Genomic DNA, 57,671 nt, shown 5'->3' with positions numbered 1-57,671 from the left:
AGTGCATGAAACTTCCCCTTCTTCCAATCGTTGCGAACACGACCGGGCATCAGGGTAATAGTAACCTCCGGCTTTACATTTTCCAACGAAGTCGGCAATCCGGCTTCTTCACCCACGATACCAAGGTCAATCCCGATTGCTTCGGTATAGCCGGGGCTTGCTTTAATGAAGTTCGCAACCGCACGGGTACGCGCCTCAATCGTACTTAAGGTTGTATTTTTCCGGCTTACCCGTGCAAAGTATGCTTGCTTTGCCTGCTCGGTTTCGTCAATCTCCGTGCGAACCGTTACCGAATCTGCCTGTGCCTGAGCAAGTTGTTCCGGCGTGATTCCGAGTATCGCCAAATGCTCCTCGAGTTTCGTCGAGTAGTTCTCGTGCCACGTCGGCTTTTTCTTCTCGACGTTTTCATAATAATCTTTTCTTGCCATGATGTTTTTCCTTGTAATTACTTGTGTTGTTAATTATGTATCCCCAAAAAGGGCTTGAAATTGTTTATTATTTTGACTGCATTTATTATTGTTCGGCATCGTGAAATCTCCACGGCGCAAAGAACACTCTTTTTTATTAAATTCTTCAAATCGGCTTATTTTAGGCATTTCTCGCATAACAGCCCGCCATGTTATCGCCAACATGTGCCAATGTTATCTTCAATGACCCTTCAAACCGCATTATTGTTCCCGCTATTGGGTTCAACATCCCCTCAAACCGCACCAACATCACCTCATGTTGGCTTCAATATCCCCTCAAACCGTACCAACAACCCTCATGTTGCCTTCAACATCCCCTCAAACCATACCAACCCCCCTCATGTTGCCTTCAACATCCCCTCTAACCATACCAATACCCCCTCATGTTGCCTTCAATATTCCCTCCGACCGTAGCAAGTTTTCTGACATTCTCGGTAACAGAATCGCCTGATATCAACCTGCGCATCCCATGCAATGGGACAATTTTGATTTGGGTGTGGAGTCAAAATTTATAACTCATTCCTACGCTCCGCGTTGATTCCTGAAGTGTAATCAAACGTAAATTCAACATCAAATATTTTGTGCAGAGTTTGGTTCATAATCTGTTTTCTTTTGCTGGACTCAGAGCATCTGTATATTATTCCTATTCCCAAAAACTTATCGTTGACCTCATACATGCTTGGAGCGTGGGACCAAGTCTGAATTACTTTTCTTTTGCGTATGAATATTTTACTTTTTCCTCTCGAACACTATTCTGTTGCCGTCTTTGCTCTTCAGAACTTTTTAGGTCTTCATAAATCCGGTCAATATCATAATGGAATTTCCGAGCATGTTCATCTCTGTATTTTCTTACTTCTTCTACAATCGGGTCCGACCACATATTATTTTCCTAATAATTCTTCTGGAGTACAGAGGACCGGCAACGTATATCCGGATTCGTGTACAAGTTTTTTCAAATCTTTTTGAATTTCAGCATTTGCAATGTGTTTGCAATTCCATGTTAAAAGATAATCCATCTCATGCACACTTGCAATTGCGATATGCAATGCATCTTCTACATGCTCAATGGGGACTATTCCTTTGTTGATAATAATACGCGTTAGTTCGCGCGCGTTCTCAGTTAATGAAAGCATCTCAAGCGATTTAATTGTTTCCATTCTTTTACTTGCTGCTTCGACATCGCCTTTGCTTGCTTCCTGGAAAACGATTTCGGAAACAAACAACCGATAATTATTCTTTCGTTCTGACCACCATTCGGTCGTTATCTGTTGATGAGCAACCACGATAATATCTCTACTGGGTTTTGCAGTCAAATAGCTTATTACACTGGTTTCAATATACACTGATTGTTTCATAATATCAGTCTTCTTTCAACAAACTCCTCAACACATACTGCAAAATCCCACCGTGGCGGTAGTAATCAAGTTCCATTGGCGTGTCAATCCGGCAGAGAGCGGTAAAGGAAATTACCTTTCCATCTTGGCTACTTGCTTTCACCGTGAGTTTCTTTCCTGCATGCATGTTCTCCGCAATTCCTTGAATCTCAAAGGTTTCAAATCCGGTCAAGGCAAGTGTCTTGTAGTTTTGTCCTTCTTCAAACTGTAACGGAAGAACACCCATCCCGACAAGATTACTTCGATGAATGCGCTCATAGCTTTCTGCAATGACTGCCTTCACACCAAGCAATGCAGGACCTTTCGCCGCCCAATCACGAGAAGAACCTGAGCCATATTCTTTCCCTGAAAGCACAAGCAACGGCGTTCCTTCCTTCTTGTACAACTCCGACGCATCAAAAATCGGAAGCGGTTCTTTCGATGAATGATGAACCGTCCAACCTCCTTCCGTTCCCGGGGCGAGCATGTTTCGCAAGCGGATGTTTGCAAACGTTCCTCGCATCATCACTTCGTGGTTGCCGCGCCTTGCTCCGTATTGATTGAAGTCCTTCGGCTGAACATTATTTCCTGTCAGATATTTAGCCGCAGGACTTGTCTTTGCGATATTTCCCGCAGGAGAAATATGGTCGGTCGTGATGGAATCGCCAAGCAACGCAAGAACTTTCGCTCCGGAAATATCTTTCAAAGGCGATGGTTCTTTCGGTAAGTTCTCAAAGTACGGCGCGGCTTTGATGTACGTGGAAATATCGTCCCATTCGAATCGTGAACCGTTCGGCACAGGCAACTCACTCCAATGTTTGTCTCCTTCAAACACATTTGAGTACACACGTTTGAACATCGAAGATTGAACCGACGAAGCAACAGCGCGTTCTATCTCTTCAGGTGTGGGCCATAGTTCTTTGAGATAGACCGAGTTACCGTTTTTATCTGTGCCGATTGGTTGCGTGTTCAAATCGGAATCTATCGTTCCGGCGAGTGAGTACGCAACCACCAACGGCGGCGATGCAAGATAATTTGCCCGTACTTGCGCGTTCACTCTTCCTTCAAAGTTCCTGTTTCCTGAAAGAACCGCCGCAACCACTAAATCATTTTCCTGAATTGCTTTGCTGACAGGCTCGGGCAATGGTCCGCTGTTACCAATGCAGGTCGTGCATCCATATCCAACAAGATAAAACCCGACTTGCTCAAGGTATTGCATCAATCCTGCCTGTAATAAATATTCTGTCACGACTTTTGAACCGGGAGCAAGACTTGTCTTCACCCACGGTTTCGCTTTCAATCCTCGTTCAACAGCCTTCTTTGCAAGCAATCCAGCCGCAATCAACACATTCGGGTTCGATGTATTCGTGCAACTCGTAATCGCCGCAATTACTACCGAGCCGTTGCTAACATTGTAAGCGCTTCCGTTCGATTGAACAGGTACAGACTTCTCCAACACTTCTACTTTCGTCACTCCATCACTCCATCTCTCCAATACTCCGGCATCAAGTGATTGTCCCTTCGATGACACGTACTCGGTGACTGCCTTGCGATATGATTTCTTCACGCCGGAAAGTGTAACTCTATCCTGCGGTCGTTTCGGTCCAGCAAGACTTGGCTCGACTGTCGAGAGGTCGAGTTCGAGCGTGTCGGAGAAGATTGCTTCTGCGCTTTCTTTTGTATGGAAGATTCCTTGCTCTTTGCAATACGCTTCTACAAGTGCAATCTGTTCCTCACTTCGTCCTGTTAATCTGAGATAGTTCAGCGTTTCCTTATCCGGAGGGAAGAATCCCATCGTTGCGCCGTATTCCGGAGCCATGTTTGCAATCGTTGCACGGTCTGCAAGACTGAGTGTTGACAATCCTTCACCGTAAAACTCTACAAACTTTCCAACGACTCCCTTCTTTCTTAACATTTGTGTTGCTGTAAGAACCGCATCCGTAGCAGTTGCTCCGGCGGGAAGTTTCCCGAACAATTTGAATCCGACAACTTGCGGAATCAACATTGCGCACGGTTGACCAAGCATAGCGGCTTCTGCTTCAATTCCACCAACTCCCCAGCCGAGAACACCAAGTCCGTTAATCATCGTCGTGTGCGAATCCGTCCCGACAAGCGTATCGGGATAGGCAAATGTTTCTCCGTTTTCTTCTTTTGTGAACACTACTTTGGCAAGAAATTCCAAATTGACCTGATGAACAATTCCGGTTTCCGGCGGCACAACACGGAAATTTGAAAACGCCTGTTGTCCCCATTTCAAAAACATGTAGCGTTCTTTGTTTCGCTCGAACTCCAACTCAGTGTTTTGCATGAAGGCATTCGGAGTTCCGAATTCATCCACCTGCACGGAATGGTCAATCACCAAATCAACCGGTTGAAGCGGATTGATTTTGTTCGGGTCGCCCCCCATCTTCACCATCGCATCTCGCATGACAGCCAAATCAACAACACACGGAACTCCGGTAAAATCCTGCAATAACACACGAGCCGGCATAAAAGAAATTTCTTTATCAGGAGTTGCCGTCGGATTCCAATTCATCAATGCTTCAATATCTGCTTTGTGTACAGAGCGACCGTCTTCCTGTCGAAGAAGATTTTCGAGCAATATCTTTAAGGAGATTGGAAGTCGTGCAAGACTTTTTCCTGTTGATTGTTCCAAGTGTTTCAGTGAAAAGAACGAGTACGGTTTCCCGTTGACGGTGAGAGATGATTTTGTTTTGAAGGAGTTGAGATTCGTAGCCATAAAATTGATTTTCTGATTAAGATGAGATAAAATTTTCGGCACTAATGTAGGAAAAAGGTGAGAAATGAAGAAATACATTCTCCCTCTCCGAACTTAACAATTCCGTAACACACGCTTAAACAGGCAGTAACATTGAACTGATATATTTGCACCGTTCAATTAATAAAAGGTTACTGATGAAAACATTTTTACTATTCTTGATATTTCTCACTCTTTCAACTCCACTCTTTTCCCAGGACACAACCAACATCGCCACCGATGATGAACTTGGCGAAGTCAAGGGGGCACTCGATGGCATGAACGAAACCATGCTCGAAATGAAAACAACGCTCGATGCGTTGAAGAAAATCAAAGTGTCGGGGTACATTCAGGCACAATTTCAAATTGCTGATACGGCAGGAGCCAAATCATTTGCGGGCGGTGATTTCCCTGCCTTCAGCGATTCACGTTTTCAAGTCCGTCGAGGACGAGTCAAAGTCAATTACGATAACGACCTCACGCAAGCAGTGTTACAAATTGATGTAACGCAAGGCGGCGTCGGGATTAAAGACGCGTACGTTTCAATCAAAGAGCCGTGGTTGAGAACAATTGGTTTGACTGCCGGAGTTTTTGATAGACCGTTTGGATTTGAAATTTCCTATTCATCCTCAAGTCGCGAAACGCCGGAGCGTTCACGAATGTATCAGACACTCTTCCCGGGCGAGCGAGAACTCGGAGCAAAAATAGAAGTCGCACCGGAATTAGGTTCGCTCAGTTACTTCAATTTGAAAGCAGGAATTTTCAACGGCGTTCAACCCAACGCGAATGAAAATGATAACAACAAAGATTTCATTGGACGACTTGGTTTCACGCTTCCGTTTGAAGAAGAAAATCTTGCAATTGATGGCGGCTTCTCTCTCTATTCAGGAAAAGTGTTGAGCAATAACTCGAAAGTGTACGAGTTCGATAACTCTTCGGCAACAAAATCATACAAACTCCATTCTGCAACTTCAGATTCACTCAATGCCTTTGGCAGAACATACTATGGATTCGACGTACAAACGTATTATGATTTACCTGTGCTTGGCGGAATGTCGCTTCGTGGCGAATACATAACAGGTAAACAACCCGGGACTTCTTCATCGAGTCAGTTTTATAATCCGGCAACTTCCACAAGTGCATTATACCTGAGAAACTTTTCCGGCTGGTACCTCAATTACATTCAGAACATTGGCTTGCAACACCAATTTATGTTAAAATACGATGTCTATGACCCGAACTCCGACGTTGAAGGAAACGACATTGGTGCAAGCGGAAGCAATCTCACCTCCGGCGATGTAAAATTCAGTACGCTTGGTTTGGGTTGGATTTATCATTGGGACCAGAACGTGAAATTTGTTCTCTACTACGACATGGTCTCGAACGAAAAAATAAACTCGTCAGCAACAGGTTCTCTCTCCTCGTTCAAAGATGATGTGAAAGATAACGTGTTTACTCTCAGAGCGCAGTATAAATTTTAATTTCTGATTTCTGAATGCTAATTGCTGATTGGCGATTAATGATTCAGGATTCAAGATTTATGATTTTCGATTTCAAAAATAATACCGCCCACAGCTTTAGCTGTGGGAATAGTAACAACAACACAAGGAATAACAAATGAAAAACATCATCATCACACTCATCATCGCTCTTACAACATTTGGCTTCATGCAACAGGGCGAAACGATTACCGTGAAAGGTTCAGACACGATGGTCATTCTCGCTCAACGATGGGCGGAGATTTACATGTCGAAACATCCGGGCGTAACGATACAAGTTACAGGCGGCGGTTCGGGAACGGGAATCTCCGGACTCATCAACGGCACAACCGATATTTGCAACGCATCACGTCCGATGAAAAAATCAGAAAAAGAAAAACTCAAACAACGGTACAACACACTCGGCGTTGAAATCAAAGCGGCGAAAGATGGCATTGCATTGTACGTTCACGAATCAAATCCTGTAAAAGAATTATCGCTCGAACAAATTCGGGATATTTATAAGGGCAATATCACCAATTGGAAACAAGTTGGCGGGAACGATGCAAAGATTATTTTATACAGCCGTGAGAACAACTCAGGCACGTATGTCTATTTCAAAGATAATGTTTTGAACGGAGACGACTTTGCACCGAGCGCGCAGAACATGCCCGGCACCGCCGCAGTGGTAAACGCAATCGCAAAAGATAAAAACGGCATCGGCTACGGCGGCGCGGCATACGGCAAAGGAATCAGATTCCTCAAAGTGAAAGAAGATGCAAACTCCCAAGCCTACGAACCGACAGAAGAGAACGTGAAGAGTGATAAATATCCCATCTCACGTTACCTCTACATGTATCTCCGTAGCAAACCTACAGGAGCGCTGAAGGAATACATTGATTGGACTCTCAGCAAAGAAGGACAAGAGATTGTAAATAAGGTTGGATATTTTCCGGTGAAGTGAGTGTTTCTTAACGTTGCTAACATTTACACCCAATACAAGGTTTTCATTTTAGAGACTGACAGGACTCAGTATTAAATATTAAAGTACAGTTAATCCATCTATTACTGGGAGGTCACGGACCATTCCGTGACCTGAATGTTCGTGTCACGTTGGGACCGTGACACCCGAGAAAAATATATCAATAATTCCTATGCAACAGTTTTTCTAATTTTTCCGGGTTCTGACGACTATCCCAAATGGACAAAATATTTATTTGTTGATTTGTGTTTTCATAGAGAATAAGGTACTCTCTTACTACCTTTACTTTCACATTTTCATCAGTGGTTGTTTTTCGACCGATGTGAGGATAAAGAGTGATGAGTTTTATTGCCTCTCTGATGAGTTTATCTAATTTGTTACTGTACGTTTTTGAAGAATTCCGCACATTCCAATATTCTAAAATACGAATTCTCTCCTGTTGTGCGCGGAACGACCATATTACTTGTTTAGCCATTCATCCGTTGCTTTATCCGCCTGTTCGTTCGTCAGGAATTGACCATTTTTTATTTGTGCTCTTGCTTCGTGGACAGCGTTTGTTTGAGCGTCATTCATTTGATAAAGCTCAACCTCTCCGATGTCCACCTCTAACAAAGTATTCAACTCTTGCAATAGGGTTCTGTTCTCAGTGAGTTCGATTGTTGTTATGAGTCTTTGTTTTAATTCGAGTGTTGACATAGTAGGTTATATTTTTTTCCAATATAAGAAACATCTCATTATTTTATACAACCCCTTAGTTCGGAATTGCCTTTCTCCACGACCAAGATTGGTCAGGAGTGCAACTCCTTCCCAGTCTAAAGCCAGATTTCACCTTGCTTCATAAAAGGTTTCAAAATCCAGATTTGTGAGTTCTGTTAATTCTCTATTGTTCCTGTATTCATCGGTAAGTTTCTGTGCCGCTATCTCCATGTCTTTTAAATCTTCTTTTTCTCTCATGGTATGAATTGTCCGTTCTACAATGAAGATTCTTTTCTGCAATGGTAACTGCTCGATCTCTCTTATGATTTCTGATGTGCTCATTTTATTTCAAGTAATATTCTGACTTTCGTTTCTGGAGTTTACTGATTCTCCTTTTATCAAGCAAATTATTTTCTCTTTCCCACGTCAGCGTGGGAATGTTAATTTTTACGCTCATGCGTCCTGCATTTAATAAATAATATTTCTCATGTATCGAATAAAGACGCGTGAGTATTTTCGTTGACTGTTAAACGCAGAGCGTAACACTTTTGCATCCCCATGCCGGAGCGTGGGGACGAGAAAAAAGTATCTGTTAATAAATGACTGACCTAAACACATTGTTGAAATTATCTTTTGTTTTTTGAGATATCTTTTTAACAATTTCATTTTTGCTTTCATCGAAAAAAAGAGACGATATCTTTTTTTCAAAAGATACTTTATCATTTAGTTGTAGTGCATTATTAATCATGCTTAAATCGATTGGCTCAAATAAATCTTGTAGTATTCTTTTCTTTCCATTTTTAGATGGTAATAAGAAGAAATGCTTGTTTGCCATTTCATCACCAAAAAATGTTTTTGCTTTTTCATAACTTATATTTCCCGATGAATCGTTATCCCAAAGAACACGGAAATCAACTTCAAATGCTATCATTAATGAAATGAAGTTTATCAACGACTCAGATCCCTTTCCCGGTAAAATGCTGAATTCCTTGCTGTGATTAAATAATGAATACGCATAGTAGTCATAAATACCCTCTACAATCATTATTTTTTTATTATTAATATCAATATCAAAAGGTTTTAAAAATAGTGCCTCATTAATAGTTTGAAATGCTGTTTCAACACCCTTACTCTTTTGATTTTGATATTGATGGAACAGATTTATTACAATGTCACCTAATTCATTTTTGTTAACAACATGAATATTATTTAGTGGTATTGTTTCTGGATTTAGCAGATAATGAGAATGTGTACAATAAATAACTATATTCTCATTGGATAGCTCTTTTAATTTTTTACAAAGTTTAGTCTGTGCATATGGGTGTAAATAAGATCCAGGCTCATCAAGTAAATATATTGCATTATTAAGATCACCAGCTTTATCAGGATTGAATTCTAATTTCATAACAAAATTAAAAAACCAATAAAATCCTTTACTTCTATTTTTTATATAAAAATAATGTTCTATCCCATTGGAATCCCTTTCTATAAGATCGAATTTTAAAAAATATTTTTCGATTTCTTGATCATGTCTTTGCTTTACAACATTATTGCCTTGCCTAATTTCTTTTATTACAGGAGTAACTTTATTTTCAATCTTAAAATCTATATCGATTTCAAGAGCGTCTTTATTTTCTAATCTAAAATTTGACCATTGTGCTGTCAACGTTGCATTCAATTTTCTCTTGACTTGTGCAAGAATGGATTTTCTTCTCCTCTCTTCTAAATTTTTTAAATCATAAACTGAATAACTTTCATCAGTCTGAATAAATAATTCTTGTATTATAGGAAGCCATCCTACATTTTGATTCTCACTGGTAATTTCTATTATATCGGGAAATATCTCTCTGAAGTCATCGAAATAAAGTATGTAGGGTAGTTTTAGAATTAGTTCTTTACAAAAATCATTCTCCTCACTTGGATTTTTCAGGGATAGTTTAGGGTAGAACTCATAAAAACTTGATAATTGATTGTTTTGATAAACTAATTTTCGAGTAATTGTGATTTCAAACTCCTTAGTATCATAAAATCTCTTAAGCTTTTCATCAGCATTTGTATCGGTAAGTTGTAGTTTACTTTTCATCGATTCCTTCAATTCTGCCTTGGTAACATTCACTACTGCTGATATACTACAAATGCCGCTAGAAACTTTATAGAGATTCATGATATCGGTTAGGTGTGAAAACGTTTTATTTTGCCAATCATTCATATAATCAAAAGCATAAATGGCATTGAGGATTGTTGTTTTACCGCATTCATTAATCCCAATGATAGGTAGTAATGATTTTTTTTCTACATTAATTTCTATTCTATCAGTTATACCTCGATAATTTTCTATAATGAATTTTTTATATTTCATACCTGTGTCCAATTGTTTCAGTCAAGTTTTACCTGGTTTTCTTGGGCATCACCGTATCACCAGCAACACCTGTAAAAATTTTCCGCAAATATACACCATTCATTTTAACAATCAAATATCAAATACCCTGTCAAGTCACGTCTCCCCTACGTGACCTGACAAAGTATAGCAAAGATGAAGTCCAATTTCAAATCAGACTCCAACTATAAGCCTACGGCGTAGGCGGCGGCTGGTCCGGTGGTGGCGGAGGTGGTTCCTCATCCGGAGTCGTCGGGTCGCCCGGCAACACGTAGCGTTGGTACTTCGCATAGTTGTTCATGTAAATCAACTTCCCGGCTCTGCATACTGTCACCGTCGTTGTCCAGACTTGGTTCAGGAGAATAATTCTATTCTGCGTCAGGACCTCGCGGGTACCTTTGTATGCTTCCTGCGCCGTATCGGAACTGTTCAATTGGTTCAATAACGTTCCGATTTCATCAATCATCGCTTGCGTAAAATTTTTCGCAATCAGTTCCGCACTGTATTTTTGTGCAACTGCATAGAGATCGCGCATAAACGAAATCATCAGCGGATGAGATGTCCTCGACCTGTCATAATCGTTATACCCGAACTCATTCCAGATAGAAGTCTTATTCGGGAATGCTTTCTCGATGAAAAACTTCATTGACTGAAATTTATTCCGGCATAACTCCATCGCATTTTCTGTGGCAGTGGTTAAAATCGTCATAGTGTCAACTATGACATTATCGGTTGGTACGCTTTTAGCGGCATCAATCTCAGACTGCCAGTTCGCGGCATACGGGTCCTTAAAATCAGGGTCGAATGCCTGAAAATCTGCATTATCCTCAATAAATGCTTCGCGGGTTTTCTCCGATACCTGCATCATATCAGAATCTGCCATTGTATATAGTCGAACTACTTCTTTCGGACGACTCATAATTTGTTCCTTTAGTTTGTTAGATATTAGTTAATTAAGTGAATTGAATCTTGTAACTCATTATCATACATAACAATACAAATCTTATCTTGCATTACATTACAAATAATTTCTTTACATCATTCATTTGTAAGACATGCTAAATTGCTCAACTACTAATCCTTAAATTTAAGTCAAATTTGATAGTTGACACTTTCATTGCCGAGAATATCGCATCCATCCATCCGTTAACCACATCCGAACCGGAGAATAGGCTTTCCATTCTCACGTTGACCTTTTCCGTCGTACAGTTACCAATTTCCGAAGGATAGTTGGCGATTTCAAAAGGATAGTATGCGATTTCCAAAGCATAGTTAGCGGTTTCCGAAAGATAGTTAACGATTTCCGTCCCATAGGCATCAATTTCCGACGGCGGAAATGCGTTTCTGATGAAATTTGGGGCATTGCTCAAAAAAGGAATATATCGTCATGGATTCAACTTTCAATAACTATTGAATGGAAATAATCATTTGACCAACGAGTGTAATGATAAAGAAAAAAAAAATCCCAGTCAATACGTGAACTACGCATTTTTGGGGGGGTAAACTACGATTTTTTGGGGGGGAAACTACGCAAAACGTGCATGGGTAAACTACGACTATCAAAAACAGGTCAATTTGAAGGATTATTCTTGGAGACTATCTCGCGCCAACGGTATTCCAGAATCGTCGAAGGTGAAATGGATTCCTGCTTTCGCAGGAATGACACCCAAGGCGATTGCACTTTTTTTGACAGCCCCACGTGAATATCCCTTCTTGGATTATTTCTTTCTTACAAATTTGTATTCATAATCGTGTGTAAGAACCAGACCAATAATCCCGCCAACTATTCCTCCTGCCAGCCCTCCTGCGCTAGCAAGATAAAGTGGAGCAAGTTCTCCGGCAAATTTTTTATCTTTTTCTTCTGAAGAAAGAAAACCGGCAGTTCCTCCAACAACAACACCTACTCCGAATCCTTCCAGCGCTCCCAACCATGGCGCTTCACAAACAACTACATCAATCTGAACTGTTGAGATGGTGAAAACCTGAGCAGAAACTACATCAACCCACCGTATTGAATCATGAGTTACTTCAAGGTTCTTCCCCTCCATTATTCGTCCATCTGATAATTCAATCCTGCAATGTTCTCCCTTCACCTCATTGATAAATTCTAGTAAGCTGAGAGAATCACCTCCAGCCGGTTGGGAGACAAAGTTCGAAGATGTACATCCATTCAAACAAATGAAGGTAATGAATAAGAAGAGTATTTTCATATTTCATCTTTCTGTTTTGATGATTACATAACTGGTGGGTATGTGGGAGTGGAATGATCTTGGTTCGATGCAATGTATCGAACACATGAAGTTGTTGATGAATCGTGGAGCAGAACAAAACTGTAAAGATAATTCTTCATAAGAATCTCCGAAATAGTTATTGATGATTGTTTGTTACATACGGGGATAACATACATCATTTATTAGGTATTTACAATAGTAGGCGCAACCTTTGTCTATGGCATTCCTTTGGGATATGGTTGCGTTTCCAAATTAAAAGCGCAGACGTAAAGTCTGCGGCTACACGTCAATCGGACTTTTGGGACAGTTTCGAAATTGGAGTTCTATGTCACTCCTACGGAGTGTAGTATGGTTGCTTTCATTTCTGCAATATTTCCCCCTCTACGAGTCGTAGACCCTTGGGGTTAGTAAATAGTAACTTCAATCATTTAACATCATAGATGTCGGTCAAAATTCATTTCCACACCGTTTATAGTCGAGATAAATCTCGACCTACATTTTCTTCCTGCTTCGTTACGCCCGCAATAACCATTCGGAAACACCCTCACTCAGTAATTCATATTCGATTTAATTGCTGGGAGGTCACGGACCATTCCGTGACCTGAACGCACGTGTCACGGTGGGACCGTGACACCCCGGGACTCGGTAATTCATATTCGATTTAATTGATGATTGATAGTGTGAGTGATTATTGGTACATTCACAAAAATATTTTTCACAAGCAGATTGAGTACGCATTGTATCTGAATAAACACCTTTTGAAACCCATCGAATATCCGAACCTTGTCCGTTTAGGCGAGAAAGGAGATGGCGGATATGTCATTCCCGGAGACCAAATCACGGAGTGCGATGTCGTAGTCTCGCTGGGTCTCTCCGATGATTGGAGTTTTGACAAAGAGTACCGGATGAAAAATCCTGCTGTGAAAATTATCGGCGTTGACCATAGCATCGGGCGATGGTGGTTTCTCCGGAGAATCCTTATTTATGCATGGAAAGTGTTCCTGTACGGTCTCCTCTTCAATGGTGAGAAGAGGAAAAAATATCTTCAGCGGATTCACCGGTACAAAGAATATTTTACATTCTTTCAACGTCCGAATATTCATATCAGGAAAAGAGTGTCAACCCTCCGTAACGCAACGGATATTCGGTTGAGCGATATTGTTGATATGTGCCCGGAGAAGAAATCAGGGCATGATATATTTTTGAAGATGGATATTGAAGGCTCGGAGTATGAAATTGCACAGGATATTGTGAATGCACAGCATCGCATCCGGTGCATTGCGGGGGAGTTTCATGACCTCGATACAAGAACAAAAGAGTTCAATGAGTGTATGCTCGGTTTAACGAAGCATTTTTATGTCGTTCATATTCATGGAAACAACGGAGCGACGTATGATGTGCAGAATGATTTTCCCTCTGTGGTGGAGATAACGTTTATCAATAAAAATGTTGTGGGGAACGATTGTTCACACAGTACCGCCCTGCTACCGAGAGAAGGACTTGATTATCCTAACAATCCTGCAGTCCCGGATTATTCAATTCGATTCGGGTAAGTTCGGAAAGGTAATTCCTCTCCGACACACCGGGACTCCATTCATCCAATGCAGTTACTCCTTCACAGGAGTCACTCTTGTAGCAGTAAACACATCTCCGTGGAAATGTCCCAGCAGTTCAACCACACCGGCATTGATGATTTCTTTACTCACCGGCTCATGGAGTTCAACTTTCCGTTCTGTGTTATTGATATCTTTTGCAATGAAGGAGAAAACATTTCCGTTCGCATCTCGTTCCATCGGTTGCGAACTGACAATCTCGACATTGACAATTTGATTGATTTCGCTGTTGGGCTGGAACTTACTGAAGTCTCCGAGCGTGGCAGAAGGAAAGATATAACTGTATGATACCGCAATAACAATTGTCGCGGTAATAACAAAGAGAAGAATTTTGGCGTGATTGGAGTTCATAGTTTTTTCGATTTGGCTTAATGGTTACAAGATATAATATTAGAATCTGAAGTTATTCAAACATCGGATTTTAAGGAAAAAAATCCTAAATCATAATATCGAAATTCTAAACAAATTTTAATCTCGAATGTTCAAATTCACCTGAAAACAGTAGTTTGTTTTTTTTGAATTTCGGGTTTGTTTTGCATTTCGGTCCACGACCCGTAGGAATTTCGATATTAGGATTTTTGACGTCAACCAACGGTAGTGCATAACTAGCAAAAATTCTAAGTTCTAAATACAATAAAAGATATTAGATTTGAATTTGTTTCGATATTAGAATTTAGTATTTGTTTAGAATTTAGATATTTGAAATTCGGATTTAACAGACAATGCTACCTCAAATTATCACTCCTTACAATACATTCCTCAACTTCCTCAATGTCTCCCTCATATCTTCAGAAATAAGTTTTGTATCGGCAAGCACAGGCATGAAGTTCGTGTCGCCATTCCATCGGGGAACAATGTGGAAATGGATATGTTGGTCAATTCCAGCGCCCGCAACCTTTCCGAGATTGGAACCGATGTTGAAGCCATCGGGGTTGGAGATTTTTTTAAGAGCGTTCATCATCTTCTTCAGAAGAGACATAATCTCGAGTGATTCATTATCTGTGAGTTCGGAAAAATCAGCCGTGTGCCTATACGGGACAATCATAAGGTGTCCGCTGTTGTACGGATAGAGATTCATCAGTACAAAGCAATGGTTTGCCCGGGTTACAATCAATCGCTCATCATCAAGGTTCGCCAGATGTGCTTCACAAAGAATACACGCAGTCGAATCTTTCTTCGGCTCGGAGAAAGACTCGATGTACTTTGAACGCCATGGGGAGAAGAGTTTGTTCATTGACTATTACTGTAATGGATCTACTTTTGTATATGGCTTTTTATTGAGAATATCTTTCCAGTTAGACAGTAATTCTTGCCGATGCTCGTCAGACCACTCACGAATTAACTTCATTGCTCGTTCGGGCATTTCTCCCTGTAACAATTTCCCATCTTGTATTGAAATCATCGCTTCATATTCTCCATAAATTGCATGAAAATGAGGTGGTTGATGGTCACGAAAATGGATATAAATCGAAATGCCATAGAATCGGCTAATGAGTGGCATACTCAGGTTCTCCCTGATTCAGATATTCTTCAAAGTTTAATCCCTTGATTTCCAAATAAAGTGACAAGGAATCAATATCTAATTCTTCATTCCAAGCGATAGCGCCAGATTGTTTATCTATGTACACCTGTCTAAAGAATTCCTGATTTGTAAATGGTTCGAAAACACCTTGTCCCGCAATATCACTGAGTGATACAGTTCCTTCAGTACCATCATTAAATTTAATCCAGAGTAAATAATTTGGTAATGCTTTTACTTGAGTAGGATGTAGTTTCATTTTGCTAAATGAGCGGTCAATTTCATGTGTCTAAATGTAGAGCATCAAAAAGAATTTACCAAATATTCACTCCGTGTCTCAGTGTTTATTTTAACCACTGAGACACGGAGAGCACTGAGAAAAGAATGTTATTCCTCTCCTTCAATCTTATGTTTCTGATACTCGGCAATAATCTTCTCGGTGATTTCAGCCGGGACTTGCTCGTAGTGGTCGAACTTTTGTTTGTGAATGCCACGTCCTTGCGTCATGGAACGGAGATTGGTTGAGTATCGGAAGAGTTCCTTCAACGGAACGGATGCTTTGATGATTTGATGAGAACCGTCGGAATCCATTCCGAGAATTTTTCCACGGCGACTTGAAATATCGCCCATAACGTCTCCCATGTATTCTTCGGGAACGGTTACTTCGATTTCATAAATCGGTTCAAGGAGGATGGGCTTAGCTTCGACAAATCCCTTTTTGAACGCCATACGTCCGGCAATCTTGAATGAATGTTCGTCCGAATCCACATCGTGGTATGAGCCATAGAACAGGGTCACTTTCACATCAACGACTTTATATCCTGCGATGACTCCTCCTTCCATTGCCTCTTTAACACCTTTTTCCACCGCTGGAATAAATCGTCCGGGAACGACACCACCGACAATTGCATCTTCAAATTCAAATCCCGAACCACGAACAAGCGGTTCAATTTTAATAACTACGTGTCCGTATTGTCCTCTGCCACCCGATTGTTTCTTATGCTTGTACTCAACTTCTGCCGCTCTGCCGCGTACTGTTTCCCTGTACGGAATTTTCGGCTCGGCAAGTTCTACTTCGACTCCGAACTTTGTTTTCAATCTCTTGATGACGGTCGTCAGGTGTTGTTCTCCCTGTCCGCTTAACACCGTCTGATGAAGTTCGGCATCAACACTCATAATGAATGTCGGGTCTTCTTCATGCAATGAGTGAAGTCCGGTTGCAATCTTATCCTCGTCGCCTTTTGTCTTTGAGACAATTGCCATACTGATAATCGGCTCAGGAAACTTCACTGTCTGAAGTTTTACCGAAAGTGATTTGTTACTTAACGTATTGTTTGTATGCGTGTCTTTCAGTTTCACGACTGCGGCGATATCACCGGCAAATAACTTGGCAATTTCTTTTCTCTCCTTCCCGTTCATGATGTACAACTGTGCCATGCGTTCGGATTTTCCGTTATTGTTGTTGACTAAATCCAAACCGGGAGAAATTGTGCCTGAATAGACACGGAAATATGACAGTTCACCGACATGTTGCTCGGAGACGGTTTTGAAAACAAACATCACCGGTTCTGCCGAAGGATTGCAGACAATTTGGGTCTCTTTTTTTGCTTCCGCTGTCGAGCCGGGAAGTTCACCCAAGACCGACGGCATTTCGTTCGGCGCTGAACAAGAATCAACAACAAAATCAAGCAACGATGCTGTTCCGATATTATGTGAACCTGCGGTACAGAATATCGGGAAAAGTTTTCTCAGGCGGATACCGGAGCGCAATCCCTGTGCTAATTCTTCTGCTGTCAGAGCGCCGTTTTCAAAAAACTTATTCATTAATGTTTCATCGGTTTCAGCAATCTTTTCGATTAATTGCTCCTTCATTTTCTCTGCCTTTGCTTTCAAATCGGCAGGAATGTCTGCTTCGGTATATTTTCCTTTCCCGTTCCGCTCGTATTTCAACATCTTCATTTTCAATACATCAATTATTGATTCGAATGTCAATCCTTGAGTTGCCGGAAATTGTACCGGGATAACATCGTGCGATAAACGTTCTTCCGCCATTTTCAGGACTTTATCGAAGTCCGCATTTTCATTTTCTAATTTGTTGATAACAAGAACGACACCGTTGTTATATTCCTTGGTGTACTTCCAAACGATTTCCGTTCCTACTTCGATTCCTTCCACTGCCTTCAATAACACAACAGCGGTATCGGCAACACGAAGACAACATTTTACTTCTCCTGTGAAATCCACATAGCCGGGTGTATCGAGCATGTTGATTTTTGTACCTTTCCATTCGCATGTCAATAAGGATGCGTTGATGGAGTTCTGTCGCTCAATTTCGTCGTGATGATAATCGGAAACAGTATTTCCTTCTTCAATTTTTCCAAGCCGGTTAATAGTTCCGGAAGTAAAAAGAAGCGCCTCGGCAAGCGTAGTTTTACCTGCTCCGGCATGACCAATTAAAGCGATATTACGAATGTGTTCTGCATTATATTCTTTCATAAAAATATTTCCTTGTTCTCGGTTAGATGTTAAATAAAAAAATCCTGTTCAATGAAGATTCATTAAATAAACGTAGTTGGGGTAAAATTGAATTGTTGAAAAGTAGTACAGAAGAATTTCTGTAGAATGGAAGTTAAAACTTGGTTGCCTCTCAAGCAGTGTTGACGCTTTGAATCTTTCCTCACTTCAGCCCGCTCTTCGTTGTGAAGAGCGGGGCGTTGAAGTGAGGCAAACTCCTTGCCGATGGTATTCAAACTCAGCATTGGTTATCCCCGGACACGGTCAACGACTCCTCGTATTCCTCTGATAATTGAAGAGAGAATATTCAACGCTTCAAAAATCGGTTCTTGTACTTTTTGTTGTATTCGTTGTTGAAACTCAACGATGTTATCTGAGATGCCTTTCACTGAGCGAATTGTTTGTCCTACCATCTCGACCTGTTCTTCGATGTTGGCAGTGACACTTTTTATTCGCGTCGTGATGACTTCAAGATTTTCAAACACAGGTATTGCCTTTGAACTGATTTCGCGTATGTCCTGCTCAATTTGTTTGAGAATATCACGCACACGAATGATGGTGACAATCAAATACACACTGAGGACAGAAACACACGCCAATGCAATTACCTGCATAAAGACTAAAAGTGATTCCACAAAAGTTCCTGCTGTAAATTACGGATGTTGTGAAGAAGTTACAGAGTTAATTACTTTCTTTTTTATATGAATCAACTCCGGCACGAAATGCAACGTTGACTTTTTTCGCTTCTTCTTCTGCCCGAACTTTTGCAGTCGAAATCAACTTATCTGCATCATCGAGCAAGTGACTTGCCTGTTCTTTTGCGTCGTTGATGATTTGGTCCGAACGACGCTTTCCTTCGTTGATAATATCAGCCGCTTTCGTTCGTGCGAGGTGAAGTTTTTCGGCAACTTCATCTTTCAGATCGCCGGCTTTTTCTTTGATTTCGCGGCGTAATTCTTTTCCGCTCTTCGGTGCATAGAGAAGCGCAACAATCGCTCCTACAACCGCGCCGGAGAGAAAACCAATCATTAAGCCTTTTGCCATTCCATTGTTTTCTTCAGCCATAAAAATTTCTTGTTCTAATTGTAAGTTTGAATGGTTTGAAAGTAGTTACAAATTGATTAAAAAACAACTTGGGATATTTGGAATTATTGTCATTTATCCATCATCACTGAGGCTGTCCGAAAAGTCCTTCATCATTCGACATTCCTTGTTCGACATTTGATATTCAAGTAAATAACGAATATCGAAAGACGAATTCTTAATTCCGAAGTTGCCTTTCGGACAGCCCCTCGGGGATGGACGAGAATCGTTCAAGTAAATGAAACGTTTCTCTTGCTTTCATAAAATATTCTTAAAGAAAAACCTGCGCGACAAACCGACCGGTTTGTCACACAGGTTTCATTCTAACGTTTCTTCTTCTTATGACGCATCTTCCGCAGGCGTTTTTTCCGCTTATGTGTTGACATCTTGCGGCGTAAGCGTTTTTTTCCACTTGGCACGTGTGTTTTCTCCTATGATGGATTATTGAATGAGTGTTGTTGAATTAACATTTTTGCTTTCTGTCCCGTTTCCGTTGTCGAATCCAGGGTTGCACATTGTTGGAACCAGTTTTTCGCTTTGTCCATGTTGCCCATGTGCAGGCTAACAATTCCTAAATTAAAATATCCCATTTGATGTTTCGGGTCATGTTGCAATGCCGTCTCCATCTCTTTCTCTGCAAGCATAAGATACTCATGATGCTTGACCGAATCAAGTAAGGATAATTCAAAATATGAAACACCTAAGTCAACCCGTGCATTTGGGTCGGTCGGATTTTTCACTAAATACTTTTGATATTCATTCACTGCGCGACCAAACATCCGAACATCCTGCAAACGATTTGCAAAGCGTAACTGCGTCTGCATGTCATCCGGATTTTGTTGTACCGCTTCTTCCAATGCCTGAACTTCTTGTAACATCTCCTGTGGAATAACAGGTTGTTGTCTTTGCACCGGAGCCACTTTCCTGGGCGCCGGTTCAATTTTTTCTTCGTCCGATTGAAGCACGACAAGCACGATTATAAAAATCACAGCCATCGCTACAGTAATTTTCCAACTCTGCAACGATTTCAGTGGCGGAGTTTTTTCCGTTGCAGATACGTTCTCTTTTGATTTTGTTGATTCAACCTGCTTCGCTACTTCCGAACCAGTTGGAACTCCACAACTCTCGCAATACAGGGATGTTTGTTTATTTTCAAACCCGCACATCTGACAGGTAATAAGTGAACCACCTTCAACATTAACAGATTCTTTCGACTGAGCAGCCGATTCGTTCCATGTAAGTTTCGTTCCGCATGAACTGCAAAACTTATCGCCGAGAGCGACTTCTTTACTGCACGATGGACAAAGTATTTTGGGTGTCATGGAAGAAAAATTACTCAACAATTGTTGGTTGTCGTTTCATCAACTTATCGTTGACCATTCCTTTGAGTTCTTTCGAAACCTTAAAGATAGGAACGAAATGTTCATCAACCATCACCTGTGCGCCTGTGCGAGGATTTCGCGCAACTCTCCCCTTCCGCTTCTTCGTCTTAAAACTTCCGAAGCCGCGAATCTCAATATTCTTTCCCTCCTTCAGCGCCTCAATGACTGTTTGAATAAATCCGTCAACGACGGCTTCTGTTTCAACTTTTGTAAGTCCTGTACCGGAGGCGATATGGTCAACAATATCTGCTTTCGTCAAAGTGTTATTCCTTCGAGTTGTATAACATGTGTGATGTACGAATTAAAATCCTTGTGGTATTCTGTATTGCAAAATCGGTTGATGCAGTATCTGATTTTTCAAATCGGTAAACTCAGGAACCTCTGCATCGTTCATAAGTAAATCGAACAATGTGGTTTTCTTTTTTGCTTCTTTCACAATTGATGGTTCACCGCTGATGCCTGCAAGTTCAGCGGCAATACCGACAGCATCTTCAAACGTTCCGAGCGTATCAACCAATCCCAATTCCAATGCCTGCTCTCCGGTGAATACTCTTCCGTCGGCATACTTCACCAACGTATCATGTTCAATTCCCCGTTCATCTTCAACGACGCCAATGAATTGTTTATGAACATCATCCATCAAACTTTGAAAATATTCTTTATCATCAGCAGTCATTTTTCTAAAAGGATTTCCTGCATCCTTCATCTTCCCGCTCTTGATTGTGTTCATCGTGATTCCGATTTTTCCCATCAACGAATCGAACTGCATGAACTGAGAAATGACACCGATTGAACCGGTCAACGTTCCCTTATTTGCTACAATTTTATTTGCCCCGCAAGCAACATAATATCCGCCGCTCGCCGCAAGCGAACTCATGCTCACCACAACAATCTTCCCTGTCTCACGAATCTTCCTCACTTCCTCATAAATTTCCTGACTTGCCGCAACACCGCCGCCGGGAGAATCTATGCGTAATAAAATTGCCTGAATCGAACGGTCTTCATGAAACTTCTTGAGTTGACGAACAATCTCCTCCGAATCAAGAATCACACCCTTTATCTCGACCACTGCAATCTTTTCCCCCGAACCATGAAACACGATTTCCTCTTTTCGGTCAACGCTTTTCAGCATCAGCCAAAACATAAGGACGGAAACCGTAGTTAACAGTCCAAGTCCGAGCAGGACAAAGAGAAATATTTTTGTTGATTTATTCACAAGTAATTCAGTTGTTCTATACCAAAATCTAAAATCAAGACCGTTAAGTCATTGATTTTGCGTCCCATTATACGAAAAGAAGGGTGAAAATTCAAAAAACGAAATTGATGTTCATTGTTTGACGCCTTTTAATCAAAATCAAACAACTCTCCAAGGAAAGATTTTTTCCTCCGTTTGTAATATTCAGTGGATTGGAATTTATCATCATCATTATCGTTATAACGTCTCTCGCGAAAATTATCCTCATTTTTCTTCGGTCCAAACTCAATTTCGGATGAACGTTCAAGGATTTTTTCAAGTTCTCCCCTGTCCAACCAAATCCCACGGCATTTCGGACAGTAATCTATTTCAATTCCTTGTTTTTCACTCAGTAATAAATCAACGTTACAGACAGGACATTTCATGTTATTTTTCTTTCTTTTTTATTAATGAATAAATGATTGATGAGCCAATCAGGGCAATGATGATAATAAGAGACCAACTAATTGGAAATTTTCCACCAAATGCTTCGTTTAACCAAGCCATTTTTAAACCAACGAAAACAAGTACGAGGCCCAAACCATACTTGATGTATTGAAATTTATGTATTACTCCTGCTAACATAAAATACATCGCCCGTAAACCGAGTATAGCAAATACGTTTGAGGTAAAGACAATCAAAGGTTCGTTCGTGATTGCAAAAATTGCAGGAACTGAATCAACGGCAAAAATAATGTCGGAAACTTCGATAAAGAGAAGCGCTACCATTAAAGGAGTGGCATACAATACTTGCTCCCTTCTTAAGAAAAATTTTTGCCCTTCGATAGTTGGTGTTACAGGGAAAATTTTTGTAAAGAGATTGATTATTGGATTTTTTTCAGGTTCGATTGGTTTTTCCGGTGCGAAAATGATTTTTCCGCCAGTCAAAATCAGAAAGATACCAAAGAAAACAACAATCCATTGGTACGAAAGAAGAATCGAACCCATTGCAATAAAGAGAATTCGGAATATCAGAGCTCCTATGATACCAAAAAATAAAACCCTGTGCTGATATTTTAACGGTATAGCGAAGAAACTGAAGACAACAACAAAGACAAAGATATTATCAATAGCTAACGTTTTTTCTACTATGAATCCGGTGAGAAACTCAAGTGCAACTTGTTTAGCAGCAAGTTCGGAATTGAATCCTGGGAGCGTAGTCAGTCGGGCATCCGATTCAAATATTCCTTGAGAAAAATAGTACAGGAGTACGTTGAATATGAGAGCAAAAGAAATCCAAACAACACTCCAAGTGAGTGATTCTTTAAATGAAACCTCATGCGCATCTCTGTGAAAGACACCCAAATCTATCGCCAGCATAACAAGAACAAATGCTGTAAAACCTGCATAGAAGTGCCAATAATCTGCAAACGGGAAGAGTATTATATTTTCCATAATGAATTTTTACACTAAACTCTTTATAGGTTGAAAAAGTTCAATAACAAAAAAGGGTCGCTTGCGACGACCCTTCTGATAGAAATAAGTCATGAAGTATTTGTTCTGATTTAGTACCGAGTCAACAGCAAACAATAAACTGTAACCAAGAACCGAAAACCAGTAACCCGTGAAGTTTACTTCACTTTCACTTCGATTTCCTTCGGTTTTGCTTCTTCAACTTTTGGCAGGGAGATTTCCAAAATGCCATTGTTGTAGGAAGCCTCGATTTTGTCTGCCTTCACTGAAGTCGGCAGTGAGAACGAACGTTGGAATGAACCGTAGCAACGCTCCATCCGGTGATAGTTCTTCTCTTTCGATTCTGTCACCGATTTCTTCTCTCCTTTGATGGTGAGAACCGAATTGGCAACGTTAATCTTTACATCGTTCTTATCAACTCCGGGAAGTTCGACATGAACGAGGAATTCGTTTTCCTTCTCAAGAATATCAACCGGAGGCAACCAAGCACACGCAGTCTCATCCTCTACAACTCCGCCCCGGAGAAATCGGTCGAACATGCGGTCCATTTCCCGTTGCATCGTTGTAAATTCATTTGTGACATCGTTTGCCGGATGCCATGCTGTGACATCTCTGAGAGGTTTCCATCGAATAACTGACATAAATATTTTCCTTTATATTGTGAATGATTGATTGAATGATTGTGCTTCTTCTATTTTCAATCATTGTGCCAAAAGGAAGACTTTGTTTTTTGTTTGAAATCAAAGTAATATAAATCTTGTTCCATCTTCCATTGTCAGGCTGTCTTTTTTGGAGCAAATTTTTCATCGCTTGGCTGTCAATCTGTCGTATCAGAGAAATGTAAAAACCGTAAACTGAAAACAGGAAACAGGAAACTTCAAACCAAAACTAAAAACCCAAAACTACAAACTAAAAATTCTTACAGGTGCAAAGTTTCCAAATACCGTTCGGTATCTATCGCCGCGGCGCAACCTGAACCTGCCGCTGTAACAGCTTGACGATAAACAGAATCTGCTACATCACCTGCCGCAAATACTCCGGGAATATTTGTCGCAGTTGAACCCGACTTCACTTTAATGTATTCCTTTTCATCCATTTCAATCTGTCCCTTGAACAGCGATACATTTGGTTGATGTCCGATTGCGACAAACAAGCCATCCAGTTTCATTTCATTAACGCCACCTGTCTTGAGATTTTTTAGACGAACACCTGTAACTGATTTTCTCCCGTTTTCCTCTTTTCCAAGCACTTCCTCAACTGCCGAGTTCCAAATGAAAGAAATTTTCGGATTTGCCATTGCCCGTTCCTGCATAATCTTTGATGCACGAAGTTGGTCCCTTCGATGAATGACATGTACTTTTGAAGCGAACCGTGTTAAATAATTAGCTTCCTCCAGCGCTGTATCACCGCCGCCGACGATTGCTACTTCCAATCCTCTGAAAAAGAATCCGTCGCATGTCGCACAGGCAGAAACTCCGTAGCCCATAAATTTCTTTTCTGATTCGATGTTCAACAATTTTGCTGATGCTCCTGTCGAAATGATAACTGAGTCAGCAGTGTATTCTTCCGTATCAGACCAAACTTTGAACGGACTCTGAGAGAAATCCACTTTGGTAACATCCTGAAAGAGCGTCTTGGCATTAAACCGTTGCGCCTGTTTTCTGAATAAATCCATCAATTCAGGACCGAGAATCCCTTCAGGAAATCCGGGATAGTTTTCGACTTCTGTCGTAATCGTAAGTTGTCCACCGGGCTGATGTCCTTCAAAGACAAGCGGGTTAAGATTTGCTCGTCCTGTGTAAAGCGCGGCAGTCAATCCTGCCGGACCTGAGCCGATAATAATTACTTTGTAATGATTGTTCGAGTTCATGTATTTTCCTTTTCTTTCTGTTTCATTGTATCTAAAATAACTTGTGCGTTTCGTCTAAGCCCCTGAACTTTCGTTCGCTTAACAGGACTACGATGAAATCGTTTTGAAAATTCTTCTTGTGTAATTGATGCAAGTTCCTCCAACAAAGGCGCTTGATTGAATTCTCTTGGAGAAAATTCTTGCATTTCAGTTTCTTGTCCGAACTTGTGATTCCAAGGACAAACATCCTGACAGATGTCGCAACCGTAAATCCATTTGTCAAACTTCTCACCTAACTCCTTTGCAATCTCACTCCTATGCTCAATAGTCAAATACGAAATACATTTGTTTGCATCCACAACATACGGTTCAACGATTGCATCTGTCGGACATGCTTCGATACAGAGTGTACAATCACCGCAATGGTCAGTTGTAGGAAAATCGTACTCGAATTCAATATTCAGGATGATTTCACCAAGAAACAGCCACGAACCATATTCCTGTGAAATAACATTCGTGTGTTTCCCTTCCCAACCGATTCCTGCCCGTTGCGCCCACACTTTGTCCATGACCGGACCTGTATCAACATAGACCTTCCCAACAGTTTCCAGCTTTTGCTGTTTGATGAATTCAAGCAACGTTTCCAATCGTTTTTGAATAATCTCATGATAATCATCTCCCCAAGCATAGCGCGAAATTTTCCCTGATTCAATGTTCGATGAATGTTGAACAGGAGTGTAGTAATTCATTGCTACGCAAAGCATTGACTTCGCTTCAGGAAGAATCAGTGTAGGGTCAATTCGCTTTTCAAATCCCCGTTCCATCCACGACATGGATGCGTGATAACCTCGACTTAACCACTCCTGTAACTGTAATGATTCTGCATCAAGTCGTGTAATCGGTGCAATGCCAACCTTGCAAAAACCAAGTTCGAACGCTTTCTCCTTGATAATGTTTTTAAGTGATTGCATCCATCATCTTGTAGTTTGATGCAGAAAAATCAAAAACGATTCACCATGAAATTGTCATTGCGAGCGAAGCGAAGCAATCTAATTTTTGAAAGTGGAACAGAATGCGGGATTGAGAGTACCCTGCTCCACCCCTCGCAAAAACGGTTTTCCGTATTCCAACACATACTCATTATTTGAAATCAACTACTTTATCGAATGAGTAACCTTTATCCGTCAATTTGACCGTTCCGGCAACAGTATTCGGGTCATGCTCAAAAAAGAGGAGCCAATGTTCCTCTGTTGCTTGTTTCAAAATCTTCTTTCGTTCTTCGAGCGTTACCAACGGACGTAAATCATACGCCATGATATATGGCAACGGAACATGCGCCGTTGTTGGAAACAAATCACAACAATGTAACAAAGTCGAGTTCCCGTCAGAGATTTTCGGTAATTGTTGAGCGGCTGTATGTCCGTTCACCACAACCATTTGGATGTTGGGAAATAACTCAACTTCTCCATCAACAAACTCAAGTACTCCATGCTCTTTGAGAGGCATGAAGTCATCGTACATAAAACTTCCTTTGTCTCGTTCGGTTGGATTCATCGCCTGTTCCCAATGCGCCTTCTGAACATAATACTTGGCATTTCTGAAAGTCGGTCGAAGCACGCCGTTCTCTTTTACTGTCGAACCTCCAGCGTGGTCAAAATGGAGATGCGTAAGAATTACATCCGTGATGTCATCCGCAGTCAATCCGATTTCTTGCAATGATTTGTTCAACTCAAACTGAGTCATATCAAGTCGGTAAATATCAACCTGTTTCTCGGTGAACTTCGAGCCGTTTCCATTATCAATAAGTATTTTTCGACCATTGCCAATCAACAATAATGCTCGGGCGGCAAGTGTAATTCTGTTTCGCTCGTCAGGTGGATTCGTTTTACTCCACAATGGTTTGGGAATAATGCCGAACATTGCGCCTCCATCGAGCGCAAATCGTCCGGTTTCTATTTGATATAATTCGTAGTTACCAATCATCATATTTGTTCAATCAAAAATAACCAAAACTCAAACCAATAACCTCTAACCGATATACAACAGTAAATAAAAAGAGGTCGGAAGGAATGAACCAACCGACCTCAAATCAAACATCAGTCGAGAGTTAAGCGTTCTTCCTGAAGTGAGAGTTTGTTTCACTCAAATCATTGAATGCTCTATCAGGGTGAATTTGTTTTGCTCTGTCAAAAAGTAGTTCTTCACTTTCGACATGATTCGGGTCAGGGACACAGCAATCAACGGGACATACCGCCGCGCATTGTTCCTGATCAAAGTGACCTACACATTCCGTACATTTTTCAGGAACGATGTAGTAGAAATCGTTTGAGAGTGCATCAAACATTTGTCCGTTGAACTCGTACTGTGCTCCGCCTGCGTAGATTGCAGTGTTCGGACATTCGGGTTCACACGCGCCGCAATTGATACATTCTTCGGTTATCATTGTTGCCATAAAAGGTCCTTTAGTTATTGTTCAGTGGTAAAGTAATTTCGGTATTTGTGTTTCGTCAACTTCGACTCTCTCTCCTTCTAAACCTTTGCCTGCGAGCGTAAGCCATTTTGGAATTTCATTCATCACAGAATCCACGTCGAGAGTTCGATGATGCGGACGGTACTGTTCTAATTTTTGTTGCGCTTTCGTCCATTGGCTATGCGCACCTTTGAAATTTTTGTTCAGGAAGTGATAGAAGCCGACAGAAATTTGAATCAATCCTTGAAGAAACAACCGGTCATGACCTCGTGTTTCGTGCCATAAATCCTCAAGCGTGTCGTGACATTCAAAGAACATGTGATTATTAAACTCATCAATTCCACGCTTGAATTGCTCTTCATTCATTCGGGCGTAAGTATAGCAAAAAGGGGGAAAATATCCAATAAAATTTAGTGGGTTGTAACAACATAGTTATGCAACCATCCTGACATGTGGAATCGCACGTTTGTCAGCAACACGAATCTGCGTAGATGAAAGAGTCAGAACGGCAATCGTCTCACCTCCAAGCGTTACAAATTCTACTTCATAACCGTCAGAGTTTGTGTACGAGTGGACGATGATACCGACATCTCCTTTTTGAAGATGATGCTCAGGTACATCGGTAGTCAATACGACTGTATCAAGTTCATTTAGCATATTCATTCCTTATTTAAATTATAGTGGAAATGCTGTAACAAAGTGAGGGTTTATTTTTTCTTTGTCAATCACCCAGATTGTCCTAATGAGAGGATTACGTCCATCGGGCGTTTGTATGTTCCCATCAATCACATAACGTGTCCCATGTGGAGATGATTGGACAGAAGAAACTTCAAACTCCACCACAAGTTTTCGCAATGCTTCTCTTAGTATTTCCCATCGTTGTAATTCAAAACCAAATCGTTTAAGGTAATTTGCTTTCGTTCTTCCTATCGGATGAACATCAGAAAGAAGGTACTCAGTAATTTTCTTCTTTGCAATTACTACGTTTTCAGCATTAGGCAAGTACATAGTTTTATTTTGTAATCCAAACCATCAGATATTAAAATACCTCGCCTCCGGATGATGCACAATAATCGCATCCGTACTCTGTTCAGGAACAAGTTGAAATTCCTCCGTTAATTCAACACCGATTCGCTCAGGTTTCAGTAATTCAAACAACTTTACATGGTCTTCGAGATTCGGACAGGCAGGATAGCCAAAACTGTATCGTGAACCTTGATATTTCTGACTGAACAGTTTCTTCATCTCAGGAGAATCGTTCTGTGCAATCTTAAGTTCCTCTCTGATTCTTTTATGCCACATCTCCGCCAACGCTTCAGTAGCTTCGACACTCAATCCATGAAAGTAGAGATAATCTTTGTAATTGTTTGATTTGAACAATTCCTGTGCATACTCCGATGCAACGTTCCCCATCGTTACTAAATGAAAAACAACTACATCAACTTTACCTGAGTCTTTCGGAGCGAAGAAATCAGAAATACAAAGGTGGCGGTCTTTGGATTGACGAGGATACGTGAAGCGAAGATTTCGGATTTCACCCGCCTGCCAAAGCGAAGCGGCGGGCAGGGATTTCGGATTGCGGATTACTTCATCGTTGTGGCAAACAATCAAATCATTTCCATCGGAGTAACAAGGAAAATAGCCATACACAACCTTCGGTTGTAATAACTTTTCACTTTTTACTTTTAACTTTAACTTCTCTAACTCAGGGTAGATTTTCTCCTCCAACAATCTCTCGTATTCGGATGGAGCCATCTTCCCCTTCCTCACCTGCCATTGCCCGCGAAAGAGAGCAACTTCATTGATGTACTTGAATACTTCATCAAGCGAAATATCTTCGATGACTTTTGTTCCCCAAAAAGGCGGCGTTGGTATTTGCTCTGCCGGTTTGATTGAAGAGAGTATTTGTACTTCATCCGATTTCAATGACAATGCAATCTTCGCTTCCAATCCTGTTAGAGTTTCTTCCTCGTCAGTTTCAAGTTCGGAAACTATTTCACTTTGTTCGATTGGAATTCCACTTGCTTTGTTTGAAGCAAGTTCTTCCATAAAATGTAATCCATCGAACGCATCGTTCGCATAAGAAAGTTTGCCTTTGTAAACCGGCTTCAAATCCTGTTCGACATATCTACGCGTTAGCGCGGCGCCGCCAAGCACGACAGGAATAGTAACATTCTGCTCGTTCATCACTTCAAGATTTTCTTTCATGATGAGCGTTGATTTCACCAACAAACCGCTCATTCCGATTGCATCGGCATTGTGTTCTTCTACAGCATGAAGCATTGTCTCAATCGAACATTTGATTCCGAGATTGACAACTTTGTAACCGTTGTTTGTCAGAATAATATCAACCAAATTCTTTCCGATGTCGTGGACGTCTCCCTTCACCGTTGCAATCACCATCGTTCCCTTTGATGTTGAATCTGCTTTATCCATGAATTGCTCAAGATGCGCGACGGCAGACTTCATTACCTCAGCAGATTGAAGAACAAACGGCAATTGCATTTGTCCGCTTCCGAATAATTCACCAACGGTCTTCATTCCATCAAGCAAAATATTGTTGATGATTTCCAACGGGGGATATGTTTTCAGGGCTTCATCCAAATCTTTCTGCAAGCCAACTTTATCGCCGTCAATAATCCTGTTCTTCAATCGCTCTTCAACAGTTCCCGACTGTACTTTGGCTTCCTTCTTCTCTCCTTTTTGTGAAGCAAAGTGTGCCATCAATTCAGTGAGCGGGTCGTAAACACATTTCACGGTTCCGTCAATCGTCTCAAACTTGCGTTCATCAAAAATCAACTGACGACAAAGTTCTCTCGCCTTCTCATCAAGTTTGAACAGAGGCATTATCTTCGCTGCATGAACGATTGCTAAATCCAATCCTGCCTCAACTGCATAATGCAGAAACACGCTATTGATTGCATGTCGTGCATGTGGTGACAATCCAAAAGAAATATTACTGACTCCAAGAAGTGTTTTGACTTCAGGAAATTCTTTCTTGATGAGTTTGATTGCTTTAATCGTTTCAATTCCTGCCCGTCTGAACTCTTCATCACCGGAACCAAGTGTAAACGTCAGCGTATCGAAAATAAGGTCGTGCGGTTTCATCTTGTATTTATTTACTACCAAATCATATATTCGTTTGGCAATAGCAAGTTTATGTTCCGCCGTTTTTGCCATTCCCTGCTCATCAATCGTGAGAGCGATAACCGCCGCGCCGTACTTTTTACACAACGGAACAATCTTATTGATTCTCTCTTCTCCGTCTTCAAGATTGATGGAGTTGATAATTGATTTCCCTGCAATGAGTTGCAACGCTTCTTCAATCACCGGCGATTCAGTTGAATCAATGACAATTGGAAGAGTTACTTGTGTGTTGAATCGAGTAATGATTTCGTGCATGTCGCTTGTTTCATTTCTCCCGACATACGCCGCGCAAACATCAACCATGTGCGAGCCTTCTCTTGCCGCATCTTTACCCATTCCAACAATTCCTTCCCAATCTTCTTTTGCAAGAAGGTCGCGGAATTGCTTGCTTCCGTTCGCGTTCGTTCGTTCACCAACAAACAAGGGAGGATTATCAATCTGAAGCGGAATAGATTGATACAAACTCGACACACTCGGTGTGAAACTCCAATTCCGTTTTGTTGGCGCGAGATTTCCAACTGCCTTCACAAGTTGGCGAATATGTTCCTTCGTTGTGCCGCAACAACCGCCGACGATGTTCACTCCCAAATCTTTTACAAAGTGAGATAAATAATGTGTAAAATCTTCCGGCGACAAATGATAGTGCGCTCTTCCACCAACATTTTCCGGCAATCCCGCATTCGGCATAACAAGAATCGGCTTAGGACTGTTCGAGCAAAGATATCGGACATTCTCCGACATTTCTTTCGGTCCCGTTGCGCAGTTCATCCCAATTACATCTACATCGAACGGTTCGAGAGAAGTCAATGCCGCTGCAATCTCGGTTCCCAGCAACATCGTTCCCATGGTTTCAATCGTAATGGATACAATAACCGGAACTCGTGTTCGAGTTTCTTCAAAATATTCGAAGATGCCGTACAACGCGGCTTTTGTTTGAAGAATATCCTGACACGTCTCGACGGAAAGCAAATCAACGCCCCCTTCAACCAATCCTTTTGCCTGAATCTTAAACGACTCAGCCATCTCTTTGAATTTGATATGACCAAGCGAAGGAAGTTTTGTGGTCGGTCCGAGCGAACCGCAGACAAACCGTTGATGATTGTTTGATGAAAAGTCCGTCGCAACCCGTTTTGCAATTTGCGCCGCTTTGAAATTCAACTCATAAGCACGCTCGGTTAAATTGTATTCTGCCAAAACAATGGACGTTCCTCCAAACGTATCCGTTTCAATCACATCGCAACCGGCATCGAGATAATCTGCATGAACATTCTCCACAGCGGACGGTTTTGAAATAACAAGATACTCATTGCATCCGTTAAGATGCTCACCGCCGAAATCATCTGCAGTTAAGTTCTGTCCTTGCAGGTGCGTTCCGGTAGCGCCGTCGAAGACGAGAACTTTTTCTTTTAGAATATCTATGAATTGTTTCATGCTAAGGCTTATGTTTCAGGATTATTGTTTTTGTTTCATGTGGAATCTGCCTGTAACGTTATAGCGATTTACCACAAAGCGCACAAAGTCTTCACAAAGAACTCAAAGAAAAGATTCCATCTCTGTGAACTTTGTGAAAATTCTTTGTGACCTTTGTGGTTAAGTTTATGAACGTAGCAGAATTGTTTCCTGAATTTTACTATATCGTAAGTGGTCGAACACTGAATATCTCATCAGTTGTTCGAAATCATCTCCGGTATCACGCTCGATACGAACGAGAACGAATACAACGCCAAGCCATTCGAGCGGGAAGTGAGTTTGAGTTTATGTTCACCGAACGTTTTGTTCTTCACAAGGTTGTAGAGTTTCGGCTCGTTCACTAATACAAAACTTCTTCCCTCCTCATCAATCCGGATGTCTTCGCCTTTGTTCAGCAACGTTAAGAAGTTTCCATCCTGAGCAACAAACACTTGAAAGTTTTTTTCCCCTTCCGGCTTCAACACGGCGTTCACTTCTTTCGCTTGATATTGTACCATGACTCCCCCCTCATCCCCTTCGCTATCGTCCAACTTCAAAAATTCTCTGTGGGCGTACCAGTTGCCTTGCAAGTACAATCTTCCTTCGAGATAAAATCCCGGGTCTTCAAAATAGGTGGTGCATTGCGGGACAAATCCCTCGACGTTTCCAATTGAGCGATGCTGAAAGCCCGCAAGTATTTCCGGTGTGGTTTTATAGGAGATTGCCCCATGCTTATCCTCATCACGAAGGGGAGCCATTATCTCAGGCAACTCTGCGCGGTAACCCGATTCTGTTACAAGCGCCTGAATTGCCTTCTCTAAATCTTTATACGCACCGACTCCTTCCTGAACATATCGAATGAATCCATATTTGTCAATCAATAAACAAGTAGGGTACGTTCGGAAACGAAATGAATTACCGATAGAATGGTCTCTATCAAGCACGACGGGATAATTGAGACGAAATTTCTCAATTGCCTTGCGTACCTCGAACGGGTCGGCGGCGAATGGAAACTCCGGCGTGTGCACTCCGATGACGACCAAATTTTTATCAGCGTAGCGACGATACCATTCCTTCACATACGGAAGCGTGTTCATGCACGCCTGAGAAGTGTAATCCCAAAAATGAATACACACCACCTGACCACGCAATGCCGTCAGCGGAATAGGGTCGGAGTTAAACCAAAAATCTCCGTAAATCTCAGGAGCGCGATGTGTTTGTTGAAGTATTTCCATTCAGTCGTTTCTTTGAAAATTGCTGTGAAAATATAGAAAAAAGGGGGAAGGAAAACAATTTGCCTTATGATTGACAATTGACGATTTAGGATTGAGGGATCGAGATGATAACCATATTCAATAATTCTGAACTTTAGCAACTGCTTCCAAAACTTGTTTCACAATTTTTGGATGAAGAATTTTTACTCCATGAAACGGGAGTACAATTCTGACTGAATTCTTTATGTAGATATGATGACTTCCTTTTACTCGTAACAATTCGAAACCTGCGTCATAAAGAATTTTCTCTGCCTCCTTCGCAGTTAGTCGTAACTGTTTAGACAACAGCCACCTCAAGAGACGTTGTCAGTATCTCTTTGCTCAATACCGTACTTCGTTCTTCGCTGTCAAGCGTCTCTAAATATAATTCGATTGCTTCCTTGATATTTGCCATTACTTCTTCAAGTGTTTCACCTTGAGTCTGACATCCTGATAAGCCGGGACAGTAGGCATAATAACCATAATCATCTTTTTCGATTACAACATTCGTTTTGTAGTTCATAATACCGTTAGTTTACTGTTGTGTTAAATTTGCACAAATATATTGAAATGAAGTTACATACAAAATATTCTTGGCAATGAGTGGTAAGAAAGTAGTAGCCGATTATCAAATCGGCAATGACGCAATTACACTAAATGTTTACTATACTTTTTCACACCTACCAGAGGCGGGGTTTTTGCTGGGAAGTCACGCCTGTCTGCTCAATCTACGATACCGTAGGTACGAGTTGTAAACCTTTGGCATGAGACCACTCCGTGACCTTCGCATTCGTGCCACATTGTGGACCGTGACACCCAAGGGAACCAGCGTCTTGTGGTGGTTATGTGTTTAACAAGAGTGGTGTAAATCCCGCCTGACGAAAGTGTTCATCAGAAGTTAACGCGTCCGTCAAATCTTCATCTTTCGTCACAACAAAAGAAATGCAATCCGTTAATCCCCAATCCTTATCTCGGTGCGAGTCATAATATTTTACTGCACGATGGAAGAGAGTTCTATCTACTGAAACAACATTCAGGTTGACCGTGAGATAACAACTATTGATAAACGTTACCGCAACGGGACGGTCTTTCCGGGATAATGCGTTTCCTACCTCCGTCAATACAGCTTCTGTAATCCATACTTCCTTGGCTGATTCAACACGAGAGAAGAGCTCTTCCGCTTTTCGGTGGAATTCATCTCGCGGATTTAACAAAGCAACTATATACGCAGTATCAAGAAAGAAGCGGTCGTTACTCATTCTTTTTCTTCACGCCGTTTAGAGACTCCATACAAATAATGGTCGTGTTCTGCCGACCAATCTTTTGGTCCCTCAATTGTTCCGGTAGTTCTTTTTAAGAACTCCCAAAGATTTTGACCGTTTGCTTTTTCTTTTGTCTCCTCTATGGTAATACGGTAGTGGGAGTTCGGTTGCAAACGCACCGGCTCATCGGGACGTAAAACCTCTCCATCGTACATTGCTGTAATTGTTTGTTGCATAGTTGTCTTTCGTTTTTGCAGTTGTAAGGTACAAATTTCAACTTCAATTTTCAATAGTTCATTTTCAGTCGTTCCCCCCTATACTGAAAGGCCACGCCTGTCTGCTCTATCTATGATACCGTAGGTACGAGTTGTAAACCTTTGGCATGAGACCATTCCGAGATAAACGTTCGCGTCACGGTGTGTACCGTGACACCTAAGGGAAAATTAACTCTCGTTCTACGCTCCGGCGTTAGTACTAGGCGAACTTATACACCGAAATGCTGACGAATGTATCGTTGAACTTCTGCCATCACCATCGGTTGTGCTTTACCGATATAATGGATAAATCTTCTTTTATCAAATGATGATAGTTGATATGTCTTGATTATTGAATCTATAAGCTAACGGTTGATATCATCTTTCACCAACAAAATATCGTATACTTCTTTGCGCTCTATTTTTGTTGATATTGGCATCACGGTTACTAACGGTGAAACTGTTGTCAGTACATCGGATTGAACTACCAAAGCCGGACGTACTTTTCGATACTCTCTCCCGATGCATGGGTCAAAGTTGACTAAATAAATACAACCGTAATGGAGTTCCATTATTGAAGAGTTAAGTAATACTGAATATCTTCTTTACTCAGAAAATCATCACTTTCTACATCATTCAAGCACGCTAATTCATAATCATCTTGAATGAGTTCCTCTTGCTGATTTGAAATTACCGTAACAACTAATTTGTCATTCTTTTTCAAACTCATCGGTTCGTCAAGTCGAATTGTATGACCATCGTAATAAGCATGTGCAGTTTGCATGGTTTTCTCTTTGATTTGTTTCAAAAATTCACAGAAAGAAAATACTTTTTTTTCTAAGGAATTGCAATGTTGGGCGCTTGTTCTATTTGAATATGTACTTCCCGCCGGTGTGAAAACCAAAAGATGTTAGAAGCGAGATATAACCATGAAGATATTGTTGAACGCCATGCCTGCGGCAGGCAGGCGGAGCGTCTGATGTTACATTCCCACGCTGATAACTGATTGGGAGCGTGGGAACGAGGTGAACGAACCTTTACGGTGTGGAAAGTGACACCCAAGAGAAAAGTTTTTAGAAGCGAGACGTTGCCATGAAGATATTGTTGGACGCGGAGCGTTTGAGGTTACAGTCCCACGCTGATAACTGACTGGGGGCGCGGGAACCAGATGAAAATGGCAATATAGAAATTACTGTTTTCAAAATTTTGGAGTGGGTAGACTTCCCGGTCCAGAGAACTTTACAAGGTCAATCTTATTTTCTTTGTTACGTTCCCATTTTTCATTGAAGTACTCAAGAAAAGCTATGAAAACGCCCGTATTAGTTCTCGTGAATTCAACATCAGGTAGCTCGACTGATGCACTAGATAAAAAATAACCATGATGGAGATAATCGTTGTTATCACCAGGATTGTCTAAGATATACATTGGCATGCCAGGCAAATCCTCATAATAACGTATTTCGAGAAGTTCAGTTCGCTTCTTCTTATCTTCTGCTACAATTGCTTGAAAATGGCTTATGTATCCATATATTGCTGGGCGAAAGCTTTTATTATAATCCCATTCCGGACCTATTTCTTCCGCTCGTAGTTTTGTGATTGTCGCGTCTGGATGTGAAACCAAAATTTTTATTTTAACACCCCTGTCAAAGGCACTCCGCATACTTGGAAAGGTTTTATGAATGTCTGGAATTACTGTGTCAAGAATTAGTAATGTACCACCAGGTTCCATATCATTGAATATTTTGTTAAAATCAAGTGGCGGTCCCATCGCTTTGAGACCGTATTTATCGAGATTACCTGTATATATTCCAAATGGTTCAACAATTCTGGATTTGATTAGTGTCTCTGTATCCTCAAGAAAATATTCTAATAAGTAAACTCTGTCAACTACCCCTATTAAAAATGCTGGAATACAAGTAAATGCCAAATGTATGAATAAAGTATGCAAACGCTCATACCTTTTTCTTGGAAAAAGATATGATAACAGAAGGAATATGATAAACACCAGCGCTGAAACCGCGATCAGGAGTACGTTTGTATTGAAAAGTTTTGAAGAATCCATAGTTGTTAGTTTTGTTTAGCTTTTATTTTTGTATTCTAGCTTGCAGTGTGAGTCTATCAATGCAAAAACTTTTTACTTTGCCTTCTTCTATCTCTATCTGAAAATAACTTTTTATTTTCTCATTTGCGTTGAGGAGTTGCCTCTCAATTTCTCGGAGCGTATCCGTCTCGATGTTTGCAACTGCTGCCCATTCAGAAAATATATGTCGTGCTTTATAATAACGAAAATAGCCCAATTTAAATCCTGCAGCACTGAGTAATATTCGCCATGTTGTCTCGGGGTACAAATGGAAGTGTGAGGAATCCTTAAGTTTTTCAATCCCATCAGTAAATAAATATAAGTCTGAAGAATTTGGTGCCGTATTGTCAACAATCACCATAATACCATTATTCTTTAGAACTCTCGCAGACTCCATAATAAATTTTTCAAGATCTGGAAAATGATGTGCTGCGATTCGGGATGTCAATCTATCAAATGTTGAATTAGGGTAAGTAAGTGATTGAACATCTCCTAGTATAGTAGTTACGTTAGATAGTTTTCGATTTAGAATTTCCCGTTCAACAATTTGTAGCATCTTCTTGCTAAAATCATAAGCCAGTACTTCTTTAGCATAGGGAGCGACAGCAAAAGTTGTATGGCCCGCCCCACAACCAAGGTCAATGACTTTCTCTTTTCCTGTAAGTTCTAGTAAATCAACTAACTCATCTAACCTTTCGGTAGCATGCATTGGACTAGAGAAGTATTGTTCTGCTTGAGCAGAAAAGAAAGATTCAACTGAAATTTTAAGAAGCATATCTGCTTTTTTCTTGAGTGTATATACTGCTTGTTGAAGAGTTTGATTTGTTGCCAATGGGTTTTCCTGCAGAACAAAATGAGTACTCGTTCCCTGCACTGATAGTACAGATGATTCATCGAGACCGAGATTTCCCCATAGTTGTGCTTGAAGATGTTTACCTCTATAGTTCTCTCGTGAAATTATCTGGTATGGGCATGAGGTTTTCTTCAGCATTGCTACTCTATCTATTCGAAGAAATTCATTGTACTTCTCAAGTACATCGGTTGGTACAATCATCATTTCATTAATGAGATTAACTGCCCATGTTTCATTAGCGTGAGGATATAACATTTGCTCAAAGATTTGTCTTCTATTATTATCGTCTATCGGACGACCTTTCGAAGCAAACATTTCTGGAATTGGGTATATACCCTCAATTAGAATTAAACCCTTTACCCTTTTTGGCGAATGAAGTGCTAACGATAAAGCTATTGCACATCCCATGCTGTGAGCAATAATGTAACAATCGGGGCTTCCTACTTTATCTAAAACATTTAGAATATCATCAGAAATAATAGGAGGTGTGAGATAAGAACTAGGTGGTAAAGAGTCACCGTGGCCCCATAAATCAACCTCAACGACCTTCCATTTAGATGCAAGTCTAGGTGTATGATATTTCCAAATTGCCTTTGATCCAGCCCAACCATGAAGAAGAAGAATTGTTTCTTGAAATGTATTGTTTGATTCAAAATATAAATGCACATTTAACCTCAAATTATTTTTATTTTCTGTTAAAAAGACTATCCGCGTCATTGAATGTATACTCAATGTTTGTACGCTCTTGCGCTATCTGAGAAACAGATAACTTGATGAATTGCAATCTCTTTTTATTCTGAATTACATCAACAATCAAACTTGCTATAAATTTTACATCTTCTGCATTGTAACCCATTCTTGTAATTTCGCCTGTTCCAATTCTGAGACCTGTTCCTAAATTAAATGGAAGTTGGACACAATTTACAAGTATCCCTACAGATTGAAGTCTATTGAAAATCGTTCTAGTTCTTGTTTTAGAACCAAGCGGGATCCATATTTGATGAGTTTCAGTGAAGTTACGTTCAGGGAAAGCAACATTTATTCCTGAAAAGTGCAAAATCTCTCCAATCATTCGCGCATTTTCTATTGCCCTGAAGGAGTATACGTGACCAAATGTGTTTAGCTCAAGCAAAGAACCTGCTAACGCAGCAATATGGTGAAGATGTATGTTCGATGAGAGAATGGGATGGATAGAATCCTCTACAGATTCAAACTCGTTTTTGTATCCCTTTGAAAAAATTAGTAGTCCTTTCTGTGGTCCGAAAAGGGTCTTATGCGTACTACCGTGTATACAGGCCGCACCCAGTTCAAGTGGATTCGGGATTGCACCTCCACCCACAAGACCCATGATGTGTGAAATGTCGTAGAAAATTGGAACTTTAATTTTTATGGCATCCTTAATTTCATTTACCTGATGAATAAAAAGTGTATGGCTTGAATCTAACATTACAAAACTAGGTTTAGTATTTTTCACGAGCTTTGAAAGCCGGTAAAGATCAATCATGCATGACTTTGGGTCAAAGGGAATATTGCAGGTTTTAACTCCGACTCTTTTTGAAAATTCCTTCAACGCCCAGTGTCCACCTTGCTTCGCATTAATTCCAATAACAGTATTACCAGGCTTTGCAAGCCCCAGGATAATTCCTATAACACACTGATTACCAGATAAGGCTGAGAGACTAACGTACTTTCCTCCAAATATTTTGAAACAAAGATTTCGAGTATATTCTATTAATGGTTTTATGAATTTTTGATTAGGATAATCCCACATACGCCTCTTCGCTCCGCTAGGAATTATGAAATATCTATTACCAAGGTCTGTTTGTAAAAGATTACGAACGAATTCAGATGAAAAATTCTCACTCGCTACAAGTGGAATTACATATTTTCTACTATTTTGATAATTATCTATTATCTTAAGTAGCTTGTGGCTATTGTCCATAATAAACTTGTCCGTGTGGCGGAATTTTTTCTATGAATTAGTGAACGAAAATCCCATTCACCTCTCTTTTTGAAAAAAAAACTCGTAACCATTACTACTTTCGTCTGAGAAGTGAGTGGCACAAATTATTTCCTATATCATCACCACCACGCTCAACTCCAACACCACGCCAACTTCGGATAAAGCAAAAACTCAAAATATTCCCCAAATACACCATAATTGAGGAAAAGAAACCGATTATCCGCTCATACATACACAATATCCTCCTATAGAACCCAAATATCTGTCCATAGAAACCAAAAAGTTTCTTATGTAAGCGCAATAGATTACTATAGAGATGAACATTTTTGTTAGAGAAGTCAAATAGAACGTTATACGAATGGAATAGCCGGCTCATGAAATCAAACAGACGCGTCTCTGCATCCAAAAGATTGGTAGAGAACCGAAACGGCAATTGGTCTTCGCGAGCGTAACGTATCATGAACTACTATTTCGCCGGAGGTGGTTCGGGGGCTTTCGGTTTTGTGCCGGGTTGCGTGAAGCGGAGTCGCTTCGCTTGCTCAAATTTTTTCAACGTCACTTTATCTTTGGCAAAGACCATCTTCGCTTTCCCCTGGATGAAGTCGGCAATCGTTTTCACATCGTTCATCGAGGTGGTGAGTTCTTTGAACGCAGTCGGTATGGTCGAGGTCTCCATCGTTTTTTGTTGTGAGTCTTTCGAGGCGAGATTGATACGCTCATTTGTTAAAGCGTCAAGGTCTTCATCGAGGATTCCTCCCTTCTGTTTCATCGGTGCATTCTCCGGAGAGAAATTTTGTTTGATGTCGTCCGCCCATGCAAGCAACGTCTTGGTCGAGTTGCCGTGGTTATCGCCGACATGAAATTTTTTGAGGAGCGGACTTCGAGCCGGGAAGGTATCCTTCGCCGCCTGCCGAAACGCGTTGATGACAGTAAGAAGTTCTGCACGCGCTTGTTTTTCCTCGCGTGTCAATTCTTCCTTCGATGATTCTGCCGAATAGTACGCTGCGCGTTTCATCGTCATGGTGTTAATCGCCGATGCGTAATTGGCGCGCACCTCGGCAGTAACGCCGCGCTTTTCTAAAACGCTTGCGTATGTTGTACAGAGAGCATCAATACTCCGATACTCGTCTTCTAATCCTTCACTACTGATATTGCTCATAATAAGTTCCCATCGCTTGTAATGATAATAAAATTTTGATGAAGGTTGCCTGCTTCGTACTACCTGACTGCTCTTGCGAAACAGGTTCCCATGTTATCTTGGGTGCAATGTTAATGCTTATTTTTGAAATATCCAAGAATATAAATGACTTTTTTTCACTTTTTTTTTCTTTACGTCCGTATTGCCGAACTACGAAAAGTATCTTTGCGAGACCTCAACCCAGAACGGGTTCATCGTGGAAACAAACCGAAAGATACTATTCATTAGTAATCGGATTTCACCTTAGGGTTGGGGAATTTCCTCATATGGCTGTCCAAAAAGAAATTTCGAAGTTCAGAATTCGTCATTCGACATTCATTATTTACTTGAATGTCGAATGTCGAACAAGGAATATCAAATGATGAAGGGCTTTTGTGATAATCTAATAAACTCCAAACTACTTCTTCTTCCCCGCCCCTTCCACCACAATCACAAACTCTCCTTTCATACCTCGTTTCTCGAAGAAGCGGAAGAGTTCGAGCGCGGTTCCGCGATGTATTTTTTCATCGGGCATGGTGAGATTGAATGCGACAGCAACACGACGTTCGTCGCCATAGACTTCGAGAATATCTTTGAGTAACGGAACAAGTCGGTACGGTGTATCCATGAACACCGTTGTGCGACGTTCGTTTCTCAGTTGACGAAGTTCGGTGATACGCCGGTTGCTTTTGGGAGAGAGAAATCCTGCAAAGAGAAATGCGTCAATCGGGAAACCGCACAATGTTAACGCAGGGAGAATGGATGATGCGCCGGGAATGGGAACAATTTTTATTTTCTGTTCTATTGCTTTTCGTACAAGAATCAATCCGGGGTCAGAAAACACTGGCGTACCGGCATCGGAAATAAGCGCGACATTTTTCCCGGCTTTCAAGTATTCGAGAATGTGAAACGATGCGGCGGATTCATTATGCTCGTTCAACTGGTCGAGTTGTTTTATTTCGATGCCGTAATGTCGGAGAAGTCGTTCTCCTTCCTTTCGCTCCTCACAAATAATCACATCAACCGATTTGAGAATGTTTAATGCACGAATGGTAATGTCGTCGTAGTTGCCGATTGGCGTGGCGACTAAATAAAGTATTCCTGTTTCTATTTGGTTGCTCATTTAATTGTTGTTGATGACCAAAAATCAAAACCAAACTCCGTCATTCTGACGAATGTCAGAATCTGTTTCGTTGTGTGGGAATAGATGCCGAAATAAATTCGGCATGACGAGCTAGGTAGTTTTGCGGACTGATATTTCATTGAGGTTTGCCCATGGAGATTTGTAATTTATTTACCCGTGTGTCCGAATCCGCCTTCGCCGCGGGAAGTTTCGGTCAACGATTCGACTTCCATCAATGCAACATGTGTAACGGGGGCGATGACCATTTGTGCAATTCTATCGCCTCGCTTCACAACAAATTCTTCCTGACCAAGATTGATGAGAATAACTTTCACTTCGCCCCGGTAATCGGAGTCAATCGTTCCGGGAGAGTTCAGTACTGTAACACCGTTTTTCATCGCCAAGCCGCTCCTCGGTCGAACTTGTGCTTCGTATCCTTGAGGAAGTTCAATTTGAAATCCACATGGGACTAATGCCCGCTCGCCCGGTGTAATGACAACATCGTTTTCGGCTGTTGCACGTAAATCCATTCCAGCCGAGCCGGATGTAGCATAAGTGGGTAATGGAACATCTGATGTGGATGCGTTTAATCTTGCAATACGGATAGTAATTGTGTTCAATGGTTCCTTTTATTAATTCGGGAGGAATATAAAGAAATTCCCTTCCACAGAAAAGATGGAGTGTATAGCGAGAAGCGAAGCGACGAGGCCTACAGGGATGACAAGGCGTACGCAATCAGGAATTCCAAATCCATTGTATTTCATTTTAAACATGTCTGGAAAGAAGCACCCTATCAACGATCCGGAACATAAATGCACGAACAAAAAACCCGGCTCTTCATATTTGAAAAGTCGGGTTTCAACTTGTTGCAAGAAAATATTTACAACTAACTTGCCTTCTTCAACGCTTCCGCCCCGCCGACAATCTCAAGCAATTCTTTTGTGATTGATGCCTGACGTGCTTTGTTGTAAGAAAGTTGTAATACGCGAATCATATCAGAGGCATTCGTGGTTGCGTTATCCATCGCCGCCATACGCGCACCTTGCTCTGCCGCGTTCGATTCAAGAAGAACTCGCCATATCTGGAAGTTGAGATGTTTGGGAAGCAATGCATCCATAATTTCTTTACTCGATGGCTCGTAGATGTAATCGATGTGAGATGTGAGATGTGAGATGTGAGATGTTGTTTCAGGAACAATCGGGAGATATTGCTCAATGCTGATTCTTGGTTGAGCGATGGATTTAAATTCGTTGTAAATGATTTCTACTTTATCAAAAGCCGGTTCCTTCGACTGTCCTGATTTGTCAACGGAAGAATACCCGTCAAGAATTTCTCCCACAATCGTCTTTGCTTGCTGGAAGTTGAGCGCGCTGAACAGTCCCGTATGTTTTTCGATAATTTTGTAATTCCGCTTGCTGAAGAAATCGTACCCTTTCTTTCCGATACAGATTAACTTCAGATGTCCGGCTTCGTTCAGGTCTTTGTAGTTCTTGTTGATGTGGGCAACTGCGGCTTTAATCAAATTCGCATTGAACGAACCGCATAATCCTCTGTCAGAAGTGACAACAACAAGTGCAACATTCTTTACTTCCCGCTCTTCAAAGAATTGATTTGTCGTAACATCAACCTTCGAAGAAAGATGTTGAAGAATCTGCTTCATCGTCTTCGCATAAGGGCGCGCGGCAATCATTGCATCTTGCGCACGGCGGAGTTTTGCCGCCGCAACCATCTTCATCGCTTTGGTGATTTTCTGTGTACTCTTCACCGCGCCGATTCGGCGGCGTATGTCACGAAGCGTTGCCATTCTTATGCAACCTTAAATGAAGCGGTAAATTCTTTCGCGATACTTGTGAGTTGGTCCGAAATTTCTTTCGTCAACTCTTTCTTCTCTGCAATCTCATCAAGCAGTGAGCGATGTTTTAATTCCATCATCTCATGCAATTCTTGCTCGTATCTTCGGACATGTTGCAAAGGAATTTCATCAAGAAAACCATTCGTTCCGAAGAAAATACTCACGACCTGATTCTCTACCGCCATCGGTTGATACTGACCTTGTTTGAGTAATTCAACAAGACGAGAACCACGCGTTAACTGTGCCTGAGTTGATTTGTCCAAATCGGAACCGAATTTCGCGAACGCTTCAAGTTCACGATACTGTGCAAGGTCAAGACGCAAACGACCGGCAACTTTTTTCATTGCTTTGATTTGAGCATTTCCACCGACACGGGAAACCGAGATACCGACGTTAATTGCGGGACGTACACCAGAGTTGAACAGATTCGGCTCAAGATAAATCTGTCCGTCCGTTATGGAAATAACGTTCGTGGGAATATATGCAGAAACGTCGCCTGCCTGTGTTTCAATCACCGGAAGCGCAGTTAAACTTCCGCCGCCAAGTTCGTCACTCAATTTGGAAGCGCGTTCGAGCAAGCGCGAGTGTAAATAAAACACGTCGCCCGGATATGCTTCACGTCCCGGCGGACGGCGCAACAACAACGACACCTGACGATACGCCTGAGCGTGTTTCGACAAGTCATCATAAATAACCAATGCATGTCTTCCGCTATCACGGAAAAACTCACCAAGCGTCGCGCCTGCATACGGTGCGATAAACTGCAACGGAGAAGGGTCGCTTGCCGTTGCGGAAATCACTGTCGTGTATTCCATTGCTCCGGCTTCTTCCAATCCTGCAACAACCTGTGCTACAGTCGAACCTTTTTGTCCGATGGCAACATAAATGCAAAACATCGGTTTCACGCCCCGCTTCTTTGCAAGTTCGGTGTGCGTATATTTTTGGTTGATGATTGCATCAATTGCAACAGCAGTTTTTCCCGTCTGTCGGTCGCCAATGATTAACTCTCGCTGACCGCGACCAATCGGAATCATTCCGTCCACCGCTTTGATACCGGTCTGCAACGGTTCTTTCACCGGCTGACGCTGAATAACTCCGAGCGCTTTTCGTTCGAGCGGAGAAAACTTGTCTGTCTTGATTGCGCCACGTCCGTCAATCGGTTGACCGAGCGGATTGATGACACGACCAAGCATCGCTTCGCCGACAGGCATTGATGCAACACGACCGGTTCGTTTTACAGTGTCGCCTTCTTTGATTTTATTCGCTTCACCGAAAATAACACAACCGACATTGTCTTCTTCAAGGTTCAGCACCATGCCGAAAATGTTGTTGGGAAATTCCACCAACTCACTTGCCATGACTTTGGACAGTCCATAAATACGCGCAATACCGTCACCGACTTGCAGTACGGTACCGACGTCATAAACGTCCACTTCTTTTTCAAAACCGGAAAGTTGTTTTCTTAATATTGCAGAGACTTCATCAGATCTTACTTCTGCCATTGATGTTCCTTTTCATTTCCAAAATAGATGTACAAATTATACCACACCCGTTGCAAATCGTTCTGCCAACACTTCAAGTTGGCGACGAACGCTTCCATCAACAACCGTGTCTTCATATTGAACAGTGAAGCCACCGATGATGGACGGGTCTTGTTTCATTTTCAAGCGAATGTTTTTTCCTGTTCGCTGTTTCAATTGTTCGATGATTGCCTGTTGCTGTTCATTGCTTATTGCAACCGCAGACCGAACTTCTGTATTCAAAATACCAAGCCGTTCATCCCGCAATTTATTAAACTGCTGAATGATTTCCGGCAGAATGTTTTCCCGGTTCTTCGTCGTCATCAATTGAAGAAACACCGATGTTGTCTTACTGACTTTACCGCTGAACACTTCATCGAGAACGCGTTTCTTCTTTTCCTTATTAATCACCGGACTTTTCAGAAAAAGTAAAAACTCGCGCGTCTGATTGATGACAGCATCCATCAACACAAAATCATTACTGACTGCATCGAGTTGTTTGATTTCTTCAGCGACGCCGAGTAGCGCCAACGCATAACGATATGCGGCTCGTGTGTTTTTCATCGTCCGTTAATTCTTCGGCAATGATTTTAACACATCGTCAACTAACTTCCGATGCCTGTTCGCATCGAGCGTTTCGTTGAGTATTTTTCCGGCGGCAAGAATTGCCAAATCGGCAACTTCGCCGCGCAGTTGTGCGAGCGCCGCATCTTTATCGCGTTCGATTTCCGCTTTCGCCTGAGAAACAATTGCATGTGCCTGCTTCTTCGCAGTCTCTTCAATTTCTGCCTTCAACTTTTGTGCAAGTTCACGGCTTTCCTTGATAATTTTATGCGCTTCGGTTTCAGCAGATGCTAACTGTTGACGATGTTGTTCAAGCAACCGTTCCGCTTCCGTTCTTCCCTGTTCCGCTTTTTCGATGGAAAGTCGAATATGTTCTTCGCGCTTTTCCAACGCTTCAAGAATCGGTTTCCAGGCAACCTTCTTCAGAACGATAACAAGAAGAACAAACGTTATAGTTGTCCAGACAACAAGTCCCGGATTTATTTCTAACATTGGTATTCCTTGGGTTGATTATTTAAACAATTGACTGCGCCATAGGCGCATCCGCCCTTGGCGGAGATTGACGATGTAATCATTGAGTCATCGAATAAATTATTCAATCATCAATGATACAATCGTAAATGATTCAATCGTCAATGTTATGATTTTGTTGCGAGAATGATGCAGATAACAAGTGCGAAGAACGTTGCGCCTTCGATGAGTGCTGCTGCAATCAACATTGACGTACGAACCTGTCCTGCAACTTCGGGTTGGCGTCCGCTTGCATCCATCGCCGCCGCCGCAAGTTTACCGATGCCGAGTCCGGCTCCGATAACCGTTAATGCCGCGCCAATTCCTGCTGCTAAGTAACCTAAACCTAATGCTTCCATTCTATATCTCCTGATGTTTAATGAATAATAATTATCGAGTTAAAAATTTTAATGTTTATTATGTTCTACATTCTATATTCGACATTCGATATTCATAATTCAAATTAACTACATGGTTAATAATGAATATCGAATTCTGAATGATGAATAATGAAGTTTAGCTTCAATGTCCATGCGTTTCATGCCCATGGTGTTCCTCAGCCGCTTTAATACCGAGTCCCATAAACAATGAAGTGAGCATGGTGAAAATATATGCTTGTAAAAACGCTACGAACAATTCAAGCATGTTGATTGCCGCGACAAATCCAACCGAAGCCGGCGCAATCAAATATGATTTGAATAAGAAAATCAATCCAATCATCGAAACAATGACGATGTGACCGCCTGTCATGTTTGCGTACAAACGAATGCACAGCGCAAACGGCTTGGTGAAAAGTCCGAGAACTTCAATCGGAATCATAATGGGCCACAGCATCGGGTGAACGCCGCCGGTCAAATGCTTGAGATAATTTCCAATCCCACCCGCTTTGATTGCCGAGAGTTGAATCATGATAAATGCAATTACCGCAAGCGCAAGCGTAACGCTGATGTTTCCTGTCGCTGATGCGCCATACGGAATCAATCCAAGCAAGTTCATTGCAAGGATAAAGAAAAACGTCGTGAGTAAATAGGGTAAGTATTGCATCCCACCTTTCCCCATGTTCGGCATTGCAACTTCATCACGGATGAATTGCACAAACACTTCGATGAGATTTCCAAGTCCTTTGGGAACGAGACTCTTGGAATTTTTCCTCGCGGCTTTGATTGTTATAAATAGAAGCAGTGCGGCGGCAAGCCACATGAAGACTACATGCTTCGTTGGCGATAAATCAATCGTCAACCCAGCGATTTCGACTGGAGGAAAATGAGGAAGTTCAAAATGACCGCCCGGATATTCTATCTCGTGCGTATCATTTAAGTGATGAAGCAATTCGGTGAATAAGTTTCCACCCCCTTCACCATGCTCACTTGCTTGCGCGACAGCATGAAGAGTATCTGCCGCGCCATGCTGACTTGTTTCTATTGATTCTGAATTAAAAAACACTTACAAAATTTATTGTTGTCTTACACTAACTTTTTTGTTGATATAAAGAACTTCGAGCGTCAAATAGACGACATAATATATACCGAGCGAACCGATTAATGCAGGAATATTCATCTCTACGAACTTAATCAGCACGACAATGATTCCTGCTAACACAAACATCCGTATTCCAATTCCGCCAAGCACGACTTTCAAAAACGTCGTCGCAGACTTGTTAAACGAATGTTCTATCGCCATATAACCAAGCAACACATTGACCGTTGCCAACACCGCACCAACTACCGCGGCTTTTATCATTTCTCCATCGCCATACACGTACAACGGATAACTTCCGAAGACACTTATACACAGCAATGCAAACAATACCTGCTTGGGAAATGACAAAACTACCTTACGAAATCCGCATGACCGTAAACGGTCACGCTTTTATTAATCAAGTCCAATGAATCGGACTCCAGAAAAAAGTCCCGTTTACGGGGCTTGTTAGGTGTAGCGTTATCATTTATGGTAACGCTACTTTTTCTTTGCTTCTTTCTTACTCAACTCATTCACTTCTCTAATAAAGTGAACCAAACCCGCAGTTGCGCCAAAGAACACACACACAATCATTCCCCACGGCGCACTTTCAAACTTTCCATCTATCCAGATTCCTACGAAGTACATAATCACCACTGCCGCCGCCATCTGTATTCCTGAGCCAAGAAACTGTCCCGACTCACGGAAAGTTTTTCCAAACTTTTCGCTCTCCCCCTTCTTCTTTTCTTCGGGGGGTAGCATCACTTAACGACCTTCTGCTTTCCGCAGTTCAGGTTTCAACTCGACGACACTCGGCATCTGTTTCGCTTCGCCCATCGAACAATTTCCATCAAACAACGCGCCCTCGTCAATCACCAATTTTGCGGCACGAATATCACCACGCACAACCGCTTTGTTCTGAAACATCAACTTTTCCTGTGCGATGATTGTCCCTTTAATCTTTCCGCCAATTGTAATGTTCCGAGCGTTTATGTTCCCCTCGACATCACCCGAAGAACCGATAGAGATATTTTGTGATGCGGTTATTTCACCGACTACTTTCCCGTCAATCTGAATATCTCCGGGAGAACGAAGTTTTCCTTCAAGCACAGTTCCGAGACCAATCAGGTTGATTCCGGCAGATGGTTCATTTTTCATGGCGACTATTCTTTCTTATTGAATCGTGTTCATATAATCCAATGGATTTAGTGTAACGCTGTTCTTCCACACTTCAAAATGAACGTGCGGTCCCGAACTTGCGCGCCCGGTATTCCCTAATAATGCAATACTTTCTCCACGCTTCACACTTTCACCACGTTGCTTCAACAAACGTTTATTATGCTTATACACAGTCGTGTATCCGTCACCATGCGCAACAATCATCGTCCAACCATCATCATACGTCCAGTCTGCGTACAACACACTTCCGTGCGCCGCCGCTACGACCGGGTTCCCCTCTTTTGCTACCAAATCAATTCCAAAATGATTTCCATCCATGTCAAACCCGCGGGTCGTATAACCAATCACCGGCATCGCCAACGGAAATCGAAACTCTTCGTTCACCGTAGAACTATGAATCGAACTGAACCTACTACTCACTGAACCTTGAGTCTGCGCAATTCTTGTTTTTTCATGTTCCTGTACAACCAACGAAGTCTGTATCTGCTTCTCCGGTTGATTGTTACTGATTGATTCCTGACTCACGCTCTCTTTTCCCTGCTGATTTCCATTCAAGCCCACATTTTCACCGAGCGCTTTCCGCAGTTGTATATTATACAACTGCAATGTATGAACTTCATTCATCAACGAAGTCAACTCGGTCTGTATTTGCTGAACTCGTTGACCGTACAACTGTTCAATTTCCGGCGAAGCGAATTGCAGATACGTTCCGAGAGGAGTATAAACAATCACCGCAAGAATGCTAACCGCAATAAACGCAATCGCGCTCACAACAATCCCAATAATTCCAAGTGAATTAACACCAAACGACCTCGATTTCTTCGATTGGTCGCCCGGGACAAATACAATAGTATAATTATCTAAGCCTTTACGGCGAGGGGCATTTTCAGCAGACATCAGTTATAACTCATCTACGACCCGTAGGGTAGAGCGCAATTCAGATACCATTTTCCTAAAAAGTCGGGCAAAATATAAGCAAATGCAGAGTGATTTCAAAGCCACCGTTTTTGAATGTTCAATGTCCAATTTCCTTCGACACTATTAATTTCTCTCCCTTGAACGATTACCAATCTTAATTGTCTTGTCTAAAGGTGCAACTGCTGGTAGAATAATATTTCTAACGTGGTTGCCTATAACGTATCTATCAAAATTCCTTAGTGATAGTGCTGCCGAATGGTCATTGCGAGAAGAGGAATAAAGCACGCTTTATGAAATAATGTGAATGACATTGTGCTCTTTACTACCAAACCCAGCCTCTCACTCCCCTTCCCTTGTGTAAGGGAAGGGGATGGGGGATGAGTTAGATACAACTGAAACGAGCAGAATCAATTCTCTATACTGTATGTCATTAGCAGCGTAGCGAAGCAATCTCACTATCGAAAGTAGGACAGAATGCGGACCCCCTCTTTCACTTCAAGTAATTGCTCCAATAATTCAACCTCCTACAACTCATCATCCATGCTCCGATGAGAGAACTACACCACACCAATCATAAGTTCACCCGTTCAGTCCATTCCTTCATCGTATCTGGACAGACATTCATCGTATAAAGAACAATCTTCTTCCAAAGAAGTCACTCATTCATCATAAAAAGAGGTCTCTTCATCCATCCGAGACGCATCTTCACTCAAGAAAGAACAACCTTCACTCATAATAGACGGCTCTTTCACGTACAAAGACAAATTTATTTCGCACAAAGATTTCTCTTTCACTGACAATGTTGTTTGAAATTCATCATTTCCTTCAAAAACATCCCAAACAGTACTTTACTTCTGCGTTTTTGATATGGAAATGAAACCATGCAACGTGCTTACCACTAATTATCTAATCAAAAACTGTCACGCCTGCTCCCGATATCAATCCGGGAAGACTGCTTTAAATAGCAACATCATCTGTTCTTCACAAACCTCCATATATCCTCAACAAGCAAATTATCAAATGTTTTGATGTGGTCTTTCAAAATGCTTTCGGTTCTCATGTTGGGTCGGATGTCACAATAATACACTCCGTCAAGAGGATTAAGTTTTACAGTGTAACCCTTGAAGTGTCCGGGAAGAAACGTTGAGTTAATTCCGTACTCATTTTCTTTCCTTGTATTTTTTCTCTGTACATCATTTAAAAAGATTGCAATATGAGGGGTTGCTTTTTCTGTCAGTTTGTTATAGAGAAATTTATCAATGAATATTTTATCAAGCCGGTCTTTGCTTGATGTTTTTATTGACCCGATAACCTTCACCTCATTTGCTTTTTCGATAATCAAGTCGTGCTGATAACTCATGGCAAATTGTGGCTCGCCTTCCACAACCACAGGAACTTGTATTATATCTGCTTTGCACGGGATTCCTATTTCACGAATGATTAAGCGAATAAAATGCTCGAATAAATCACCGTTTAATTTTCGTGCTGTGTTCGATTGTCCGGCTGGCAATCCATCTAATGCAGAACCGATGGATTGCTGGATTGTGTACGTTGAGTTGTTGAGAATCTGCCTTACCGCTTTATCTTTTTTGTTGATGGTCTTAATACTTCTCAATATTTTCAAAAACTCTTTTGAGGTTTTTGAAAACGTTTTTGCCTCGTACATCAATGTTGAATTGATTGGTCTCGTAATTTGAAAGTTGCCTTCCTTCTTGTATTGATAGAAGCGGTAATGGTTTTCGTTTTGTGAAACAATAATCGCCTGCAAATTATCTGCAATGTATTGAAGGTAATCATCACAGAAGGCAATGTACGATTTCAACTCGGCGAAATTGGATTTATCTTTCGCCTTGGTTACAAGTTGTTTTAGATTCATCGGATGGAATTTCTCCTTTTTGCGTTTTCCATATCGTACGTAATCCATTTGTCAATATTCCAATCCTCCACAAGTTCTAAACGTTTGACAGCCCAATCCAAATACTCAATTGATAAATCGCAAGCCAGCCATTTGCGTTGGAGTTGCTCTGCACAAACAGGAGTTGTTCCGGAACCGCAAAATGGGTCAAGCACGGTGTCACCGATGTTGGAAGATGCAAGAATGATTTTGCGCAAAAGTTCTTCCGGCTTTTGTGTGGGGTGTGGAGTCTTTTCGTGCATACCGTTGCACGTTGTCGGTACTTCGATAATGTCTTGTGGGATTTCCAAAACATCTTTTGGTTTTGCGCCGAGTGGGTTCGGTTCCCAAATATGGTCTCCGTTTTTTCCTTTTCCATATTGACTCGTTTCCGCTTGCGGATGACTCGGATACTTCAAGGTATGTTCGCCGTAGGGAATGCGGATACTGTCAATATTGAAGGTGAAGTTTTTTGTTTTGCGGAAATGCAAAATACTCTCGTGACTTCGTCCCCAATCCTTGCCAAGGTTTGCTTTGTTTTTGTAGTGCCAGATAATCCACCGGCACGATTTGAAATGTTTTGATGCCGGATGTTTTATATCTGCAAGAATTTCAGAAAAGCCACAAATGAAAAGTGTTCCGGTCGGTTTCAACACTCTTGCCGCCTGTTCAATCCACTGCATCGAAAACCTGATGTATTCTTCCTGACTTTCAAAACTATCCCACTCTGCCTTTTTGATATTGTATGGCGGGTCGGCAAAAATTACATCAACACTTTCCGACTGTAACGATTTTAACCACTCGATACTGTTCCCTTGCCAAAGTTCTCCGTGTGGGTGCTGATAAAACAGGCGCGGTTCTTCCTTCTGCGGTTGTGATGGTTCCACAAACTGTTTTTCTCCTTTAACTTGAAGTTCTCCGAAGAAGATTGGGAGGGACTTGTTTCGTGTTAGTGGTTTACGCATTACTGCAAATTGTTATGTCTGTGCTAATCAATTTTGAAATCATATTATTTTTACTTAATTGGGAATAGTTAATAAAACTAAGAATCAAATTTTCACATAACGGTAATAACCTTTTATATTTTGTGCAAAATATTGTCCTTTAGAACCTGAATCTCTCAATCCTTCATACACATTTAAAGGAACATCGAAATATTGGTAAACCGCACCACTATGAAATTCTATTTCAAGTGTGTTTGAATCTTCATCATATCCTATTGATGAAATGTTTGTCGAATCAACTTGTGTTCTTTCCATGATTTATTTTTTCTTTTTTGTTGATTTAATTTTTCCTTCTCCCTTAAAAACTTTTGCCGGAAATGGATTTTGCGCTCTCCAAACCTCTAAAAATTCTTCAAAGTTTGGATTCGGTTCCATTGGTATTCCCCAACCACCGGGTTGCCATGAATCTTCTGTCGGCTTCTCATCATAAACAATTGGGTCTTGACTGTTTGGTCTTTTATCTTTGGGCGGTGCTTCAATAATTGTTCTCATTGGCAACTTTACTGCTTCACCAACAATTATTGCTTCGCCAGTTCTAAGTATAGGTAACATATTTGTCAGTCCATCTAAATTGTCTGGTAAGGCAGCCGTGATATGCCCTCTGTCTGTTGCATTAGCAAGTCGCATTGCGAAAAATGTTCCACATTGCGAAAGAATCGTTGAGTTTATTTCCGAAGGTCTTTGGCTAACAATCATCGCTCCGATACCATACTTCCTGCCTTCCTTTACAATTCTTTGCACAACACTTGAAGCAATGCCCTTGAAATTGTCGTTTAGATAATTGTGTGCTTCTTCCATAACAACTAATAAAGGTCTTTCTATACCGCCTTGAGATAATCGTCTCGACCAAAACAAACCCTCATAAAGAACTCTCAATAGAACTCCGACAATTGTATTAAGAATATCAATTGGCACACCTGACAAATCAAGAATCGTTATTGGCTTGTTGCTGCCAATCCATGCTTTTAATAATGAATCAAGGTCGTTGTCAACTTTACCATCCAGTGCAGGAGTAAATTTTCCTGGGCGAAAAAGGAAATCGTAACGAGGGATTCTAAGTTTAGAACCAAGTGTTTCAAGCTGTCCTCTAATATTTAAAGTGCTTGTTCCATATTGAATTTTTTCTTCATCATCTTTGACATTTTTTACCGGCTTGAATCGTGGTGGTGTTGCAGTTGCCGCATCACCCTTCAATTCATTTCCGTCTTCATCTTGTTCGTATGCCCAATTTTCTTTTAGCGGTTTCTTTCCTTTGTCTGAATAATATGTAAAGAATGTTTCGTTCCATAGTTCAAACCAAAGTTGATTTAAACTAAATGGAATTGGACTGTCAACACTAATAGTTTCTTTTATAACTCCATTCTTTGGATATTTTAAAAGTGTTTTTTCTTTTTGACCAATTACCCTTTCAATTAGTGCACTTCTGTCTTTTTCGTTTCCAAATTCACCGAAAGAAATTTGAGTGAGTTCATCAAAATTTAAAGCCCAATAAGGAATGTATAATTCATTCTCTTGGCTCTTTGTGTCTGCATTAACTTTAAAAATGTTTGCTCTGCCTCTGAATGCCTGACCGTATTCACCGTGAATGTCGAGAATTATTATTCGTGCTGACGGATAGTTTTTTGAATCTGATAGTGCTGACAATATTCCTGCAACTGTTGTTGATTTTCCTGAACCGGTAGTTCCGACAATTGCACTATGTCGAGTTACGAGTTTATTTACATCAACTAATGCCGAAATAGATTCTGCTCCTGCAATGTGTCCAACTTTTACAAAGTATGGTCTGTCGGGCTGACCGTAAATTCTTTTTAAATCAGATTCTGAAACTAAATGAACTTCATCTCCAATGGTAGGATATTGAGAAATTCCTCTCTCAAATTTTCCGTTTCGTTGTCCTTCCCCTACCAATTGAATTGTGAACCAACGATTGCCGTAGGGTTGATTCATTACTTGATTCTCAGGAACCGCACTTGCACCAACTTGAGTTACTATTCCAAACAAATCAATGTAGCCGATAGGGATTTTCACAAAGCTTCCAATTTGTCCGATGCGATAACCTTCTCCATCAACATAAGTCAATCCCGATAGAGATTCATTTGCAAGCGTAACACTAACTGTTGTTCCGTTTACATCTTGGATAGTCCCTAAAAATGTTGACTTATTTTGCATCGTCTATTTTGAATTGTTCTTTGCCAATCAATTCTTGAAGGAAGTTTCCAAGTTTCGCAAAATTTCCAAGTTGCAATTGATAATGATAGATTGTTGTATCTACGGTTGCTGGAGCAACAGCTTTTATAATTTCAGGAGTTTCAAGAATTGCCTCTCCTAAATTTTCATCGGTTAAGGTATCTCGACTTGTTACCTTCCATTTTCCCTGTTGACCACCGATAACCGCTTCATCAAAAGTCCATGCGCTTAAATTAAATCTGCTTTTTGCATATGAAAATGCTTTCTCGTAACGAGGAACTATTTTTCCTGCTGCATCTTTGTAAGAGTATGTGTCGTGAAGCAACGCAATAACCATTGCTGTCGGATTTGCTTTCAATGCGTTCACGATTGTATCGTTCAAATGAGTATCACCAAAGGAATATCCGCTTGTAATTAAAACGGCTGATGTCTGTCGGAGAAAAGAATTTAGTCGGTCAATCAAAGCTAAATATGGCATCTTTCTGCTTTCGTCATACTTCAAGTGGGACGGATGAATGATATAGGAATCACTTGAATTAACATCTGTGGAGCGATAGACTTCCTGTTTGGAATTAAGAAACCAATTTATTGAACCATGAACTTTCCAAAGCCGTGTCCAATGCTTTGGAATAAGAGTATCTTCTATTGCTCTTAAATCAAAAAATGGTTCTCTTGAACCAACGAAGCCATCAAAGTAAGTAACACCAGTTTCCTCAAATGCTTGCTCAGTTAGTAAATCGTAGTTAGTGGTAAAACATTCAATAGGAGAATCTCTGTCAATCAAATGTATCCATTGTGCCAATTGATGATAAGGCGTATCACGATTGGGTAATGCAACATTTGTTTTCTCTACGATTTTTTTACAGATACCTTTTTCTAATTCAGTCAAATCTTTTTCAGTCAATCCTCTTACATCTGTTGCTCCAACTGAAACTTGTTTCAGTCCACGAACAAAACTTAAAATATCCTCAATGTTCGGATTCTTGTTACCAGTTTTAAGTAGCTCGTCAAGCAATAAGTCAAAATTATTTTTCTTCTTCTTGTCTTTCGATTGAAGCTCTTCGCTTACAAATTTTGTAAGACCAGCAATGTCTGGAATGAGAGGTGGTTCCCCTGTTGGCATTGTTACAGCTAAAGGACAACCTGCAGCAAGAAAAAAGCCGAGAGGTTTTTTGTTTTGTGAAAGTGTTTGTCTTAAATATTTTAGTTGTCGTAATGGGTCGTGGTAAATAATCATGTTTGTCGTTTACTTGTGTGATTCGGTCATTATTACACTGATTTCATTGCGTACAAAGCATATTCATGAAGACTTATTGGTTTGACACAATATACACCATTCACATTTTCCATCAAACAAAAAAAGTTATCAGATGGTCTCGTCGCGGCGAAATCCATCTTTCATCATAATAAAAATGGAGACCACGCTCTCGCGTAATCTCCATTCAGTTCACATTTTACCTTCCTGTTTCCGGTGGCTTCTCATCATCCCCCGGTTTCTCTTTCGCATATCTCAATTTCCTCGCGGCTTTCCATTGCTTCAATTTATCCTTCTCCTTTGCGAATTCAATCTCCGCTTTCCCGTGGATAAAATCAGCCTGCTTAACCGCCGCCGCCATGGCTTTCTTCACCGCGGTAGTCATCTCCGGCGCTTCTTTCTTCCGCTTCACCTCCTGTGCAGTATCTTTCATTGTCAATGCGGCTTCTGCGTCGAGAAGTTCGGTATAATCTTCTTCCAAAATGCCTCCTTCTTCCATCAACGCCGACTGATACTTCGTCCAACCATTCTTGATGTTCGTAATTGCTTCCAGCATTTTCGGAGTCGAATTGGTTAACGTTACTCCAACGCTAAACTCCTTCAACTTCGGACTCTTCGCGCCGAACACATCCTTTGCCGCTGTCCGGAATTTGTTAATGGGAATGAGCGCTTCTCCCCGCGCTTTTTTCTCATCGACCGCAGATTGTTTCTTATCCGACCGCGTACCTACCGAAGAAGATTTACTCACCTTCATTGCATCAATGTTTGTCGAGTATGTGTCGATTCGTGCTTGTGTGGCTCCTCGTTTTTCTAAACGTGATTTATCTGCCAACCACAATTCTTTCACAAGACTATGCTCTTGTACTAAACCATAAATTGTTGGATTGCTCATAATGAACTCCTTGAGATAATTGTTTGAAAAAATGTTGCACACCGCCCTCAACTGCCATCAAGCGGAATGCATTGATTACATGCAAATTGTAACAAAAATCATCCAAAGTTCCAAGAACAATTTTGTGAAATTGCTTTTTATTTCACGCACTTTCTGCATCAAAAAATCAATTCAACTCAACCCTGAATTGTATATCATGAGCGTGTTGCCGAATACCGAAAAGTGTCTTTGCGAGGAGCGAAGCGACGAAGCAATCCCGCATTTCGTTCTACATTCAATAGTGAGATTGCTTCGCTGCGCTGCTAATGAACACTCACCATAGGAACAAGGTTAAATCCTAAAGACGTAGCTTTTTTCTGGAGGATTCGCAGTTGAGAGATTTGTACTCGTTCCTGGTATTTTGCAATACCCTGCTCAACATAATCCATCCCTTTTGTC

General features: G+C 41.2%; 64 protein-coding genes (1 of these 64 running past the window's edge). 3 read left to right on the top strand and 61 right to left on the bottom strand.

The window, feature by feature from the left end:
- The 3 genes from HY960_01815 to acnA form a co-directional block, all read right to left on the bottom strand.
- Positions 1-428 carry the 5' portion of a hypothetical protein gene (locus HY960_01815; GenBank protein MBI5214470.1) on the bottom strand. It extends 193 nt beyond the left edge of the window, so the window shows 428 of its 621 coding nt (coding positions 1-428); the start codon lies at positions 426-428; its stop codon lies off the left edge, out of view.
- Between the two features lie 920 nt (positions 429-1,348).
- A complete protein-coding gene (locus HY960_01810; protein ID MBI5214469.1) occupies positions 1,349-1,822 on the bottom strand; it encodes a type II toxin-antitoxin system VapC family toxin in 474 nt (157 codons plus the stop codon).
- 4 nt (positions 1,823-1,826) lie between these two features.
- Entirely contained in the window at positions 1,827-4,580 is a 2,754-nt protein-coding gene (acnA, locus tag HY960_01805) for an aconitate hydratase AcnA (GenBank protein MBI5214468.1), read from the bottom strand.
- Between the two features lie 176 nt (positions 4,581-4,756).
- Here acnA and HY960_01800 point away from each other — a divergent pair, with 176 nt between their 5' ends.
- Both HY960_01800 and HY960_01795 read left to right on the top strand, forming a co-directional pair.
- On the top strand, positions 4,757-6,079 hold the full coding sequence (locus tag HY960_01800) for a porin (GenBank protein MBI5214467.1): 1,323 nt from the start codon (positions 4,757-4,759) through the stop codon (positions 6,077-6,079).
- Between the two features lie 136 nt (positions 6,080-6,215).
- On the top strand, positions 6,216-7,040 hold the full coding sequence (locus HY960_01795; protein ID MBI5214466.1) for a phosphate ABC transporter substrate-binding protein: 825 nt from the start codon (positions 6,216-6,218) through the stop codon (positions 7,038-7,040).
- A gap of 178 nt (positions 7,041-7,218) precedes the next feature.
- Here HY960_01795 and HY960_01790 read toward each other — a convergent pair whose 3' ends face one another.
- The 7 genes from HY960_01790 to HY960_01760 all read right to left on the bottom strand — a co-directional run bounded on the left by HY960_01790 (position 7,219) and on the right by HY960_01760 (position 12,341).
- Complete coding sequence (locus HY960_01790; protein ID MBI5214465.1) at positions 7,219-7,533, bottom strand: type II toxin-antitoxin system RelE/ParE family toxin; 315 nt, start codon at positions 7,531-7,533, stop codon at positions 7,219-7,221.
- On the bottom strand, positions 7,518-7,754 hold the full coding sequence (locus HY960_01785; protein MBI5214464.1) for a hypothetical protein: 237 nt from the start codon (positions 7,752-7,754) through the stop codon (positions 7,518-7,520). The genes HY960_01790 and HY960_01785 overlap by 16 nt, the downstream gene beginning before the upstream one ends.
- A gap of 129 nt (positions 7,755-7,883) precedes the next feature.
- Positions 7,884-8,096, bottom strand: a complete 213-nt coding sequence (locus HY960_01780; protein ID MBI5214463.1) for a hypothetical protein — start codon at positions 8,094-8,096, stop codon at positions 7,884-7,886.
- A 250-nt stretch (positions 8,097-8,346) separates the two neighbouring features.
- Entirely contained in the window at positions 8,347-10,113 is a 1,767-nt protein-coding gene (locus tag HY960_01775; protein ID MBI5214462.1) for an AAA family ATPase, read from the bottom strand.
- Between the two features lie 211 nt (positions 10,114-10,324).
- A complete protein-coding gene (locus tag HY960_01770) occupies positions 10,325-11,050 on the bottom strand; it encodes a hypothetical protein (GenBank protein ID MBI5214461.1) in 726 nt (241 codons plus the stop codon).
- A gap of 148 nt (positions 11,051-11,198) precedes the next feature.
- On the bottom strand, positions 11,199-11,501 hold the full coding sequence (locus HY960_01765; GenBank protein MBI5214460.1) for a hypothetical protein: 303 nt from the start codon (positions 11,499-11,501) through the stop codon (positions 11,199-11,201).
- 348 nt (positions 11,502-11,849) lie between these two features.
- Positions 11,850-12,341 carry a hypothetical protein gene (locus HY960_01760; protein MBI5214459.1) on the bottom strand — a complete coding sequence of 164 codons (492 nt, stop codon included), beginning with the start codon at positions 12,339-12,341 and terminating at the stop codon, positions 11,850-11,852.
- 689 nt (positions 12,342-13,030) lie between these two features.
- Here HY960_01760 and HY960_01755 point away from each other — a divergent pair.
- A complete protein-coding gene (locus HY960_01755; protein ID MBI5214458.1) occupies positions 13,031-13,915 on the top strand; it encodes an FkbM family methyltransferase in 885 nt (294 codons plus the stop codon).
- Positions 13,916-13,969: 54 nt separating this feature from the next.
- Here HY960_01755 and HY960_01750 read toward each other — a convergent pair whose 3' ends face one another.
- The 51 genes from HY960_01750 to HY960_01500 form a co-directional block, all read right to left on the bottom strand.
- On the bottom strand, positions 13,970-14,326 hold the full coding sequence (locus tag HY960_01750) for a hypothetical protein (protein ID MBI5214457.1): 357 nt from the start codon (positions 14,324-14,326) through the stop codon (positions 13,970-13,972).
- A 394-nt stretch (positions 14,327-14,720) separates the two neighbouring features.
- The gene (locus HY960_01745; protein MBI5214456.1) at positions 14,721-15,209 is read right to left on the bottom strand and encodes an HIT domain-containing protein; all 489 of its coding nucleotides are present in this window, start codon (positions 15,207-15,209) and stop codon (positions 14,721-14,723) included.
- Positions 15,210-15,215: 6 nt separating this feature from the next.
- On the bottom strand, positions 15,216-15,476 hold the full coding sequence (locus HY960_01740) for a DUF4160 domain-containing protein (protein ID MBI5214455.1): 261 nt from the start codon (positions 15,474-15,476) through the stop codon (positions 15,216-15,218).
- Entirely contained in the window at positions 15,463-15,753 is a 291-nt protein-coding gene (locus tag HY960_01735) for a DUF2442 domain-containing protein (GenBank protein MBI5214454.1), read from the bottom strand. The genes HY960_01740 and HY960_01735 overlap by 14 nt, the downstream gene beginning before the upstream one ends.
- A gap of 128 nt (positions 15,754-15,881) precedes the next feature.
- Positions 15,882-17,990, bottom strand: a complete 2,109-nt coding sequence (gene fusA, locus HY960_01730) for an elongation factor G (protein ID MBI5214453.1) — start codon at positions 17,988-17,990, stop codon at positions 15,882-15,884.
- Positions 17,991-18,256: 266 nt separating this feature from the next.
- Entirely contained in the window at positions 18,257-18,643 is a 387-nt protein-coding gene (locus tag HY960_01725; GenBank protein MBI5214452.1) for a DUF948 domain-containing protein, read from the bottom strand.
- A 46-nt stretch (positions 18,644-18,689) separates the two neighbouring features.
- On the bottom strand, positions 18,690-19,073 hold the full coding sequence (locus HY960_01720) for a YtxH domain-containing protein (protein MBI5214451.1): 384 nt from the start codon (positions 19,071-19,073) through the stop codon (positions 18,690-18,692).
- Between the two features lie 449 nt (positions 19,074-19,522).
- Positions 19,523-20,413 carry a zinc ribbon domain-containing protein gene (locus HY960_01715; protein MBI5214450.1) on the bottom strand — a complete coding sequence of 297 codons (891 nt, stop codon included), beginning with the start codon at positions 20,411-20,413 and terminating at the stop codon, positions 19,523-19,525.
- Positions 20,414-20,423: 10 nt separating this feature from the next.
- Entirely contained in the window at positions 20,424-20,732 is a 309-nt protein-coding gene (locus HY960_01710) for an integration host factor subunit beta (protein MBI5214449.1), read from the bottom strand.
- 42 nt (positions 20,733-20,774) lie between these two features.
- Positions 20,775-21,689 (bottom strand): signal peptide peptidase SppA, encoded by a 915-nt coding sequence (gene sppA / locus HY960_01705; GenBank protein ID MBI5214448.1) that lies wholly within the window; start codon positions 21,687-21,689, stop codon positions 20,775-20,777.
- 128 nt (positions 21,690-21,817) lie between these two features.
- The gene (locus HY960_01700) at positions 21,818-22,093 is read right to left on the bottom strand and encodes a zf-TFIIB domain-containing protein (protein ID MBI5214447.1); all 276 of its coding nucleotides are present in this window, start codon (positions 22,091-22,093) and stop codon (positions 21,818-21,820) included.
- A 1-nt stretch (position 22,094) separates the two neighbouring features.
- Positions 22,095-23,102 carry a TerC/Alx family metal homeostasis membrane protein gene (locus tag HY960_01695; GenBank protein ID MBI5214446.1) on the bottom strand — a complete coding sequence of 336 codons (1,008 nt, stop codon included), beginning with the start codon at positions 23,100-23,102 and terminating at the stop codon, positions 22,095-22,097.
- A gap of 176 nt (positions 23,103-23,278) precedes the next feature.
- Positions 23,279-23,761 carry an Hsp20/alpha crystallin family protein gene (locus tag HY960_01690; protein MBI5214445.1) on the bottom strand — a complete coding sequence of 161 codons (483 nt, stop codon included), beginning with the start codon at positions 23,759-23,761 and terminating at the stop codon, positions 23,279-23,281.
- A gap of 278 nt (positions 23,762-24,039) precedes the next feature.
- Positions 24,040-24,990, bottom strand: a complete 951-nt coding sequence (gene trxB, locus HY960_01685; GenBank protein MBI5214444.1) for a thioredoxin-disulfide reductase — start codon at positions 24,988-24,990, stop codon at positions 24,040-24,042.
- A complete protein-coding gene (gene queG, locus HY960_01680; protein MBI5214443.1) occupies positions 24,987-25,940 on the bottom strand; it encodes a tRNA epoxyqueuosine(34) reductase QueG in 954 nt (317 codons plus the stop codon). The genes trxB and queG overlap by 4 nt, the downstream gene beginning before the upstream one ends.
- A 169-nt stretch (positions 25,941-26,109) precedes the next feature.
- On the bottom strand, positions 26,110-26,955 hold the full coding sequence (locus tag HY960_01675; protein ID MBI5214442.1) for an MBL fold metallo-hydrolase: 846 nt from the start codon (positions 26,953-26,955) through the stop codon (positions 26,110-26,112).
- Positions 26,956-27,076: 121 nt separating this feature from the next.
- Positions 27,077-27,421: a 4Fe-4S dicluster domain-containing protein gene (locus HY960_01670; protein ID MBI5214441.1), complete on the bottom strand. Its 345-nt coding sequence runs from the start codon at positions 27,419-27,421 to the stop codon at positions 27,077-27,079.
- A 21-nt stretch (positions 27,422-27,442) separates the two neighbouring features.
- Positions 27,443-27,805, bottom strand: coding sequence for a DUF309 domain-containing protein (locus tag HY960_01665; protein ID MBI5214440.1), 363 nt, complete (start codon positions 27,803-27,805; stop codon positions 27,443-27,445).
- A gap of 66 nt (positions 27,806-27,871) precedes the next feature.
- Positions 27,872-28,096, bottom strand: coding sequence for a DUF4926 domain-containing protein (locus tag HY960_01660; GenBank protein MBI5214439.1), 225 nt, complete (start codon positions 28,094-28,096; stop codon positions 27,872-27,874).
- Between the two features lie 18 nt (positions 28,097-28,114).
- Complete coding sequence (locus tag HY960_01655) at positions 28,115-28,447, bottom strand: hypothetical protein (protein MBI5214438.1); 333 nt, start codon at positions 28,445-28,447, stop codon at positions 28,115-28,117.
- A 24-nt stretch (positions 28,448-28,471) separates the two neighbouring features.
- Positions 28,472-32,017 carry a methionine synthase gene (metH, locus tag HY960_01650; protein ID MBI5214437.1) on the bottom strand — a complete coding sequence of 1,182 codons (3,546 nt, stop codon included), beginning with the start codon at positions 32,015-32,017 and terminating at the stop codon, positions 28,472-28,474.
- 233 nt (positions 32,018-32,250) lie between these two features.
- Complete coding sequence (locus HY960_01645; GenBank protein MBI5214436.1) at positions 32,251-33,270, bottom strand: redoxin domain-containing protein; 1,020 nt, start codon at positions 33,268-33,270, stop codon at positions 32,251-32,253.
- Positions 33,271-33,387: 117 nt separating this feature from the next.
- Positions 33,388-33,594 carry a type II toxin-antitoxin system HicA family toxin gene (locus tag HY960_01640; protein MBI5214435.1) on the bottom strand — a complete coding sequence of 69 codons (207 nt, stop codon included), beginning with the start codon at positions 33,592-33,594 and terminating at the stop codon, positions 33,388-33,390.
- Positions 33,587-33,811 (bottom strand): type II toxin-antitoxin system HicB family antitoxin, encoded by a 225-nt coding sequence (locus HY960_01635; protein MBI5214434.1) that lies wholly within the window; start codon positions 33,809-33,811, stop codon positions 33,587-33,589. Before HY960_01635 ends, HY960_01640 begins: the two co-directional genes overlap by 8 nt.
- Positions 33,812-34,130: 319 nt before the next feature.
- Positions 34,131-34,547, bottom strand: coding sequence for a type II toxin-antitoxin system VapC family toxin (locus tag HY960_01630; protein ID MBI5214433.1), 417 nt, complete (start codon positions 34,545-34,547; stop codon positions 34,131-34,133).
- Positions 34,544-34,786, bottom strand: coding sequence for an antitoxin family protein (locus HY960_01625; GenBank protein MBI5214432.1), 243 nt, complete (start codon positions 34,784-34,786; stop codon positions 34,544-34,546). The genes HY960_01630 and HY960_01625 overlap by 4 nt, the downstream gene beginning before the upstream one ends.
- A gap of 248 nt (positions 34,787-35,034) precedes the next feature.
- The gene (locus HY960_01620; GenBank protein MBI5214431.1) at positions 35,035-35,166 is read right to left on the bottom strand and encodes a type II toxin-antitoxin system PemK/MazF family toxin; all 132 of its coding nucleotides are present in this window, start codon (positions 35,164-35,166) and stop codon (positions 35,035-35,037) included.
- 3 nt (positions 35,167-35,169) lie between these two features.
- On the bottom strand, positions 35,170-35,376 hold the full coding sequence (locus HY960_01615; protein MBI5214430.1) for a type II toxin-antitoxin system PemK/MazF family toxin: 207 nt from the start codon (positions 35,374-35,376) through the stop codon (positions 35,170-35,172).
- A complete protein-coding gene (locus HY960_01610) occupies positions 35,376-35,588 on the bottom strand; it encodes a hypothetical protein (protein MBI5214429.1) in 213 nt (70 codons plus the stop codon). The genes HY960_01615 and HY960_01610 overlap by 1 nt, the downstream gene beginning before the upstream one ends.
- A 414-nt stretch (positions 35,589-36,002) precedes the next feature.
- Positions 36,003-36,866 carry a hypothetical protein gene (locus HY960_01605; GenBank protein ID MBI5214428.1) on the bottom strand — a complete coding sequence of 288 codons (864 nt, stop codon included), beginning with the start codon at positions 36,864-36,866 and terminating at the stop codon, positions 36,003-36,005.
- A gap of 22 nt (positions 36,867-36,888) precedes the next feature.
- The gene (locus tag HY960_01600; GenBank protein ID MBI5214427.1) at positions 36,889-38,454 is read right to left on the bottom strand and encodes an alpha/beta fold hydrolase; all 1,566 of its coding nucleotides are present in this window, start codon (positions 38,452-38,454) and stop codon (positions 36,889-36,891) included.
- Entirely contained in the window at positions 38,423-39,679 is a 1,257-nt protein-coding gene (locus HY960_01595; protein ID MBI5214426.1) for a hypothetical protein, read from the bottom strand. The genes HY960_01600 and HY960_01595 overlap by 32 nt, the downstream gene beginning before the upstream one ends.
- 487 nt (positions 39,680-40,166) lie before the next feature.
- On the bottom strand, positions 40,167-40,859 hold the full coding sequence (locus tag HY960_01590) for a hypothetical protein (GenBank protein MBI5214425.1): 693 nt from the start codon (positions 40,857-40,859) through the stop codon (positions 40,167-40,169).
- A gap of 436 nt (positions 40,860-41,295) precedes the next feature.
- The gene (gene rsmI / locus HY960_01585; protein ID MBI5214424.1) at positions 41,296-42,000 is read right to left on the bottom strand and encodes a 16S rRNA (cytidine(1402)-2'-O)-methyltransferase; all 705 of its coding nucleotides are present in this window, start codon (positions 41,998-42,000) and stop codon (positions 41,296-41,298) included.
- Positions 42,001-42,167: 167 nt separating this feature from the next.
- Positions 42,168-42,620, bottom strand: a complete 453-nt coding sequence (gene dut / locus HY960_01580) for a dUTP diphosphatase (GenBank protein ID MBI5214423.1) — start codon at positions 42,618-42,620, stop codon at positions 42,168-42,170.
- Positions 42,621-42,886: 266 nt separating this feature from the next.
- Positions 42,887-43,804, bottom strand: coding sequence for an ATP synthase F1 subunit gamma (atpG, locus tag HY960_01575; GenBank protein ID MBI5214422.1), 918 nt, complete (start codon positions 43,802-43,804; stop codon positions 42,887-42,889).
- A 2-nt stretch (positions 43,805-43,806) separates the two neighbouring features.
- The gene (locus HY960_01570) at positions 43,807-45,354 is read right to left on the bottom strand and encodes a F0F1 ATP synthase subunit alpha (GenBank protein ID MBI5214421.1); all 1,548 of its coding nucleotides are present in this window, start codon (positions 45,352-45,354) and stop codon (positions 43,807-43,809) included.
- 36 nt (positions 45,355-45,390) lie between these two features.
- Complete coding sequence (locus tag HY960_01565) at positions 45,391-45,936, bottom strand: F0F1 ATP synthase subunit delta (GenBank protein ID MBI5214420.1); 546 nt, start codon at positions 45,934-45,936, stop codon at positions 45,391-45,393.
- Positions 45,937-45,942: 6 nt separating this feature from the next.
- The gene (atpF, locus tag HY960_01560; GenBank protein MBI5214419.1) at positions 45,943-46,428 is read right to left on the bottom strand and encodes a F0F1 ATP synthase subunit B; all 486 of its coding nucleotides are present in this window, start codon (positions 46,426-46,428) and stop codon (positions 45,943-45,945) included.
- 146 nt (positions 46,429-46,574) lie between these two features.
- Entirely contained in the window at positions 46,575-46,805 is a 231-nt protein-coding gene (locus HY960_01555) for an ATP synthase F0 subunit C (protein MBI5214418.1), read from the bottom strand.
- 163 nt (positions 46,806-46,968) lie between these two features.
- Positions 46,969-47,889 (bottom strand): F0F1 ATP synthase subunit A, encoded by a 921-nt coding sequence (gene atpB, locus HY960_01550; GenBank protein MBI5214417.1) that lies wholly within the window; start codon positions 47,887-47,889, stop codon positions 46,969-46,971.
- Positions 47,890-47,898: 9 nt separating this feature from the next.
- Positions 47,899-48,273 (bottom strand): hypothetical protein, encoded by a 375-nt coding sequence (locus HY960_01545; GenBank protein ID MBI5214416.1) that lies wholly within the window; start codon positions 48,271-48,273, stop codon positions 47,899-47,901.
- Between the two features lie 129 nt (positions 48,274-48,402).
- Entirely contained in the window at positions 48,403-48,669 is a 267-nt protein-coding gene (locus HY960_01540; protein ID MBI5214415.1) for an AtpZ/AtpI family protein, read from the bottom strand.
- Positions 48,670-49,062, bottom strand: coding sequence for a polymer-forming cytoskeletal protein (locus HY960_01535; protein ID MBI5214414.1), 393 nt, complete (start codon positions 49,060-49,062; stop codon positions 48,670-48,672). It lies immediately after the preceding gene.
- Between the two features lie 15 nt (positions 49,063-49,077).
- Positions 49,078-49,980, bottom strand: a complete 903-nt coding sequence (locus tag HY960_01530; protein ID MBI5214413.1) for a M23 family metallopeptidase — start codon at positions 49,978-49,980, stop codon at positions 49,078-49,080.
- 991 nt (positions 49,981-50,971) lie between these two features.
- Positions 50,972-51,877, bottom strand: coding sequence for a hypothetical protein (locus HY960_01525; GenBank protein ID MBI5214412.1), 906 nt, complete (start codon positions 51,875-51,877; stop codon positions 50,972-50,974).
- Entirely contained in the window at positions 51,874-52,860 is a 987-nt protein-coding gene (locus tag HY960_01520; GenBank protein ID MBI5214411.1) for a site-specific DNA-methyltransferase, read from the bottom strand. Before HY960_01520 ends, HY960_01525 begins: the two co-directional genes overlap by 4 nt.
- A gap of 84 nt (positions 52,861-52,944) precedes the next feature.
- Entirely contained in the window at positions 52,945-53,154 is a 210-nt protein-coding gene (locus tag HY960_01515; GenBank protein ID MBI5214410.1) for a KTSC domain-containing protein, read from the bottom strand.
- Positions 53,155-53,157: 3 nt separating this feature from the next.
- Complete coding sequence (locus HY960_01510; protein MBI5214409.1) at positions 53,158-55,068, bottom strand: ATP-binding protein; 1,911 nt, start codon at positions 55,066-55,068, stop codon at positions 53,158-53,160.
- Complete coding sequence (locus tag HY960_01505; GenBank protein ID MBI5214408.1) at positions 55,058-56,323, bottom strand: SIR2 family protein; 1,266 nt, start codon at positions 56,321-56,323, stop codon at positions 55,058-55,060. Before HY960_01505 ends, HY960_01510 begins: the two co-directional genes overlap by 11 nt.
- A gap of 217 nt (positions 56,324-56,540) precedes the next feature.
- The gene (locus HY960_01500) at positions 56,541-57,233 is read right to left on the bottom strand and encodes a hypothetical protein (protein MBI5214407.1); all 693 of its coding nucleotides are present in this window, start codon (positions 57,231-57,233) and stop codon (positions 56,541-56,543) included.
- Positions 57,234-57,671: the final 438 nt, after the last annotated feature.

The sequence above is a fragment of the Ignavibacteriota bacterium genome, from assembly GCA_016212665.1.
Classification (GTDB): Bacteria; Bacteroidota; Ignavibacteria; order UBA10030; family SZUA-254; genus FW602-bin19.
Note: the sequence above shows the minus strand (reverse complement) of the source record. Positions and strands in the feature narration are given on the sequence as shown.

What these genes read in the sequence shown, in the direction of transcription:
- HY960_01810 (MBI5214469.1), bottom strand. Translation starts at nt 1,822, where the DNA reads ATGAAACAATCAGTGTATATTGAAACCAGTGTAATAAGCTATTTGACT.
- acnA (MBI5214468.1), bottom strand. Translation starts at nt 4,580, where the DNA reads ATGGCTACGAATCTCAACTCCTTCAAAACAAAATCATCTCTCACCGTC.
- HY960_01800 (MBI5214467.1), top strand. Translation starts at nt 4,757, where the DNA reads ATGAAAACATTTTTACTATTCTTGATATTTCTCACTCTTTCAACTCCA.
- HY960_01795 (MBI5214466.1), top strand. Translation starts at nt 6,216, where the DNA reads ATGAAAAACATCATCATCACACTCATCATCGCTCTTACAACATTTGGC.
- HY960_01790 (MBI5214465.1), bottom strand. Translation starts at nt 7,533, where the DNA reads ATGGCTAAACAAGTAATATGGTCGTTCCGCGCACAACAGGAGAGAATT.
- HY960_01785 (MBI5214464.1), bottom strand. Translation starts at nt 7,754, where the DNA reads ATGTCAACACTCGAATTAAAACAAAGACTCATAACAACAATCGAACTC.
- HY960_01780 (MBI5214463.1), bottom strand. Translation starts at nt 8,096, where the DNA reads ATGAGCACATCAGAAATCATAAGAGAGATCGAGCAGTTACCATTGCAG.
- HY960_01775 (MBI5214462.1), bottom strand. Translation starts at nt 10,113, where the DNA reads ATGAAATATAAAAAATTCATTATAGAAAATTATCGAGGTATAACTGAT.
- HY960_01770 (MBI5214461.1), bottom strand. Translation starts at nt 11,050, where the DNA reads ATGAGTCGTCCGAAAGAAGTAGTTCGACTATATACAATGGCAGATTCT.
- HY960_01760 (MBI5214459.1), bottom strand. Translation starts at nt 12,341, where the DNA reads ATGAAAATACTCTTCTTATTCATTACCTTCATTTGTTTGAATGGATGT.
- HY960_01755 (MBI5214458.1), top strand. Translation starts at nt 13,031, where the DNA reads ATGATTGATAGTGTGAGTGATTATTGGTACATTCACAAAAATATTTTT.
- HY960_01750 (MBI5214457.1), bottom strand. Translation starts at nt 14,326, where the DNA reads ATGAACTCCAATCACGCCAAAATTCTTCTCTTTGTTATTACCGCGACA.
- HY960_01745 (MBI5214456.1), bottom strand. Translation starts at nt 15,209, where the DNA reads ATGAACAAACTCTTCTCCCCATGGCGTTCAAAGTACATCGAGTCTTTC.
- HY960_01740 (MBI5214455.1), bottom strand. Translation starts at nt 15,476, where the DNA reads ATGCCACTCATTAGCCGATTCTATGGCATTTCGATTTATATCCATTTT.
- HY960_01735 (MBI5214454.1), bottom strand. Translation starts at nt 15,753, where the DNA reads ATGAAACTACATCCTACTCAAGTAAAAGCATTACCAAATTATTTACTC.
- fusA (MBI5214453.1), bottom strand. Translation starts at nt 17,990, where the DNA reads ATGAAAGAATATAATGCAGAACACATTCGTAATATCGCTTTAATTGGT.
- HY960_01720 (MBI5214451.1), bottom strand. Translation starts at nt 19,073, where the DNA reads ATGGCTGAAGAAAACAATGGAATGGCAAAAGGCTTAATGATTGGTTTT.
- HY960_01715 (MBI5214450.1), bottom strand. Translation starts at nt 20,413, where the DNA reads ATGACACCCAAAATACTTTGTCCATCGTGCAGTAAAGAAGTCGCTCTC.
- HY960_01700 (MBI5214447.1), bottom strand. Translation starts at nt 22,093, where the DNA reads ATGAAATGTCCTGTCTGTAACGTTGATTTATTACTGAGTGAAAAACAA.
- HY960_01695 (MBI5214446.1), bottom strand. Translation starts at nt 23,102, where the DNA reads ATGGAAAATATAATACTCTTCCCGTTTGCAGATTATTGGCACTTCTAT.
- HY960_01690 (MBI5214445.1), bottom strand. Translation starts at nt 23,761, where the DNA reads ATGTCAGTTATTCGATGGAAACCTCTCAGAGATGTCACAGCATGGCAT.
- trxB (MBI5214444.1), bottom strand. Translation starts at nt 24,990, where the DNA reads ATGAACTCGAACAATCATTACAAAGTAATTATTATCGGCTCAGGTCCG.
- queG (MBI5214443.1), bottom strand. Translation starts at nt 25,940, where the DNA reads ATGCAATCACTTAAAAACATTATCAAGGAGAAAGCGTTCGAACTTGGT.
- HY960_01675 (MBI5214442.1), bottom strand. Translation starts at nt 26,955, where the DNA reads ATGATGATTGGTAACTACGAATTATATCAAATAGAAACCGGACGATTT.
- HY960_01670 (MBI5214441.1), bottom strand. Translation starts at nt 27,421, where the DNA reads ATGGCAACAATGATAACCGAAGAATGTATCAATTGCGGCGCGTGTGAA.
- HY960_01665 (MBI5214440.1), bottom strand. Translation starts at nt 27,805, where the DNA reads ATGAATGAAGAGCAATTCAAGCGTGGAATTGATGAGTTTAATAATCAC.
- HY960_01660 (MBI5214439.1), bottom strand. Translation starts at nt 28,096, where the DNA reads ATGCTAAATGAACTTGATACAGTCGTATTGACTACCGATGTACCTGAG.
- HY960_01655 (MBI5214438.1), bottom strand. Translation starts at nt 28,447, where the DNA reads ATGTACTTGCCTAATGCTGAAAACGTAGTAATTGCAAAGAAGAAAATT.
- metH (MBI5214437.1), bottom strand. Translation starts at nt 32,017, where the DNA reads ATGAAACAATTCATAGATATTCTAAAAGAAAAAGTTCTCGTCTTCGAC.
- HY960_01645 (MBI5214436.1), bottom strand. Translation starts at nt 33,270, where the DNA reads ATGGAAATACTTCAACAAACACATCGCGCTCCTGAGATTTACGGAGAT.
- HY960_01635 (MBI5214434.1), bottom strand. Translation starts at nt 33,811, where the DNA reads ATGAACTACAAAACGAATGTTGTAATCGAAAAAGATGATTATGGTTAT.
- HY960_01630 (MBI5214433.1), bottom strand. Translation starts at nt 34,547, where the DNA reads ATGAGTAACGACCGCTTCTTTCTTGATACTGCGTATATAGTTGCTTTG.
- HY960_01625 (MBI5214432.1), bottom strand. Translation starts at nt 34,786, where the DNA reads ATGCAACAAACAATTACAGCAATGTACGATGGAGAGGTTTTACGTCCC.
- HY960_01615 (MBI5214430.1), bottom strand. Translation starts at nt 35,376, where the DNA reads ATGGAACTCCATTACGGTTGTATTTATTTAGTCAACTTTGACCCATGC.
- HY960_01610 (MBI5214429.1), bottom strand. Translation starts at nt 35,588, where the DNA reads ATGCAAACTGCACATGCTTATTACGATGGTCATACAATTCGACTTGAC.
- HY960_01605 (MBI5214428.1), bottom strand. Translation starts at nt 36,866, where the DNA reads ATGGATTCTTCAAAACTTTTCAATACAAACGTACTCCTGATCGCGGTT.
- HY960_01600 (MBI5214427.1), bottom strand. Translation starts at nt 38,454, where the DNA reads ATGACGCGGATAGTCTTTTTAACAGAAAATAAAAATAATTTGAGGTTA.
- HY960_01595 (MBI5214426.1), bottom strand. Translation starts at nt 39,679, where the DNA reads ATGGACAATAGCCACAAGCTACTTAAGATAATAGATAATTATCAAAAT.
- HY960_01590 (MBI5214425.1), bottom strand. Translation starts at nt 40,859, where the DNA reads ATGAGCAATATCAGTAGTGAAGGATTAGAAGACGAGTATCGGAGTATT.
- rsmI (MBI5214424.1), bottom strand. Translation starts at nt 42,000, where the DNA reads ATGAGCAACCAAATAGAAACAGGAATACTTTATTTAGTCGCCACGCCA.
- atpG (MBI5214422.1), bottom strand. Translation starts at nt 43,804, where the DNA reads ATGGCAACGCTTCGTGACATACGCCGCCGAATCGGCGCGGTGAAGAGT.
- HY960_01570 (MBI5214421.1), bottom strand. Translation starts at nt 45,354, where the DNA reads ATGGCAGAAGTAAGATCTGATGAAGTCTCTGCAATATTAAGAAAACAA.
- HY960_01565 (MBI5214420.1), bottom strand. Translation starts at nt 45,936, where the DNA reads ATGAAAAACACACGAGCCGCATATCGTTATGCGTTGGCGCTACTCGGC.
- atpF (MBI5214419.1), bottom strand. Translation starts at nt 46,428, where the DNA reads ATGTTAGAAATAAATCCGGGACTTGTTGTCTGGACAACTATAACGTTT.
- HY960_01555 (MBI5214418.1), bottom strand. Translation starts at nt 46,805, where the DNA reads ATGGAAGCATTAGGTTTAGGTTACTTAGCAGCAGGAATTGGCGCGGCA.
- HY960_01535 (MBI5214414.1), bottom strand. Translation starts at nt 49,062, where the DNA reads ATGAAAAATGAACCATCTGCCGGAATCAACCTGATTGGTCTCGGAACT.
- HY960_01530 (MBI5214413.1), bottom strand. Translation starts at nt 49,980, where the DNA reads ATGTCTGCTGAAAATGCCCCTCGCCGTAAAGGCTTAGATAATTATACT.
- HY960_01525 (MBI5214412.1), bottom strand. Translation starts at nt 51,877, where the DNA reads ATGAATCTAAAACAACTTGTAACCAAGGCGAAAGATAAATCCAATTTC.
- HY960_01520 (MBI5214411.1), bottom strand. Translation starts at nt 52,860, where the DNA reads ATGCGTAAACCACTAACACGAAACAAGTCCCTCCCAATCTTCTTCGGA.
- HY960_01515 (MBI5214410.1), bottom strand. Translation starts at nt 53,154, where the DNA reads ATGGAAAGAACACAAGTTGATTCGACAAACATTTCATCAATAGGATAT.
- HY960_01510 (MBI5214409.1), bottom strand. Translation starts at nt 55,068, where the DNA reads ATGCAAAATAAGTCAACATTTTTAGGGACTATCCAAGATGTAAACGGA.
- HY960_01505 (MBI5214408.1), bottom strand. Translation starts at nt 56,323, where the DNA reads ATGATTATTTACCACGACCCATTACGACAACTAAAATATTTAAGACAA.
- HY960_01500 (MBI5214407.1), bottom strand. Translation starts at nt 57,233, where the DNA reads ATGAGCAATCCAACAATTTATGGTTTAGTACAAGAGCATAGTCTTGTG.